The 57671-nt window shown below is 72.3% G+C and carries 42 protein-coding genes, 6 tRNA genes and 1 riboswitch (1 of these 49 running past the window's edge); of the genes, 24 read left to right on the top strand and 24 right to left on the bottom strand.

The window, feature by feature from the left end:
• Together purQ and purL are read left to right on the top strand one after the other, a co-directional pair.
• Positions 1-341: the 3' portion of a phosphoribosylformylglycinamidine synthase subunit PurQ gene (gene purQ / locus JK361_RS24890; RefSeq protein WP_201821918.1), read on the top strand. It extends 340 nt beyond the left edge of the window; the window shows 341 of its 681 coding nt (coding positions 341-681); its start codon lies off the left edge, out of view; it ends in the stop codon at positions 339-341.
• Positions 338-2596: a phosphoribosylformylglycinamidine synthase subunit PurL gene (gene purL / locus JK361_RS24885; RefSeq protein WP_201821916.1), complete on the top strand. Its 2259-nt coding sequence runs from the start codon at positions 338-340 to the stop codon at positions 2594-2596. Before purQ ends, purL begins: the two co-directional genes overlap by 4 nt.
• A 49-nt stretch (positions 2597-2645) precedes the next feature.
• On the opposite strand, the gene JK361_RS24880 is transcribed toward purL, so the two are convergent.
• Positions 2646-4103, bottom strand: coding sequence for an MFS transporter (locus JK361_RS24880; RefSeq protein ID WP_201821915.1), 1458 nt, complete (start codon positions 4101-4103; stop codon positions 2646-2648).
• A gap of 95 nt (positions 4104-4198) precedes the next feature.
• Between JK361_RS24880 and JK361_RS24875 the strand changes: the two genes are divergently transcribed.
• From JK361_RS24875 to purM, 5 genes are all read left to right on the top strand, one after another.
• Positions 4199-4837, top strand: a complete 639-nt coding sequence (locus JK361_RS24875) for a TetR/AcrR family transcriptional regulator (RefSeq protein WP_201821913.1) — start codon at positions 4199-4201, stop codon at positions 4835-4837.
• A gap of 10 nt (positions 4838-4847) precedes the next feature.
• Positions 4848-5645, top strand: coding sequence for a maleylpyruvate isomerase family mycothiol-dependent enzyme (locus JK361_RS24870; protein WP_201821910.1), 798 nt, complete (start codon positions 4848-4850; stop codon positions 5643-5645).
• 73 nt (positions 5646-5718) lie between these two features.
• Positions 5719-6174: an META domain-containing protein gene (locus JK361_RS24865; protein WP_201821908.1), complete on the top strand. Its 456-nt coding sequence runs from the start codon at positions 5719-5721 to the stop codon at positions 6172-6174.
• A gap of 201 nt (positions 6175-6375) precedes the next feature.
• On the top strand, positions 6376-7905 hold the full coding sequence (gene purF, locus JK361_RS24860) for an amidophosphoribosyltransferase (protein WP_201821906.1): 1530 nt from the start codon (positions 6376-6378) through the stop codon (positions 7903-7905).
• Positions 7906-7940: 35 nt separating this feature from the next.
• A complete protein-coding gene (gene purM, locus JK361_RS24855; RefSeq protein ID WP_201821904.1) occupies positions 7941-9008 on the top strand; it encodes a phosphoribosylformylglycinamidine cyclo-ligase in 1068 nt (355 codons plus the stop codon).
• Between the two features lie 89 nt (positions 9009-9097).
• On the opposite strand, the gene JK361_RS24850 is transcribed toward purM, so the two are convergent.
• Together JK361_RS24850 and JK361_RS24845 are read right to left on the bottom strand one after the other, a co-directional pair.
• Positions 9098-9349, bottom strand: coding sequence for a DUF3073 domain-containing protein (locus JK361_RS24850; RefSeq protein WP_073886969.1), 252 nt, complete (start codon positions 9347-9349; stop codon positions 9098-9100).
• Between the two features lie 290 nt (positions 9350-9639).
• The gene (locus tag JK361_RS24845; RefSeq protein WP_201821902.1) at positions 9640-10734 is read right to left on the bottom strand and encodes a Leu/Phe/Val dehydrogenase; all 1095 of its coding nucleotides are present in this window, start codon (positions 10732-10734) and stop codon (positions 9640-9642) included.
• Positions 10735-10935: 201 nt separating this feature from the next.
• Between JK361_RS24845 and JK361_RS24840 the strand changes: the two genes are divergently transcribed.
• Together JK361_RS24840 and bldC are read left to right on the top strand one after the other, a co-directional pair.
• The gene (locus JK361_RS24840; RefSeq protein ID WP_201821900.1) at positions 10936-11778 is read left to right on the top strand and encodes a DUF8083 family protein; all 843 of its coding nucleotides are present in this window, start codon (positions 10936-10938) and stop codon (positions 11776-11778) included.
• A 519-nt stretch (positions 11779-12297) separates the two neighbouring features.
• Positions 12298-12504 (top strand): developmental transcriptional regulator BldC, encoded by a 207-nt coding sequence (gene bldC, locus JK361_RS24835; RefSeq protein WP_003949541.1) that lies wholly within the window; start codon positions 12298-12300, stop codon positions 12502-12504.
• A gap of 460 nt (positions 12505-12964) precedes the next feature.
• Here the strand turns inward: bldC and JK361_RS24830 are convergent, their stop codons facing one another.
• The 9 genes from JK361_RS24830 to JK361_RS24790 form a co-directional block, all read right to left on the bottom strand.
• On the bottom strand, positions 12965-13156 hold the full coding sequence (locus tag JK361_RS24830) for a DUF6274 family protein (RefSeq protein WP_201821898.1): 192 nt from the start codon (positions 13154-13156) through the stop codon (positions 12965-12967).
• Positions 13157-13788: 632 nt separating this feature from the next.
• Positions 13789-13863, bottom strand: a tRNA-Asp gene (locus tag JK361_RS24825).
• 97 nt (positions 13864-13960) lie between these two features.
• Positions 13961-17905, bottom strand: a complete 3945-nt coding sequence (gene hrpA / locus JK361_RS24820) for an ATP-dependent RNA helicase HrpA (RefSeq protein WP_201821896.1) — start codon at positions 17903-17905, stop codon at positions 13961-13963.
• Positions 17906-18220: 315 nt separating this feature from the next.
• A complete protein-coding gene (locus JK361_RS24815) occupies positions 18221-18541 on the bottom strand; it encodes a hypothetical protein (protein WP_201821894.1) in 321 nt (106 codons plus the stop codon).
• A 150-nt stretch (positions 18542-18691) separates the two neighbouring features.
• Positions 18692-19462, bottom strand: coding sequence for a histone deacetylase (locus JK361_RS24810; RefSeq protein WP_236053538.1), 771 nt, complete (start codon positions 19460-19462; stop codon positions 18692-18694).
• Positions 19463-19559: 97 nt separating this feature from the next.
• Positions 19560-19633: transfer RNA gene (locus JK361_RS24805), tRNA-Phe, on the bottom strand.
• A 24-nt stretch (positions 19634-19657) separates the two neighbouring features.
• Positions 19658-19732, bottom strand: a tRNA-Asp gene (locus JK361_RS24800).
• Between the two features lie 36 nt (positions 19733-19768).
• Positions 19769-19841: transfer RNA gene (locus JK361_RS24795), tRNA-Glu, on the bottom strand.
• A gap of 80 nt (positions 19842-19921) precedes the next feature.
• Positions 19922-21481 (bottom strand): metallophosphoesterase family protein, encoded by a 1560-nt coding sequence (locus JK361_RS24790; RefSeq protein ID WP_201821892.1) that lies wholly within the window; start codon positions 21479-21481, stop codon positions 19922-19924.
• Positions 21482-21565: 84 nt separating this feature from the next.
• Here JK361_RS24790 and JK361_RS24785 point away from each other — a divergent pair, with 84 nt between their 5' ends.
• The 5 genes from JK361_RS24785 to JK361_RS24765 all read left to right on the top strand — a co-directional run bounded on the left by JK361_RS24785 (position 21566) and on the right by JK361_RS24765 (position 27645).
• Positions 21566-21916, top strand: coding sequence for a metallopeptidase family protein (locus tag JK361_RS24785; protein WP_184975426.1), 351 nt, complete (start codon positions 21566-21568; stop codon positions 21914-21916).
• A 316-nt stretch (positions 21917-22232) separates the two neighbouring features.
• The gene (locus JK361_RS24780) at positions 22233-22769 is read left to right on the top strand and encodes a TrbL/VirB6 family protein (protein ID WP_201821890.1); all 537 of its coding nucleotides are present in this window, start codon (positions 22233-22235) and stop codon (positions 22767-22769) included.
• A 743-nt stretch (positions 22770-23512) separates the two neighbouring features.
• Positions 23513-25645, top strand: coding sequence for a DEAD/DEAH box helicase (locus JK361_RS24775; RefSeq protein WP_201821888.1), 2133 nt, complete (start codon positions 23513-23515; stop codon positions 25643-25645).
• Positions 25646-25949: 304 nt separating this feature from the next.
• Entirely contained in the window at positions 25950-27473 is a 1524-nt protein-coding gene (locus tag JK361_RS24770) for an amino acid permease (RefSeq protein WP_201821886.1), read from the top strand.
• A 99-nt stretch (positions 27474-27572) separates the two neighbouring features.
• Positions 27573-27645, top strand: a tRNA-Lys gene (locus tag JK361_RS24765).
• A gap of 153 nt (positions 27646-27798) precedes the next feature.
• Here the strand turns inward: JK361_RS24765 and JK361_RS24760 are convergent.
• A complete protein-coding gene (locus JK361_RS24760; RefSeq protein ID WP_201821885.1) occupies positions 27799-28365 on the bottom strand; it encodes a TetR/AcrR family transcriptional regulator in 567 nt (188 codons plus the stop codon).
• A 118-nt stretch (positions 28366-28483) separates the two neighbouring features.
• Positions 28484-29170 (bottom strand): TetR/AcrR family transcriptional regulator, encoded by a 687-nt coding sequence (locus JK361_RS24755; protein ID WP_201821883.1) that lies wholly within the window; start codon positions 29168-29170, stop codon positions 28484-28486.
• Positions 29171-29396: 226 nt separating this feature from the next.
• On the opposite strand from JK361_RS24755, the gene JK361_RS24750 reads away from it, so the two are divergent.
• Both JK361_RS24750 and JK361_RS24745 read left to right on the top strand, forming a co-directional pair.
• Positions 29397-30029, top strand: coding sequence for an NADPH-dependent FMN reductase (locus JK361_RS24750; protein ID WP_201821881.1), 633 nt, complete (start codon positions 29397-29399; stop codon positions 30027-30029).
• Positions 30030-30040: 11 nt separating this feature from the next.
• Entirely contained in the window at positions 30041-31546 is a 1506-nt protein-coding gene (locus tag JK361_RS24745) for an MFS transporter (RefSeq protein WP_201821879.1), read from the top strand.
• A 185-nt stretch (positions 31547-31731) separates the two neighbouring features.
• Here the strand turns inward: JK361_RS24745 and JK361_RS24740 are convergent, their stop codons facing one another.
• Positions 31732-32367 (bottom strand): GTP cyclohydrolase II, encoded by a 636-nt coding sequence (locus JK361_RS24740; RefSeq protein ID WP_201821877.1) that lies wholly within the window; start codon positions 32365-32367, stop codon positions 31732-31734.
• 92 nt (positions 32368-32459) lie between these two features.
• Complete coding sequence (locus tag JK361_RS24735; protein ID WP_201821875.1) at positions 32460-32996, bottom strand: MarR family winged helix-turn-helix transcriptional regulator; 537 nt, start codon at positions 32994-32996, stop codon at positions 32460-32462.
• Positions 32997-33073: 77 nt separating this feature from the next.
• Between JK361_RS24735 and JK361_RS24730 the strand changes: the two genes are divergently transcribed.
• Positions 33074-34207, top strand: coding sequence for a dihydrofolate reductase family protein (locus tag JK361_RS24730; RefSeq protein WP_201821873.1), 1134 nt, complete (start codon positions 33074-33076; stop codon positions 34205-34207).
• Positions 34208-34337: 130 nt separating this feature from the next.
• Here JK361_RS24730 and JK361_RS24725 read toward each other — a convergent pair.
• Positions 34338-34411, bottom strand: a tRNA-Met gene (locus JK361_RS24725).
• A 310-nt stretch (positions 34412-34721) separates the two neighbouring features.
• A riboswitch (cyclic di-AMP (ydaO/yuaA leader) is annotated at positions 34722-34887 on the top strand.
• A 9-nt stretch (positions 34888-34896) separates the two neighbouring features.
• Between JK361_RS24725 and JK361_RS24720 the strand changes: the two genes are divergently transcribed.
• Both JK361_RS24720 and JK361_RS24715 read left to right on the top strand, forming a co-directional pair.
• Positions 34897-35967, top strand: coding sequence for a M23 family metallopeptidase (locus JK361_RS24720; protein WP_201821872.1), 1071 nt, complete (start codon positions 34897-34899; stop codon positions 35965-35967).
• 79 nt (positions 35968-36046) lie between these two features.
• On the top strand, positions 36047-36991 hold the full coding sequence (locus JK361_RS24715; RefSeq protein ID WP_201821870.1) for an aldo/keto reductase: 945 nt from the start codon (positions 36047-36049) through the stop codon (positions 36989-36991).
• 55 nt (positions 36992-37046) lie between these two features.
• On the opposite strand, the gene JK361_RS24710 is transcribed toward JK361_RS24715, so the two are convergent.
• From JK361_RS24710 to JK361_RS24695, 4 genes are all read right to left on the bottom strand, one after another.
• Positions 37047-38363, bottom strand: a complete 1317-nt coding sequence (locus JK361_RS24710) for a PrsW family intramembrane metalloprotease (RefSeq protein ID WP_201821868.1) — start codon at positions 38361-38363, stop codon at positions 37047-37049.
• A 41-nt stretch (positions 38364-38404) separates the two neighbouring features.
• Positions 38405-39232, bottom strand: a complete 828-nt coding sequence (gene trmB, locus JK361_RS24705) for a tRNA (guanosine(46)-N7)-methyltransferase TrmB (protein ID WP_201821866.1) — start codon at positions 39230-39232, stop codon at positions 38405-38407.
• Between the two features lie 33 nt (positions 39233-39265).
• On the bottom strand, positions 39266-40492 hold the full coding sequence (lhgD, locus tag JK361_RS24700; protein WP_201821864.1) for an L-2-hydroxyglutarate dehydrogenase: 1227 nt from the start codon (positions 40490-40492) through the stop codon (positions 39266-39268).
• Between the two features lie 167 nt (positions 40493-40659).
• On the bottom strand, positions 40660-42084 hold the full coding sequence (locus JK361_RS24695) for an NsdA family TPR-like regulatory protein (protein WP_201821862.1): 1425 nt from the start codon (positions 42082-42084) through the stop codon (positions 40660-40662).
• Positions 42085-42807: 723 nt separating this feature from the next.
• On the opposite strand from JK361_RS24695, the gene JK361_RS24690 reads away from it, so the two are divergent.
• Together JK361_RS24690 and JK361_RS24685 are read left to right on the top strand one after the other, a co-directional pair.
• Positions 42808-44883 carry an asparagine synthase-related protein gene (locus tag JK361_RS24690; RefSeq protein WP_201821861.1) on the top strand — a complete coding sequence of 692 codons (2076 nt, stop codon included), beginning with the start codon at positions 42808-42810 and terminating at the stop codon, positions 44881-44883.
• Positions 44884-45043: 160 nt separating this feature from the next.
• Positions 45044-48382: an AfsR/SARP family transcriptional regulator gene (locus JK361_RS24685; RefSeq protein WP_201821859.1), complete on the top strand. Its 3339-nt coding sequence runs from the start codon at positions 45044-45046 to the stop codon at positions 48380-48382.
• A 10-nt stretch (positions 48383-48392) separates the two neighbouring features.
• On the opposite strand, the gene JK361_RS24680 is transcribed toward JK361_RS24685, so the two are convergent.
• Positions 48393-50336, bottom strand: coding sequence for a sigma-70 family RNA polymerase sigma factor (locus tag JK361_RS24680; RefSeq protein ID WP_201821857.1), 1944 nt, complete (start codon positions 50334-50336; stop codon positions 48393-48395).
• A 503-nt stretch (positions 50337-50839) separates the two neighbouring features.
• Positions 50840-51649, bottom strand: coding sequence for a TetR/AcrR family transcriptional regulator (locus JK361_RS24675; protein WP_201821855.1), 810 nt, complete (start codon positions 51647-51649; stop codon positions 50840-50842).
• A 375-nt stretch (positions 51650-52024) separates the two neighbouring features.
• Between JK361_RS24675 and JK361_RS24670 the strand changes: the two genes are divergently transcribed.
• Positions 52025-53404: an NAD(P)/FAD-dependent oxidoreductase gene (locus tag JK361_RS24670; RefSeq protein WP_201821853.1), complete on the top strand. Its 1380-nt coding sequence runs from the start codon at positions 52025-52027 to the stop codon at positions 53402-53404.
• 131 nt (positions 53405-53535) lie between these two features.
• Complete coding sequence (locus JK361_RS24665) at positions 53536-55188, top strand: ATP-binding SpoIIE family protein phosphatase (RefSeq protein WP_201821851.1); 1653 nt, start codon at positions 53536-53538, stop codon at positions 55186-55188.
• Positions 55189-55410: 222 nt separating this feature from the next.
• Here the strand turns inward: JK361_RS24665 and JK361_RS24660 are convergent, their stop codons facing one another.
• Positions 55411-56676, bottom strand: coding sequence for an MFS transporter (locus tag JK361_RS24660; RefSeq protein WP_201822324.1), 1266 nt, complete (start codon positions 56674-56676; stop codon positions 55411-55413).
• Between the two features lie 134 nt (positions 56677-56810).
• On the opposite strand from JK361_RS24660, the gene JK361_RS24655 reads away from it, so the two are divergent.
• A complete protein-coding gene (locus tag JK361_RS24655; RefSeq protein WP_201821849.1) occupies positions 56811-57359 on the top strand; it encodes a MarR family winged helix-turn-helix transcriptional regulator in 549 nt (182 codons plus the stop codon).
• The last annotated feature ends 312 nt before the right edge of the window (positions 57360-57671 follow it).

Below are 57671 nucleotides of genomic sequence, written 5' to 3'. Positions count from 1 at the left end.
GCGACCAGAAGCTGCGGGTGGAGAACGCGGAGACCTCCTGGACCAGCGACTACCGCGCCGGCCAGGAGATCCACATCCCGCTGAAGAACATGGACGGCCGGTACGTCGCCGACCAGTACACGCTGGACAAGCTGGAGGCCGAGGGCCGGGTCGCCTTCCGGTACCTGGACTTCAATCCGAACGGCTCGCTCAACGACATCGCCGGCATCACCAACGAGGCCGGGAACGTCGTCGGCCTCATGCCGCACCCCGAGCACGCCGTCGAGCCGCTGATCGGTACCGGCCGTACCGACGGGCTGCCGTTCTTCACCTCGATCCTCAAGAAGCTGGTCAACGCATGAGCCGGACGCCTCTGGACACGGTCGAGCACGCGGCCGCTACCCCCGACGTCGAGCTGCCCTGGGCCGAACTCGGCCTGAAGAAGGACGAGTACGAGCGGGTGGTGGAGATCCTCGGCCGCCGCCCGACCGGCGCCGAACTCGCCATGTACTCGGTCATGTGGTCCGAGCACTGCTCGTACAAGTCCTCCAAGGTCCACCTCCGCCAGTTCGGCGAGAAGGCCCCCGAGTCCGACGCGATGCTCGTCGGCATCGGCGAGAACGCCGGTGTCGTCGACGTCGGCCAGGGCTACGCGGTCACCTTCAAGGTCGAGTCGCACAACCACCCGTCGTACGTCGAGCCCTACCAGGGCGCGGCCACGGGTGTCGGCGGCATCGTCCGCGACATCATCGCCATGGGCGCCCGCCCGGTCGCGGTCGTCGACCCGCTGCGCTTCGGCGCCGCCGACCACCCCGACACCAAGCGAGTCCTGCCCGGCGTCGTCGCCGGCATCGGCGGCTACGGCAACTGCCTGGGCCTGCCCAACATCGGCGGCGAGGTCGTCTTCGACGCCTGCTACCAGGGCAACCCGCTGGTCAACGCCGGTGCCATCGGCGTGATGCGGCACGAGGACATCCACCTCGCCAAGGCCTCCGGCGCCGGCAACAAGGTCGTCCTGTACGGGGCCAGGACCGGCGGCGACGGCATCGGCGGCGCCTCCATCCTCGCCTCCGAGACCTTCGACGACGCCAAGCCCTCCAAGCGTCCCGCCGTCCAGGTCGGCGACCCCTTCCAGGAGAAGCTGCTCATCGAGTGCACCCTGGAGGCGTTCCGGGAGAAGCTCGTCGTCGGCATCCAGGACCTCGGTGCGGCCGGCCTGTCCTGCGCCACCTCCGAGCTGGCCTCCAACGGCTCGGGCGGCATGCGCGTCACGCTGGACGACGTCCCGCTGCGCGACTCGACCCTGTCTCCTGAGGAGATCCTCATGAGCGAGTCGCAGGAACGCATGTGCGCGGTCGTCGAGCCGGAGAAGGTCGACCGGTTCCTGGAGATCTGCGAGAAGTGGGACGTCATCGCCACCGTCATCGGTGAGGTGACCGACGGCGACCGGCTGGAGATCTTCTGGCACGGCGGCAAGATCGTCGACGTCGACCCGCGCACGGTCGCGCACGAGGGCCCGGTCTACGAGCGCCCCTACGCCCGCCCCGAGTGGCAGGACGCCCTCCAGGCGGACGACGCGAACAAGCTGCCCCGGCCGCAGACGAGCGAGGAGCTGAAGGACCAGGTCCTGAAGCTGGTGGCCTCGCCGAACCAGGCGTCGAAGAAGTGGATCACGTCCCAGTACGACCACTTCGTGCAGGGCAACACCGTCCTCGCCCAGCCGGAGGACTCCGGCATGATCCGCGTGGACGAGGAGACCGGCCTCGGCGTCGCCATCGCGACGGACGGCAACGGCCGTTACGCCAAGCTCGACCCGTACACGGGCGCCCAGCTCGCCCTGGCCGAGGCGTACCGGAACGTCGCCACGACCGGCGCCAAGCCGCTGGCCGTCTCCGACTGCCTGAACTTCGGCTCGCCCGAGGACCCGGCCGTGATGTGGCAGTTCGCGGAGGCCGTGCGCGGTCTCGCCGACGGCTGCCTCCAGCTGGGCACCCCGGTGACCGGCGGCAACGTCTCGCTCTACAACCAGACGGGCGAGGCGGCCATCCACCCGACCCCGGTGGTGGCCGTGCTCGGCGTCATCGACGACGTCGCCCGCCGCACCCCGGTCGCCTTCCAGGAGGAGGGCCAGCTGCTCTACCTCCTCGGCGACACCCGTGAGGAGTTCGGCGGCTCGGCCTGGTCCCAGGTGATCCACGACCACCTGGGCGGCCTGCCCCCGGCCGTGGACCTGGAGCGCGAGCGCCTGCTGGGCGAGATCCTGATCTCGGCCTCCCGCGACGGCATGATCGACTCCGCGCACGACCTGTCCGACGGCGGTCTGATCCAGGCCGTGGTCGAGTCCGCGCTGCTCGGCGGCAAGGGCGCGCGCCTGGTCGTGCCCGACGGGCTGGACGCCTTCACGTTCCTGCTCTCCGAGTCGGCCGGCCGCGCCGTCGTCGCCGTGCCGCGCTCGGAGGAACTCCGGTTCAACGACATGTGCGGTGCGCGCGGCCTGCCGGCCACCCGCATCGGTGTCGTGGACGGGGACGCGGTGGCGGTGCAGGGCGAGTTCTCGCTGAGCCTGGCCGAGCTGCGTGAGGCCCACGAGGCGACGATCCCGGCGCTGCTGGCGTAAGCGGCCGTACGACGCGAGGGCCCGCCCGATTGCCCCGGGCGGGCCTTCGTCATGCGGCGACGGGCTCCTTCTCGGCCGGCGCCGTCGCGCCCTTGGGCAGGCGCAGGGCCAGCAGCAGGCACAGCGCCATCACCCCGGCTCCGCACAGGAACACCGTGTCCATCGCGGAGGTGTACGCCGTCACGCCCCGCAGGTGTGCCGCTCCGTGCAGCGCGGCCAGGGAGCCGATGTCGCCGGGGCCGTCGTACAGGCGGTCGAGGAGCGTGCCGAAGAGGGCCGCGCCGAGGGCCGTGCCGAGGGTCTGGAAGAAGCGGACGGCGGTGGTGGCGACGCCGAGCTGGTGGGCGGGCGCCGCCTGCTGCACGAGCTGGATGAGCTGGCCCAGCAGCTGGCCGAAGCCGAGCCCGACGAGCAGCATGGCCGCGCGCAGCCGCCACAGGGAGGTGTCCGCGTCGGTGGTGGCCAGCAGCAGGAAGGCGGCCGCGGCGACGACGGACCCGCTGATCACGAAGGTCCGCCCGGACCAGCCGAGTTCGGTGAGCCGGCCGGTCAGGGCGCCGACGGCCGTGATCCCCGCGGCCATCGGGACCAGGTACAGGCCGGCGGCGGAGCTGGTGATGCCGCGGACGAGCTGGAGGTAGACCAGCACGTAGTAGATGGCGCCGGTCATGGCCGCGCCCATCAGGCCCTGGATCGCGAAGCCGAGGCGCAGCTCGGGGACGCGGAACAGCGACGGCGGCAGGATCGGTTCGGCGGCCGTGGCCTGGCGGCGCAGGAAGAGGGCGAACGCACCGGCCGCGGCCAGGGCCGCACCGGTGACCTGCGGGGACGTCCAGGCGTACTGCTTGCCGCCCCACTCGGTGACGAGCAGCAGCATGGTGGAGAAGGCGGCGGCGAGCCCGGCCCCGGCGAAGTCGACCGAGCCACGGGTGGCGGGGCGGGGGAGCTTCAGCGCGACCACGGCGGTGGCCAGGGCGGCGACGCCGAGGGGCAGATTGATGTAGAACGCCCAGCGCCAGCTCGCGTGGTCGGCGAGGAAGCCGCCGACCAGGGGACCCACGGCGATGCCGCCGCCCGCGATGATGCCGCCGGTGCCGGCGCCCTTGTTCCGGTCCGCGCCGGGCCCCGCCAGCTGGGCCATGACGACCATCGTCACGCTCATCAGCCCGCCCGCGCCGATGCCCTGCAGGGCCCGGGATGCGATCAGCCAGGCCATCGACGGAGCCGCGCCGCACAGCGCCGAGCCGCTCAGGAAGGCACCGAGGGCGCCGAGGAAGACGGGCTTGGTGCCGAGGGTGTCGCAGAGCCTGCCGTACAGCGGGAGCATCGCGGCCGAGGCCAGCGAGAAGGCGCTGACCAGCCAGGGGATCTTGTCGATGCCGTGCTCGGGATCGAGGTCCTTGACGATCGGCACCGTGGCCGCGGACACGATCTGCGTGTCCAGGACGGCCAGGACGATCGTGATGAGGCAGACGAGGAAGCCGAGTTTGCGCTGGGTGTCGGTCATGGCAGCACCATGCCCCCAGTTCATGTACCAAGTCAATATTTCATCCGAGCTGAGATTTTGTTCCAGCCAAAACTTCGGCTTGGTAAGCTGTCCGCATGGCTGAGGCGATGGGGCTGCGTGAGCGCAAGAAGCTGCAGACGGAGATGCGGATCTACCGGGTGGCGGTCGACCTGTTCGCCGAGCGGGGCTTCGACGAGGTCTCCGTGCAGCAGATCGCCGACGCCGCCGAGGTGTCGAAGATGACCGTCTTCAACTACTTCGGCACGAAGGAGGAACTGGTCTTCAAGCCGATGGTGGAGCACTTCTCCGACGCCGCACGGGCCGTGCGCGAGCGGATGCCCGGAGAGTCCGCGGTGGGGGCCGTGCGCCGGCAGTTCCTGGCGATGGTGGAGCGCCGCGATCCCTCGATCGGCCTGCACGGCGACCCGTTCGCCCGCCGGATCCGCGCGGTCATCATGGCGACGCCGGTCCTGCGCGAACGCGCGTACGTCGAGTCCGAGAAGGGGGCGCGCGAACTCGCCGACCTGCTCACCGAAGAGACCGGCGACCCGACCCTCGCACTGATCGCCGCCGCCACGCTCGCCACCGCGCGCAGCGCCCTCGTCGAGGAGCACCACCGCCGGATCGACGCCGGCGAGAGCGTCGGCGAGGTGGCCGCCGACGCCGTCGAACGCGCCCGGCGCGCCTTCGACCTCGTCGAAAAGGGACTGAAGGACTACGCGGTCAGGGCATAGGCTCACCGCCATGCCACCGGCCAGGAAGCGCGCCCGCAGCTACGACCCCGCCAAGACCCGCGCAGCGGTCTTCGCCCAGCTCGCCCACGTGCGGAAGGCCGTCCGCGGCCTGACCCCCGAACAGCTCGCCCTGCCCACCCGGCTCGGCGACTGGACCGTACGGGACCTGATCGCGCACATCGGCATGGCGGTCACCGCCGTGCACCGCGCCCTCGACCGGCCGGCCCCGGCCCGCCAGGACGTGACGGTCGTGCAGTGGCCCTTCGCCACCGCCGCGAGCGCCCCGGCCATCGCCGACTTCACCCGCAACGTCGCCGCGGACCACCCGGACCTCGACGCCTACCTCGCGGACGTCGACTCCTCCCTGGGCACCCTCCTGGACGAGCACCCCGGCAGCCGGCTCCTGGAGACCAACGCGGGCGCCCTGCCGCTGGACGACTACCTGGTCACCCGTACCGTCGAACTCGTCGTCCACACCGACGACCTGAACGCCGCCGTACCGGACCTCGAGGTGCCCTACGACCGGCACGCCCTGGCCGCGGCCACCCGGCTGCTCGCCGACGCCCTCGCCGTGAAGGCGCCCGGCGGCTCCACCGAGGTGCGGGTGCCGCCGTACGCCGTCGTGCAGTGCGTCGAGGGGCCCCGGCACACCCGCGGCACCCCGCCCAACGTCGTGGAGACCGATCCGCTGACCTGGGTGCGGCTCGCGACCGGGCGCGTCGGCTGGGCGGACGCCGTCGCCGGCGCGAAGGTCAGCGCGAGCGGGGAGCGGGCGGACATCGGAGGGCTGCTGCCGGTCATGGCATAGGGCCCCTCGTCCGGATCGCACCAGGCCCCGAGCCCTGCCGGAACCGGTCCTGCCGCGCGCCCGTCAAATCGTCATGAACCGCTACAAGCAGCGTCTGACCCTGACGGCGGCCGCCGTGCTCGTCCCGCTCACGGTGGCCTGCGGCAACGTGGAGGGAGACAGTGGTGCGGTGAGCGTCCAGCAGCCCGTGACCGGAGTCGACTGGCGGGTCGACAGCCTCACCGTCGGCGGCACCACCCGGCACGCCCCCGCCGCCGCCCGCCTGCGCATCGACGAGGACGGCAAGGCGGCCGGCAACCTGGGCTGCAACCACTTCAGCGCCCGGGCCACCGTGCGCGGCGACCGGATCACCTTCGGGGACCTGCGCACCACCCGCATGGCCTGCGACCGCGAGCGGATGGACTTCGAGCGGGCCCTCGCCCGCACCCTCACCACCGGAACACTCGTCGCCGAGGCCGACGCCGCGAAGCTGACGCTCACCGACGGTGACGGCGACCGCGTCCGCCTCAGCCGCAACGTCCCCGAATGATGTGCGACACCTCACTCACGTATCCGGCAAAGACCCCCGCGGCCGGACCGCACGGCCCGGCCGAAGACCCCGGCCGTAGCCGATACACCGCGTTGACCAGCGCAAACGCAGAAACGCCCAAGGTGATCAGGACCGCCCGACCCGCGGTGGGCGCGTATCCCCAATTCGGACCAGTGGTCGATCTCGCCTACACTCGAAGGCGTGCCACGTGGTGACGGTCGACTCAATCACGATCTGCTTCCCGGCGAAAAGGGCCCCCAGGACGCTTGCGGCGTCTTCGGCGTCTGGGCTCCGGGTGAAGAGGTCGCAAAGCTCACGTACTTCGGGCTCTACGCCCTCCAGCACCGGGGTCAGGAATCCGCGGGAATCGCGGTCAGCAACGGCTCCCAGATCCTCGTCTTCAAGGACATGGGCCTGGTCTCCCAGGTCTTCGACGAAACCTCGCTCGGTTCGCTCCAGGGTCACATCGCGGTCGGTCACGCCCGCTACTCGACCACCGGCGCCTCCGTGTGGGAGAACGCCCAGCCGACGTTCCGCGCCACCGCGCACGGTTCCATCGCGCTCGGCCACAACGGCAACCTGGTCAACACGGCGCAGCTCGCCGAGATGGTCGCCCAGCTGCCGAACGACAACAACAGCCGCTCCACCAGGGTCGCGGCCACCAACGACACCGATCTGCTGACGGCCCTGCTGGCCGCCCAGGTCGACGAGGACGGCAAGCCGCTGACCATCGAGGAAGCGGCCCACACGGTCCTCCCGAAGGTCCGGGGCGCCTTCTCGCTCGTCTTCATGGACGAGCAGACCCTCTACGCAGCCCGCGACCCGCAGGGCATCCGCCCGCTGGTCCTCGGCCGCCTGGAGCGCGGCTGGGTGGTCGCCTCCGAGTCCGCCGCCCTGGACATCTGCGGCGCGAGCTACGTGCGGGAGATCGAGCCGGGCGAGTTCGTCGCCATCGACGAGAACGGTCTGCGCAGCTCGCGATTCGCGGAAGCGAAGCCCAAGGGCTGTGTCTTCGAGTACGTGTACCTGGCCCGCCCGGACACCGACATCGCCGGCCGGAACGTGTACCTCTCCCGCGTGGAGATGGGCCGCCGGCTGGCGAAGGAAGCCCCGGTCGAGGCGGATCTCGTCATAGCGACCCCGGAATCCGGTACTCCGGCCGCGATCGGTTACGCGGAGGCGTCCGGCATCCCGTTCGGTGCCGGTCTGGTGAAGAACGCGTACGTGGGCCGTACGTTCATCCAGCCCTCGCAGACCATCCGCCAGCTGGGCATCCGCCTGAAGCTGAACCCGCTGAAGGAAGTCATCAAGGGCAAGCGCCTGGTCGTCGTCGACGACTCGATCGTGCGCGGCAACACCCAGCGCGCGCTGGTCCGCATGCTCCGCGAGGCCGGCGCCGCCGAGGTCCACATCCGGATCTCCTCCCCGCCCGTGAAGTGGCCCTGCTTCTTCGGCATCGACTTCGCCACGCGCGCGGAACTCATCGCCAACGGCATGAGCATCGAGGAGATCGGCACCAGCCTCGGCGCCGACTCCCTGGCCTACATCTCCATCGACGGCATGATCGAGGCGACCACGATCGCCAAGCCGAACCTGTGCCGCGCCTGCTTCGACGGCGAGTACCCGATGGAGCTGCCGGACCCGGAGCTGCTCGGCAAGCAGCTGCTGGAGACCGAGCTGGCGGCCGGTCCCGCCGCCACGGCCGCGGCCGACGCGATCCGTCGCCCGTAACACCCCTGCAGTACGACACGAAAGCTCTCACAGTCATGTCTGAGACAACTGGTGCCAGCTACGCAGCGGCGGGCGTCGACATCGAGGCGGGCGACCGCGCCGTCGAGCTGATGAAGGAGTGGGTGAAGAAGACCCGGCGCCCCGAGGTCCTGGGCGGCCTCGGCGGCTTCGCCGGCCTCTTCGACGCCTCCGCCCTCAAGCGCTACGAGCGCCCGCTGCTGGCCTCCGCCACGGACGGCGTCGGCACGAAGGTCGACATCGCGCGCCGCATGGGCGTCTACGACACCATCGGCCACGACCTGGTCGCCATGGTCATGGACGACATCGTGGTGTGCGGTGCCGAGCCGCTGTTCATGACCGACTACATCTGCGTCGGCAAGGTCCACCCCGAGCGGGTCGCGGCCATCGTGAAGGGCATCGCGGAGGGCTGCGTGCTGGCCGGCTGCGCCCTGGTGGGCGGCGAGACGGCCGAACACCCGGGACTGCTCGGTGAGGACGACTTCGACGTCGCCGGCGCCGGTACGGGCGTCGTGGAGGCCGACCGGCTGCTGGGCGCGGATCGCATCCGCACGGGTGACACCGTGATCGCCATGGCCGCCTCCGGGCTTCACTCGAACGGGTACTCCCTGGTCCGTCACGTCCTGCTGGACCGCGCGGGCCTGTCCCTGGAGGCGGAGATCGCGGAGCTGGGCCGCAGCCTCGGCGAGGAGCTGCTGGAGCCCACCAAGATCTACTCGCTGGACTGCCTGGCGCTCACCCGCACCGCCGAGGTGCACGCCTTCAGCCACATCACCGGCGGCGGACTCGCCGCCAACCTGGCCCGGGTGATCCCGGACGGCCTGCACGCCGTGGTCGACCGCTCCACCTGGACCCCGGGCGCGATCTTCGACCTGGTCGGCAAGACCGGGAACGTCGAGCGCCTGGAGCTGGAGAAGACCCTCAACATGGGTGTCGGCATGATGGCCGTCCTCCCGGCGGAGTCCACCGACGTGGCCCTCGCGACGCTGGCCGACCGGGGCGTCGACGCCTGGGTCGCCGGCGAGATCACCGAGCGCGGCGAGAAGACGACCGGAGCCGAGCTGGTCGGGGACTACGCCGTCTGACCGTCCGGACAGCACGGAAGTGACCGTCCGGACAGCACAGAAGCCGGTCGGTGGCAGTGCCACCGACCGGTCTGTTGCTCAGTGCAAGGTCAAGCGCCGCGACGGTGTTGAGAGGGACCTTCATCCTCGTCCTCGTCGTCGTCCTCATAGAGGTCGGCGTAACGGGAGTAAAGGTCGTCCTCATCGTCCTCATCGTCCTCGAACGGCTCGCCGTTCGGCGGCTGGCTCGAAGTCGATGCGCCCAGTTCACTGGCCAGACGTGACAGGTCAGTCCCACCGCTGTTGTACTTCAGCTGGCGGGCGACCTTTGTCTGCTTGGCCTTGGCCCGGCCGCGCCCCATGGCTCGACCCCCTCGGTGACGGGGCTCAACGGCCCCAGAGTCTGACACGCGTTCATGATCTGGAACGGACCCTCCGAAGAGAGGCCGGTCCGTAGGGCTTCCACGGTACCTGAGCCCGCGCCCATACGGTACGTCGCCCGCAGCACGCGCGTGTGCCCTGGACCTTCGAGGTGCCCCGTCCTCGCTGGTCAGTGGCGATTTTAACCACTTATCGGGGAACGACCCGCCGGTGGAAGTGAGAGTTCTCTCTAAGTTCCCGCCGACGGGTACCGCTCACGTGTGCGACCGGGCTAGCTGGCGCGGGCGTCGGCCATCCGCTGCTCGGCGATCCGGTCGGCCGCGGCGGCCGGCGGAATGCCGTCTTCCTTCGCACGTGCGAAGATGCCCAGCGTGGTGTCGAAGATCTTCGCGGCCTTCGCCTTGCACCGGTCGAAGTCGAACCCGTGCAGTTCGTCGGCCACCTGGATGACCCCGCCGGCGTTCACCACGTAGTCGGGCGCGTAGAGGATCCCGCGGTCGGCGAGGTCCTTCTCCACACCCGGGTGGGCCAGCTGGTTGTTGGCCGCGCCGCACACGACCTTGGCGGTCAGCACCGGCACGGAGAGGTCGTTCAGGGCGCCGCCGAGGGCGCACGGGGCGTAGATGTCGAGCCCCTCGACCCGGATCAGCGCCTCGGTGTCGGCGACGGCCGTCACCCCCGTGGGGTGCTGGTCGAGGATCCGCTGGACGGCGTCCGGGCGCACATCCGTGATCACGACCTCGGCGCCCTCGTCGAGCAGGTGCCGCACCAGGTGGTGGCCGACCTTGCCGACGCCGGCGATGCCGACCTTGCGGCCGCGCAGCGCGGGGTCGCCCCACAGGTGCTGGGCGGAGGCGCGCATGCCCTGGTAGACGCCGAAGGCGGTGAGCACGGAGGAGTCGCCGGCGCCGCCGTTCTCGGGGGAGCGGCCGGTGGTCCAGCGGCACTCGCGCGCCACGATGTCCATGTCGGCGACGTAGGTGCCGACGTCGCACGCGGTGACGTAGCGACCACCGAGGGAGGCGACCATGCGCCCGTAGGCGAGGAGCAGCTCCTCGGTCTTGTCGCGCTCCGGGTCACCGATGATCACGGCCTTGCCACCGCCGTGGTCGAGACCGGCCATGGCGTTCTTGTACGACATTCCGCGCGCGAGGTTGAGGGCGTCGGCGACGGCCTCGGCCTCGGTCGCGTACGGGTAGAAGCGCGTGCCGCCGAGGGCGGGGCCCAGGGCGGTGGAGTGGAGGGCGATCACGGCCTTGAGGCCGCTGGCGCGGTCCTGGCAGAGCACGACCTGTTCATGGCCCCCCTGGTCCGAGTGGAACAGGGTGTGCAGGACATCAGCAGGTGCGCCGGTTACGTCGGTCACTGTGGTGACTCCTGTGTACATAGCGGCGAGTGGGGTGCGGTCCCCGTACGGGTGGCGGGGAGCCGTGGCATGAGCGTAGAGCCTCGGCCCACTCACCATCCGCGCAGTGTTCAGGATCACCCCCGGGGAGCCGCCGCGCACGCATGACCATGGCACGATTTGCTGTGGTTTCGAGCCGGGCCCGGTGGGGAGGGAGCAGGCGTGCCGAAGGTGTCCTCCGTGGTCGTCCCCTATGCCGCTTACCTGCGCGTGTACGAGCCGCTGGGCGCCTTCCCAGAGCCGGAGCGCAGCCACTGGGCGCGCTACGCCCGCCGCCCAGACCGCCCCTCCTACCAGGACGAACTGCGGCGCTCCCTGGTCGACTTGCTGCCCACCCCGCCGATCGCGGTGCCGGTCCACGAGAGCAGCGACGCCTTCGTGCTGGAGAGCGACGGAGTGGTGTGCGTGTGCCCCTGGCGGACCCGGCTGCGCGGCTGGCGGGCCCTGGGCGAGCTGGCCGAGGAGCTGCCGCCGCCCGTGCTGGACGCGGTGCTGCCGCCGGTGGTGCGCCGTCAGGCCGCCCAGGACTACGAGCGCTGGCTCGCCCGCAACCCCGACGCCCGCCCGTGGATCCGTACGGCGGTCTGGCAGGTGCCGCTGAACTGGTTCGTCCTGGTCTCGGACGAGGAGCGGCGGTACGACAAGGGGACCGCGGACGTGCCTCCGGTGCTGCGCTACCGCACACCGATGGTGCAGGCCCGGCGCCGGGTGGCGCGGGCGCTGCGCACGCTGAAGGACGCCGTCGAGGAGGGCCCGCTGATCGACGGCCTGCTGGACGTCGGCCGCTGGCTGGAGGAGTTCCACCCGCGCGCGCTGGTGGAGCTGGACTACGGGGGGCTGGTGCACGTGCTGCCGGCCGGCGAGCTGGAGGACGACCACTCGGCGGCGGACGTGGCGGCCGGCATCGAGGCGCTGCGCCGGGGCGACGGGGCGGCCGCCGGGGAGGCGTACGGGCGGCTGGTGGAGCGGTGGCGGGCGGTCCGGGACCGGCGCTCCGCGAACTGAGTGACCCAGGTCACGGTCAAATCGGTGCCGGACGACGTACGTTCTACTCGCTTAGGCGACCTGACGGGACGTTGGTCCCGATCTGGACTTTTGTCCCAAGGGTGACGGACGGCACTTACCTGGCTCTTGCTGTAGTTGCCACCCCTCATGCCAAAATAGGACAAGGAGTCCGGGGAGGGTTCCGTCCGTCCAACTATGCTCCATCATGGGCGGATTCTCAGCATTGCACGCTTTGGGGGGTCTGGTGCCTCCTGATCGCCACTGTGACTGATCGTCACAGTGGCGTGACTGTCCGCTATGGCATGGTCCATCGGCATCCGTCGCTGATGAACACCTGGGAGGGCAATTCCATCGGTTTGGCCGACGCGGCTGGACAGATGGTGTAGTTGTAGTGCCGAGGACAAGCCGTTCGTCCTATAACCGACTCGACTCGCGTCCGCCATTTCGGGCAACGCGGGTCAAGGTGCAGAATTTAGAGGAAAGAACCGAGAAGGTTCGGTTCTCCCGAGGAGGCCGCTCATGACCGCTCGCACCCCTGATGCCGAGCCGCTGCTGACCCCGGCTGAGGTCGCCACCATGTTCCGCGTCGACCCCAAGACGGTCACGCGGTGGGCGAAGGCCGGCAAGCTCACGTCCATCCGTACGCTCGGTGGGCACCGCCGCTACCGCGAGGCCGAGGTTCGCGCCCTGCTGGCGGGTATCCCGCAGCAGCGCAGCGAGGCCTGAACAACTCCATAACCGGGCAAGACGGTCGGTCCCCCAACCGGCCGAGGCGCCCGAAACCCTAGCTCCAAGCGACGCGGGACCTGCCCCAACAGGGCCCACGCCCAAGCCGAAGAGAACGTTGTAGGCAAGCGACACAGGGTGCGTCGTCGATCGCGCTGGACTCCGCCGGGTCCAGCGCGATTTTTTTTGTGTGCAGGTCGCGGGCCGGGGCGGCGCCTGTGAGCGTCCTTGTCGGAGTCTGGGGAGGCCTGTCGGAACGCTGTGCACGATCTCGGGGAGCGGTGCAATTGCACATATTAAATTGACCTGTTGTATGACAGGGGTAAGTGCCACCGTTTCAAAAACTCATGCGGTGACTCCCGTCACACGGCAGGGCGCTTGCTGGGTGAGCGCCGCATGCGTTAGAGGAATCGCTGGTTCCAGAGTCCCACGCCCGCACGGGGGTTGGGGCCGCCGGAGGTCACTCGTGGTCGGGACTTTCGTCCTCCGTGGCCTCCTGCTCCGGCTCCTGGCCGTGCGGGCCGGCGTCCATCGCGAGCCGCAGCAGGTGGCGGCAGACGGGGCAGCGGCGGGTGAGGTGCCGGTAGGAGGAGGCGGCCGACAGATGCGCCCTCAGAAGCGCCCGCGTCTCGTGCCTGACCGACGTCGCCATACGCCACCTCCAGGGGCCGTACGAGGAACGAGCCTGCTTTCTGGGTACCGAGCGAATGTGACGCCGTCAAGACCGCCGCGCCGGGTCGACCCGACCGCATCCCCCGCCGCCACCGCGCTTCCCCCGCCGCCACCGCGCTTCCCCCGCCGTCACCGCGCTTCCCCCGCCGCCACCGCGCTTCCCCCGCCGTCACCGCGCATCCCCCAGCCGACCCCGCCTCCGGCCACCCTCGCCTCACGTCCGAACGGACTCGCCTCCGAACGGACTCGCCTCCGAACGGGCTCGCTCCCGAACGGGCTCGCTGTCGAACGGGCTCGCTGTCGAACGGCCCTCGCTCCCCCTCCGGCCGGCTCTCGCTGCCCGCGACGGCCGGCGCCAGGTACGGACACGCACGACGCGCGGTCCTCGGGAGCGCGGGCTTCGTGCGCGATGCGGGTCCGGGTACGAGTGAGGCCCGCTCCCTTTCGGGGCGGGCCTCTTCTCTCTGTGCGGTCCTGGCGGGATTTGCTGTGTCTGATTGCGGCTGCGCCGCGGGCGCGGCCTGTGTCTTGGTGGGGAGGGTGGTGGGTGTGGGTCTCGGCCGGGTATGAGTGAGGCCCGCTCCCTTTCGGGGCGGGCCTCTTCTCTCTATGCGGTCCTGACGGGATTTGAACCCGCGGCCTCCACCTTGACAGGGTGGCGAGCACTCCAAACTGCTCCACAGGACCAGGTTTCGCGGCGCTTTCTTTTGTGCACTGCGCTGCGAGAAGAGACTGTACAGGAGGGTGAGGGTCCTGGTCGAACTCACCCTCCGTACGTGAGCGGCTACGGTGCGGCAGCGTCGATCGCCTTCACGATCCGCTTGTCCGAGACCGGGTACGCCGTGCCCAGCGCGTGGGCGAAATAGCTGACCCGGAGCTCCTCGACCATCCAGCGGATCTCCAGGACCGAGGTGGGCACCGGCCGGCCCTGCGGGAGCTGCTCCAGGAGCCAGGCGTACTCGTCCTGCATCTCGTGGACCTTCTCCATGCGCGTGGTGTCCCGCTGCACGTTCGTCGGCATCTGCTGGAGGCGGCGGTCGGCGGCCACCATGTAGCGCATCAGGTCGGGCAGGCGCCGTATGCCCGCCCAGGTGACGAAGCCGGGCTTCACGAGGGCGTCCAGCTGCTTGCGGACGTCCGTGAGGTTTGCCAGCAGGGCGGGGCTGCGGACGGCCTTCAGGCGGCGCTCACAGGCCTGCCAGGCCGCGAGTACCTGCTGCACCTGCGCGACGGTGCGGACGGTGGTGTCGACGATCTCCGCGCGCACCTTGTCGTACAGCTTCCGGTAGGACTCCTCGTCCCAGGCCGGCCCCCCGAAGTCCGCGATGAGCTTGTCCGCCGCGGCCATCGCGCAGTCGTCGAACAGCGCCTGGACCGATCCGTGCGGGTTGGCGGAGAGGGCCAGCTTCTGGGCGTTAGTCAGCTTCTCGGAGGCGAACTTCGCCGGGTTCACCGGGATGTTGCGCAGGATCAGCCGCCGGGTGCCCTTCCACATGGCCTCCGCCTGCTCGGCCTCGGTGTCGAAGAGCCGTACGGAGACCGTGTCGCCGTCGTCCACCAGCGCCGGGTACGCCTTGACCGGCTGCCCGGCCCGGCGCGTCTCGAAGACCCGGGTGAGCGTGCCGATCGTCCAGTCCGTCAGGCCCTTGCGTTCCAGCGACTCGCCGCCCTCGCGGGACGCGGTGGCCGCGGCGGCCTGGGACAGGGCCTTGCGGGCCTTCGGCTTGAGGCTGAGCTTCAGCGCCTCCAGGTCCTTGTCCTCGGCCAGCTTCCGGCGCCGCTCGTCGACGATCCGGAAGGTGATCCTGAGGTGGTCGGGGATCCTGGCCCAGTCGAAGTCGTCCGCCTCGAAGGGGACGCCGACCATCCGCTTCAGCTCGCGGGCCATCGTGACGGTCAGCGGCTCCTGGAGGGGCACCGCCCGTTCCAAGAACGCCTTCGCGTAGTTCGGGGCGGGTACGTAGTGGCGGCGGATCGGCTTGGGCAGGGAGCGGATCAGCTCCGTCACCACCTCCTCGCGCAGGCCCGGGATCTGCCAGTCGAAGCCTTCGCCGGTGACCTGGTTGAGCACCTGGAGCGGGATGTGCACGGTCACGCCGTCGGCGTCCGCGCCCGGCTCGAACTGGTACGTCACCCGGAACTTGAGCTGCCCCTGCCGCCAGGTGTCCGGATAGTCGGCCTTGGTGACCGCCTCCGCCGACTCCCGGATGAGCATCTCCCGCTCGAAGTCGAGGAAGTCGGGCTGCTCGTGCCGCTTGTGCTTCCACCAGGAGTCGAAGTGGGCGCCGGACACGACGTGTTCGGGCACCCGCTGGTCGTAGAAGTCGAAGAGGGTCTCGTCGTCCACGACGATGTCCCGGCGCCGGGCGCGGTGCTCCAGCTCCTCGACCTCGCTGAGGAGCCGGCGGTTGTCGGCGAAGAACTTGTGGTGCGTGCGCCAGTCGCCCTCCACCAGCGCGTTGCGGATGAACAGCTCGCGCGAGGCCCCGGGGTCGATCCGGCCGTAGTTCACCTTCCGCTGGGCGACGATCGGGACGCCGTACAGGGTGACCCTCTCGTACGCCATCACGGCCGCCTGGTCCTTCTCCCAGTGCGGTTCGCTGTACGTCCGCTTGAGCAGGTGGCCGGCCAGCGGCTCGACCCACTCCGGCTCGATCCTGGCGTTCACGCGCGCCCACAGGCGGCTCGTCTCCACCAGCTCGGCCGACATCAGGAACCTCGGCTGCTTTTTGAACAGCGCCGAGCCCGGGAAGATCGCGAACTTGGCGTTGCGGGCGCCCAGGTATTCGTTCTTGTTGCCGTCCTTCACGTCCTTCATCCCGATGTGGGAGAGGAGGCCGGCGAGGAGGGAGACGTGGACGCGGTCGGCCGGGGCGTCCTCCTCGTTCAGGTGGATGCCCATCTGCTTGGCGACCGTGCGCAGCTGCGTGTAGATGTCCTGCCATTCGCGGATGCGCAGGAAGTTCAGGTACTCCTGCTTGCACATCCGGCGGAAGGACGACGAGCCGCGCTCACGCTGCTGTTCGCGGATGTAACGCCACAGGTTCAGATAGGCGAGGAAGTCGCTGGTCTCGTCCTTGAAGCGGGCGTGCTGCTGGTCGGCCTGGGTCTGCTTGTCGGCCGGGCGCTCGCGCGGGTCCTGGATGGACAGCGCGGCGGCGATGACCATGACCTCGCGGACGCAGCCGTTCTTGTCGGCCTCCAGGACCATCCGGGCCAGGCGCGGGTCGACGGGCAGCTGGGCCAGCTTGCGGCCGGAGTCCGTGAGCCGCTTGCGGACGTCCTTCTGGGATGGGTCCAGCGCGCCCAGTTCCTGGAGCAGCTGCACACCGTCGCGGATGTTGCGGTGGTCCGGCGGGTCGATGAACGGGAACTTCTCGATGTCGCCGAGGCCGGCCGCGGTCATCTGGAGGATGACGGAGGCGAGGTTCGTACGGAGGATCTCCGCGTCCGTGAACTCCGGGCGGGCGAGGAAGTCGTCCTCGGAGTACAGGCGGATGCAGATGCCGTCGGACGTACGGCCGCAGCGGCCCTTGCGCTGGTTGGCGCTGGCCTGCGAGACCGGTTCGATGGGCAGCCGCTGGACCTTGGTGCGGTGGCTGTAGCGGCTGATCCGGGCGAAGCCGGGGTCGATGACGTACTTGATCCCGGGGACGGTGAGGGAGGTCTCGGCGACGTTGGTGGCCAGAACGATCCTGCGCCCGGTGTGCGGCTGGAAGACCCGGTGCTGCTCGGCGTGGGACAGCCGGGCGTACAGCGGCAGTACCTCGGTGAACCTGTACTTCTTCTTCTCCAGCGCGTCGGCGGTGTCCCGGATCTCGCGCTCACCGGAGAGGAAGACGAGGATGTCGCCCTTGCCCTCCCCCATCAGCTCCTCGACGGCGTCGGTGATCGCGGTGATCTGGTCGCGGTCGGCGTCCTCGGAGTCCTCCTCCAGCAGCGGCCGGTACCGCACCTCCACGGGGTAGGTCCGGCCGCTGACCTCGATGATCGGGGCGTCGCCGAAGTGCCGGGAGAAGCGCTCGGGGTCGATGGTCGCCGACGTGATGACGACCTTGAGGTCCGGCCGCTTCGGCAGGAGCTGGGCCAGGTAGCCGAGCAGGAAGTCGATGTTGAGGGACCGCTCGTGGGCCTCGTCGATGATGATCGTGTCGTAGGCGCGCAGCTCGCGGTCGGTCTGGATCTCGGCGAGCAGGATGCCGTCCGTCATCAGCTTGACGAAGGTGGCGTTCGGGTCGACCTGGTCGGTGAAGCGGACCTTCCAGCCGACGGCCTCGCCGAGCGGGGTCTTCAGCTCCTCCGCCACGCGCTCGGCGACGGTCCGGGCCGCGATCCTCCTCGGCTGGGTGTGCCCGATCATGCCGCGCACGCCCCGGCCCAGCTCCATACAGATCTTGGGGATCTGCGTGGTCTTGCCGGACCCGGTCTCGCCGGCCACGATGACGACCTGGTGATCACGGATGGCGTCCGCGATCTCGGCCTTCTTCTGGCTGACCGGCAGCTGCTCGGGGTAGGTGACGGCAGGCACGCGGGAGCGCCGCGCGGCCATGTGGTCCTCGGCGCGGCCGATCTCGGTCTCGATCTCGGAGAGGACGGCGGCACGGGCCTCGGGCTTACGGATCTTGCGCGCGCCCTCCAGCCGCCGGCCGAGCCGGTGCGCGTCGCGCAGCGACAGCTTGGTCAGGCGGGGGGCGAGGGTGCCGAGGGCGGGGGCGGGATGCGTAGACATACGCGGTCCAGGATCTCACCCCAGCCGAAATTCACGCGAACGATTTGACCGCGGGCGGGGCCGGGGGCCCCGAAGGGACGCGGGGCGGGCGAACGCCGAGCGCACCGCCGTGCACTTCCGGGGTCACCAGCACGCGTTGCCGTTCCCGGTCCCGCCGGCTGGGCGGTCGTCTTCCGCGCGGTCTTCGTGATCCGGTGCGAGCGCCGTCCGGGCGGACGCCCGGCCCGCGCGGCCTGGGAGCTTCTGCCTGGATCAGCGCGGCATGAGCCGGGGGCTTTTGCCTGGATCGGCCCGGCATGAGCCGGACGAAGGGTTCTAGGGGGCGTGCCGGTCGGGCGGGGGCGGCGGGGCGGTCTCAGGGTGTCTGCGGGCCGGGCCGTCTCCCAGGGCGATCGACTTCGCGGTGTTGGAGACGGCCTTGATGCCCAGGTAGGCGGTGGTCATGCTGCTCACGGCGGTGAACGCGGCGGTGAGGACGCCGACGATCACGGCCTTGTCCCCGTCGAGCTGCCACACGCCGAAGACCGCGGCTCCGGCTATCGCGAGGTTGCTGATGACGACCGCCAGCAGCCCGTACCGGGCGCGGTCCTTCTCCAGCTCGGTGTCCCGAATGGCTCTGGCGTCGTCCCGGCTCATGTCTCCCCCGCCCCCGCACGCCGCGCGTGATCAGCCTGAACGTAGCGCCGACCGGGGGTGGTGCCAAGGCGGCACGTCAACAGACACCGGCCCCGGCTCTTCCCGCCCGGTCGTGGCCCGATGCGTCCCGGCATGGCCCGATGGCCTCGCTCACCCGTGTCGCGGGCCGGTGCCGTGCTGCGGGCCGGCGGCGTGATCGGGACCGCTGTCGTGATCGGGTCCGGTGCGTCGCTCGGATTCCGTGCCGTGATCGGGTCCGGTGTCGAGGAGTGCGGAGATGTCCTCCGCCGACCAGTGGTCGGTCGCGCCGGGGCAGGCCGCGACGTACGAGGCGATCGCCGCCATGTCCCAGGCCCCGGCGGACAGCAGTCCCGTGACCAGGAACCGGACGTAGGCGGCGGAGGGAGGAACCCACGGCACGTCGTTCATCCCCCAGGGGGCCGTGAAGGTCAGCACGGGCATGCCTTCCAGCTGACCGGCGCACACGAGCGTCTCGTAACGCCCCTCGCCCAGTACGGAGCGCCGCTGCGTGAGGACCTCCTCCAGGTCCAGGTCCACGTCCGGCGCCCGGTACATCTCCTGGGCCGCGATGTCGGCGAACTGGCCGCTCGTCACCAAGTGCGCTCGGGCCAGGACCCGCCCGCTCACCCGTGGGTCGTAGAAGGCCCGCCCCCCGCCCCAGACGAGCGATTCGGTGGCGAAGTACAGGGCGCCGGTCAGTTCCACCGGGATCGACCGGGCCGGCATGGCGGGGTCGCGGCATCCGGGGTACTCCCGCGCCGCCCCGGGCGGGCGCCCGCCCCTGATGTAGGCGGCGAGCCGGTCCAGGTGCGTGTTGGAGCCGTAGGACGTGTACCAGACCCGCTCCGGGTGCCGATCGAGCGGCAGGGCCGGGTCGATGTTCGGTAGGGCCTTCACCATGGTCTGCTCCGTCGGCGTACCGGTCGGTGTCGGTGACACGAAAGAGCCCCTCTCCAGCGAGGCTGGAGAGGGGCTCAGGCCCTGGTCAGGGCGGCTGTGGCTGGGGCCGGGGTCGAACCGGCGACCTTCCGCTTTTCAGGCGGACGCTCGTACCAACTGAGCTACCCAGCCACGGTGTTTCACGTGAAACACCAGCGGTCCTGACGGGATTTGAACCCGCGGCCTCCACCTTGACAGGGTGGCGAGCACTCCAAACTGCTCCACAGGACCAAGCGTGCGTGCAACAGTGTCGCACACGGTAATGCGTGCCCCCAACGGGATTCGAACCCGTGCTACCGCCTTGAAAGGGCGGCGTCCTAGGCCGCTAGACGATGAGGGCTATCGGCCCGCCTGGGCGCTTCTCAGCGCGTCGGGGACGTGAGAAGCATATGGGATGCCGGGGGGTATCGCCAAAACGGTTTACGGCGAGGCCGTGACGGTGCCGGACGAGGGGGCGGGCGAGCGTGTGGCCCCGGGCTGGTTCTCGTCCGCCAGATGACGGCTGACCTCGGCCGTTGTCAGCCCCAGTCCCCCCAGCCGGATCGCGTCCCAGGCCTGGAGCCTGCGGCTGTCCCGGTCGAAGTAGAGGATCGAGGCCTCGATCGGAGCGGGGTACTTGTGTTCCACGGCACGCAGCCCGCTGCCGCCGGTCGAGCCCTCCATGCGCAGCCGCGTGCCGTACGGCAGCATCTCCGTCCCCTCGTGGTGCAGATGCCCGCAGAGCACCAGCGGCACCAGGCCGTCCGTCTCCCGGGCGGCGGACGGCTCGTGCGCCACGGCCACGTCCGCGGGGGTGCCGGCCGCCTGCTGGTCGCGCAGGGCGCTGGCCAGCCGGGCGCCCGCCAGCTCCTCGGAGGCCTCGCTGCCCGCCACCACCGAACGGTCGGGGGTGAACTGCGGATCACCGATGCCGGCGAACCGCAGGCCCGCCACCGTCTCCGCCCGGCCGTCGTCCAGGACGTGCGCGTTCTTCATCCGCTCCAGATAGCGCTGGGTGGTCCGGGAGTCGTGGTTGCCGCGCACCCAGACGTACGGCACGCCCAGGTCCCGGACCGGGTCCAGGAACCCGTTCTCCGCCGCCGCGCCGTGGTCCATCGTGTCCCCGGAGTCGACGATCACGTTCACCTGGTACTGCTTCACCAGCGAACCGATGATCTTCCAGCTCGCCGGGTTGAGGTGGATGTCGGAGACGTGCAGGACCCGGATGGTGGAGGGGTCCGGCCGGTAGGCCGGGAGCGTGGACGTGACGTCGTAGAGCTTCGTCACGTTCGTCACCAGGCGCGCCAGTTCCTTCTGGTAGACGTCGAACTCCGTGACGATGCTGCGGGCGTTGCCGACCACGGACGGCGCCGAGCTGAGCAGCCCGGAGAACCTCGGCTCCAGGACCGACTTCGGGTTCCAGGTGGCGTACGCCGACGCGCCCGAGGCGGCCAGCAGGGCCAGGGCCAGCCCGCCGGCGGCCAGGGCCCGGCGCGGGCGGCGGTAGACGGCGAGGCCGAGGGCCGTGGCCCCGGAGACCACGGCGACGCAGGACCGCACGGCCAGGTCCAGCGTGCCGTGCCCGACGTCCCGGGCGACCTCGTCCTGGAGCCCGGAGAGCCGTTCGGGGTGGTCGACCAGGGCCTGGGAGCGCTCCGGGTCCAGCCGGTCGACGTTGACCTCCAGCCGGACCGGGGCCACGTGACTGTCCAGGCTGAGGTCGCCCAGCGGAGAGATGTTGATCTTCGTGCCGCCGGTGACGGAGGGGCGCAGCGCCATCGTCGTGTCCATCGGGCCGACCGGGGCCCGGACGTTGCCGACGACGAGCAGGCCCAGCCAGGCGCCGACGAGGACGACCGTCGTGAGCCCGAGGGCGCGCGGCCAGGGGCGGGGGCGGGCGGCGAGTTCGAGACGGGGGAGCGGACGGGTGCGGGCGGTTCGTGTGCGGTTCCAGGTCCGGTTCGGCATGGTGCTCAGGGCTGCGAGGGGGACGCGGGCCATTGGTCCCGTATGCCCGTGGCCCGGCGCGGATATGCGACGGTCCGGCACTCTCGCACGGGGCCGTCCGTACCGGACAATGTCCACGTGCTGGAGATGACGCGCGAGGAGTTCGAGGAACTGGTCGCCGAGGCGCTCGACCGGATTCCGCCGGAGCTGACACGGCTGATGGACAACGTCGCGGTGTTCGTCGAGGACGAACCGCCCGCCGACGATCCCGAGCTGCTCGGGCTCTACGAGGGGACACCGCTGACCGACCGGGGCGAGTGGTACGCGGGTGTCCTGCCGGACCGGATCACCGTCTACCGGGGGCCGACGCTCAGGATGTGCGAGAGCCGGGAGGACGTGGTCGCCGAGACCGAGGTGACCGTGGTGCACGAGATCGCCCACCACTTCGGCATCGACGACACCCGGCTGCACGCCCTCGGCTACGGGTGAGCGCCACGGGTGAGCGCTACGGCTGAGCCGCGGCCGCGCACCACGGCTGAGCGCCGCGGCCACGCACCCCGGCCGCGTACTACTGCTGAGCGCTACCGGTGTGCGCTGCGGCTGTGCGCGCGGGCGTGTACGGCCGTAGCGCCGGTGCGCAGGGCGGGCGCCGGCGCGGGGGCATGCGCAGGGGGCGCTGATACCGGTGGGGCCGTGCGCCGCCTGCCGTGGGGCTGTGCGCCGATGCGCGCGGGGCGCGTGTCCTCTTGTGGGCGGCGGGAGTTGGGCAGGTTGACTCCTTTCCTTGCCCCCGGAGGTGGCCGCTGTGCGCCCCTTGAACGTACCCGTCCGTCTCGCTGTCACGGTGCTGGCCGTCACCGCCGCCGCCGGCTGTGTGAACGTGGGCGACGACGCGGGCCGGGCCCGGCCCTCCCACTCGGCGGGGCAGCGCGGCGGTGAGGCGCCCGGCGGCGCGCCGGTGGCGGACGTGCGCGGCTTCGCCGACGAGGACGTGATCGGTGACGGCAAGCGCGGGCACGGCGGCAAGGCCAAGCCGGGGCGGTCGGCCTCGGCGCCGGCCGGCCCGTCGGGCACGGGCAGCGCGTCGGGGAAGCCCGGGAAACCGGGAACGCCCGGGAAGCCGGGCGAGCCGGGGACGACCGACCCGCCCGGGGACCCGGCGCCGACCGAGGTGCCGCCGACGCCCCCGGCCAGCTCCGCCCCGCCCGAGCCGCCGGCCTCGACCCCGCCGCCGCCCGTCTCGGAGCAGCCGTCGGCCGAGCCGTCCTCGTCGGCGCACGAGGAGACGGGGCCGCAGCTGGTCCAGCGGGAGCCGGCGCCCGCGGCGGGCGTGGCGGTATGACGCCGTCTCCGGCGGCGGGACGGAGACCCCTCGCGGTGCGGCCCGTGCGACATCGCCGACTGCCGACCGCCGACCGCCGACCGCCGATCACCGTCCGCCGACTGCCGACTGCCGACTGCCGACTGCCGACTGCCGACTGCCGACTGCCGACCGCCGATCACCGTCCGCCGTCCGCCGTCCGCCGACTGCCGACTGCCGACCGCCGATCACCGTCCGCCGTCCGCCGACTGCCGACTGCCGACCGCCGATCACCGTCCGCCGTCCGCCGACTGCCGACTGCCGACCGCCGATCACCGTCCGCCGACTGCCGACCGCCGACTGCCGACCGCGGACTGTCGACCGCCGACACCTGATCGCGGAGCGGCGCGAGCGCACGTCGTCGGGTGGCCGAGCGCCGTCGCGGCGGCGGGGGAGTGACGTCGGCCATAGACGCCGACGGGAAGGTATCCGCGACGGAGGCGCGCAGGGACGCGGCGACCTGCGACGAAGGCGCGGGCGGGGTGATCGGAACCGAGATCGGGGGCGTCGCGCCGACGACCGGCCCCACGGACCGGTTTGCCTTCGGGGGTGGGAGGTGCGTATGGTGGTAGATCGTTTGATCCCATTTGCCCGGCGCCACCACAGAGCGCGCCGTGTGGCGCGTACTCTCCCTTGCCGTGGCGGACCGCATTGAGGCGGTCGTAATGCGACTCACGGAGTTGACGGGCGCGTGCCGAAGAGACTCCGGAAGGTTTCGCATTCGCATGTCCGTGTCCAGTACTGATCAGATCGTCATGCCCGAGAACGAGAACGAGCTCGTGGACGTGACGACCGAGGTCACCGAGGCCGTCGAGGCCGCTGACACCACCCCCCAGATCACCTTTGCCGACCTCGGCCTGCCCGAGGGCGTCGTGCGCAAGCTCGCGCAGAACGGCGTGACCACCCCCTTCCCGATCCAGGCCGCGACCATCCCGGACGCCCTGGCCGGCAAGGACATCCTCGGCCGTGGCCGCACCGGCTCCGGCAAGACCCTCTCCTTCGGTCTGCCGACCCTGGCCCAGCTGGCCGGCGGCCGCACCGAGAAGAAGCGGCCCCGCGCCGTCATCCTCACCCCGACCCGTGAGCTGGCCATGCAGGTCGCGGACGCCCTCCAGCCGTACGGCGACGTCGTCGGCCTGAAGATGAAGGTCGTCTGCGGCGGTACGTCCATGGGCAACCAGATCTACGCCCTGGAGCGCGGCGTCGACATCCTCGTCGCCACCCCGGGCCGCCTGCGCGACATCATCAACCGCGGCGCCTGCTCCCTGGAGGACGTGCAGATCGCGGTCCTGGACGAGGCCGACCAGATGTCCGACCTGGGCTTCCTGCCCGAGGTCACCGAGCTGCTCGACCAGGTCCCGGCCGGCGGCCAGCGCATGCTCTTCTCCGCCACCATGGAGAACGAGATCCAGACCCTCGTCGACCGCTACCTGAACAACCCCGTCTCCCACGAGGTGGACGCGGCCCAGGGCGCGGTGACGACCATGTCGCACCACATCCTCATCGTGAAGCCGAAGGACAAGGCGCCGGTCACCGCCGCGATCGCCTCCCGCAAGGGCCGCACGATCATCTTCGTCCGCACCCAGCTGGGCGCCGACCGCGTCGCCGAGCAGCTGCGCGAGGCCGGTGTGAAGGCCGACGCGCTGCACGGCGGCATGACCCAGGGCGCCCGTACCCGCACCCTGGCCGACTTCAAGGACGGTTACGTCAACGTCCTGGTAGCCACCGACGTCGCCGCGCGCGGCATCCACGTCGACGGCATCGACCTGGTGCTGAACGTGGACCCGGCCGGCGACCACAAGGACTACCTGCACCGGGCCGGCCGTACCGCCCGCGCGGGCCGTACCGGCACGGTCGTCTCCCTGTCCCTGCCGCACCAGCGCCGCCAGATCTTCCGCCTCATGGAGGACGCCGGCGTCGACGCCGCGCGCCACATCATCCAGGGCGCGGGCGCCTTCGACCCGGAGGTCGCCGAGATCACCGGCGCCCGCTCCATGACCGAGGTCCAGTCCGAGTCCGCGGCCAACGCGGCCCAGCAGGCCGAGCGCGAGGTCGCCCAGCTCACCAAGCAGCTGGAGCGCGCCCAGCGCCGTGCGGCCGAGCTGCGCGAGGAGGCCGACCGGCTGGTCGCCCGGGTCGCCCGCGAGCGCGGCGAGGACCCGGAGGCCGCGGTGGCCGAGGCCCAGGCGACGGCCGCGGAGGAGCTGGCCGTGGCCGAGGAGCCGGCGGAGCGCGAGGAGCGCCCGGCGGCCGCGGCCCCGTACGAGCGCCGGGAGCGGCGAGGCTTCGAGCGCCGCGAGGACCGGGGTGACCGGGGTGGCCGTGGCTTCGAGCGCCGTGACGACCGTGGCGACCGCCGTCCGTTCGACCGTGACCGTGACCGTGGTTTCGAGCGCCGTGAGGACCGGGGTGACCGGGGTGGCCGTGGCTTCGAGCGTCGCGACGACCGTGGCGACCGCCGTCCGTTCGACCGTGACCGTGACCGTGGTTTCGAGCGCCGTGAGGACCGGGGTGACCGGGGTGGCCGTGGCTTCGAGCGCCGTGACGACCGTGGCGAGCGCCGTGACGACCGGGGTGGCCGTGGCTTCGAGCGCCGCGACGACCGTGGCGAGCGCCGTCCGTTCGACCGTGACCGCGGTGGCCGCTCCTTCGAGCGCCGCGACGACCGGAGCGGTTTCCGCCGGGACGAGCGCGGCGGGCACCGGGGCAGCGACCGTCCGTTCAACCGTGACCGCCGCGACGACCGCCCGGGCTTCCGCTCCGGCGGCCACGACCGCCCCTACGGCCGCCGTGACGACCACCGTGGTGGTTCCTTCGGCCGCCGTGAGGACAAGCCGCGCTGGAAGCGCAACGGCTGACGCCGAGTGAACTGAGGAAGGGCCCGTACGACATCGGTCGTACGGGCCCTTCCGGCGTTTCCAGGGGCAGTCGGGGCAGTCGGGGCAGTCGGGGCAGCGGGGTGGCCGGGGCGGTGCGGGACGGGACGGCGCGGGGCAGGCGGGGCGGCGCGGGCGACCTGTACCGCGGGCCGGCAACGGCCGGGGTTCGTCCGCCGCCCGGGTGAGGACCGGGACCGGCCGGCAGGGCTACAAGGGCCTGTTCCGGCCATCCCGGCCTGAGAGTGACGCATGTCACCCCTCCGGTGAGGGAATTGCTGGGGGCATGACAGATGACGCGAGAGTGAGCGGACAGCACGGAGCGTCCGGCCCGTCGGACGAGGAACGGCTGGCGCAGCTCGGCTACACCCAGGTCCTCGCCCGTCGTATGTCGGCGTTCTCGAACTACGCCGTCTCCTTCACGATCATCTCGGTCCTCTCCGGCTGCCTGACGCTCTATCTCTTCGGCATGACCACCGGCGGCCCCGCGGTGATCACCTGGGGCTGGGTGGCGGTGGGCCTCATGACGCTCTTCGTGGGGCTGTCGATGGCCGAGATCTGCTCGGCGTACCCCACCTCGGCGGGCCTGTACTTCTGGGCCCACCGCCTGGCACCCCCGCGCTCGGCGGCGGCCTGGGCGTGGTTCACGGGCTGGTTCAACGTGCTGGGGCAGGTGGCGGTCACCGCGGGCATCGACTTCGGCGCCGCCTCCTTCCTGGGCGCCTATCTGAACCTCCAGTTCGGCTTCGGGGTGACACCGGGCCGCACCGTGGCCCTGTTCGCGGCGATCCTCGTCCTGCACGGCCTGCTGAACACCTTCGGTGTCCGCATCGTGGCGTTCCTGAACGGCGTGAGCGTCTGGTGGCACGTCGTGGGCGTGGCGGTGATCGTCGCCGCCCTGGCACTGGTGCCGGACCACCACCGGTCGCCGACGTTCGTCTTCACCGAGTTCGTCAACCGGACGGGCTGGGGCAGCGGCCCGTACGTGGTGCTCCTCGGCCTCCTGATGGCCCAGTACACCTTCACCGGCTATGACGCATCGGCCCACATGACCGAGGAGACCCGCAACGCGGCCACGGCCGGCCCCAAGGGCATCGTCCGCTCGATCTGGACGTCCTGGATCGCCGGCTTCGTCCTCCTCCTGGGCTTCACCTTCGCGATCCAGTCCTACGACGACGAGCTGGCCTCCCCGACCGGCGCACCCCCCGCGCAGATCCTCCTGGACGCGCTCGGCGCCACCGCCGGAAAGCTGCTCCTCCTGGTGGTGATCGGTGCCCAGCTCTTCTGCGGGATGGCTTCCGTCACCGCCAACAGCCGTATGATCTACGCCTTTTCGCGGGACGGCGCGCTGCCCTTCTCCCACGTCTGGCACACGGTCAGCCCGCGCACCCGCACCCCCGTGGCGGCGGTCTGGCTGGCCGCGCTCGGCGCCCTGGCCCTCGGGCTGCCGTACCTGATCAACACGACGGCCTACGCGGCGGTGACGTCGATCGCGGTCATCGGCCTCTACATCGCGTACGTCATCCCGACCTTCCTGCGGGTCCGCAGGGGCGCCGGGTTCGACCGCGGCCCCTGGCACCTGGGCCGCTGGTCGCGGGTGATCGGGGTCGTCTCGGTGGCGTGGGTGGTGGTGATCACGGTCCTCTTCATGCTCCCGCAGGTCTCCCCCGTCACCTGGAAGACGTTCAACTACGCCCCGGTGGCCGTCCTGGTCGTCCTCGGCTTCGCGGCGACGTGGTGGCTGGCCTCGGCCCGCCACTGGTTCCTCGCCCGCACCCACGCCCCCGCTTCCGTCCCGGCCGAAAAGTAACCATCACCCCACTCCGGCCCCTTCCGACGTGGCCGTGTCACCGATACCCGATCGGCGACGCGGCCTCGTCCGGCTATGCTCGGACAGGCAACATCGCCTGGGCCCTTAGCTCAATTGGCAGAGCAGTGGACTTTTAATCCATTGGTTGTGGGTTCGAGTCCCACAGGGCCTACGGTTCGCAGGCGGGCTTCATGCCCTCTGACCTGCCGCGCGGCGCCCGGGCCGGCTTCGGCCGGCCCGGGCGCCGCGGCGTTTTCCGGGCCGTCGGGTCCCGCCTCCGCCTAGGGCCTCCCGTTTGGATCAGGCCGGATCCGAACGAAAGTCGCTAGTCCTCGCTCACGATCCGTTCCACCGCCGCCGTCACCAGGGCGTCGCGTTCCTCCTCGGTGAGGACCTCCGGGAGGGTGAGCTGTTCGACGATCAGCCAGTTCAGGGCCAGGTACAGGAGTTTGACCGCCGTGGCGTCGCCGGGGAGGCCGGCGGCCTCGTGGTAGGCGAGGTCGGCGCGGACGCGTTCGGTGAGGACCGTGCGCAGTTCCGGGCGGCGGGTGGCCTCCAGGCGGAGTTCCAGGAGGGCGAGGTAGCCGGTGCGGAAGGCGGCGACCCGGCCGACGAGTTCGCGCATCAGCCGGGCGTACGCATCCCGGTCCCGGCCGGCCGTCCGCTGGTGTGCGAGGGTCGCCTCGTCGGGGCGCAGCCGGGCGTAGACGCGGTCGCCGGCCTGGGTGAGCAGGTCGTCGCGGCTGGTGAAGTAGTTGGACGCCGTTCCGGTGGGTACGGCGGCCTCGGCGTCCACCGCCCGGAAGGTCAGCCCCCGGGCGCCCTCCCGGGCCAGTACCTCGATCGCGGCGTCCACGAGTGCCGCGCGCCGCTGGTCGTTCCGTCTCACCATGGGCGGTGGCTCCCGGGGGCGCGGGGGTCGTACGTCACTCCGGGCAGAGTACTGCGAGTGGAGTGGTGACATCCGGGCGGGAGCCGTACCGGGCGCCCGCTCCGGGGCGCGGTGGTCGTCACCCGGCTCCGTAGGCCCGCAGGAACGCGGCCACCGCACTCCTGATCAGGCGGTCCGTCTCCGCCGCCGGCAGGGGCATCACGCCGTAGTGGGTGGTCTGGGTGATCCGGTGCGCGGTCAGGGCCGAGAAGTGGCTCGCGGCCAGCGCCGCGTCGCCGTGGAGGTTCAGCAGGCCGACGTCCTCCAGGTGGGTCATCGCCTCGGTGAGGGCCCGCTCGACCGCTTCCGGCCCGGCCTCCAGCCAGGCCCTGAGGACCTCGGGCGGTACGTGGTCGGCCTCCGCGTGGATGTGCCGGACCAGGGCGAAGTGGTTCGCGTAGTCGGCCATGAGCCCGGTGAAGGCGCGGGCCAGGGAGACCAGGTCGCGTTCCAGGTCGTCGGGGTGGGGCGGGCGCTCCGGGTCCAGTACGGCGCGCAGACGGGCCAGTTGGGCGTCCCGCACCTCGCTGGACGTCCAGGTCACGACCGTCTGGAAGAGCTGCGCCTTGCCGCCGGGGAAGTGGTTGTAGAGCGTGCGCGTGGACACGCCGGCCGCGGCGGCGAGCGCGTCGACCGAGGCGCGCGCGTAGCCCTCGCGGCCGAAGACCGTGCAGGCCGCGCTCGCGATGGCCATCTGCTTCTGGAGCTTGCGCGGTGAGACCTCGCGCTGTGCCTGCTTCAGCCGGGACTCGTTCGTTTCGCTCACGTCCGCCTCCTTAGCGACCAGGCAACTCTAACTGAGCGACAACGCCCGTTGTAATTTTTACAACGGGCGTTGTAGTTTGCTGGAGAGGCGACCGCGATCCGCGGCCCGCCCGCCGTCGGAGCGCCCGTGAGCGCGCCGACGGGCCACAAGAGGAGTTCGCAGGAGAGCTCCGCCGCTGAGATCCGTCGGGATTCACCAGAGGGATCCGCCAAAGAGGGGGACAGCCATGTCCGTTGCCGACTCGTTCACCGGTGCCCGTACCGCCGAGGACCGTCCGCTCCGTGTCGCCGTCATCATCGGCAGCGTGCGCGAGGGACGCCGGGGGCGGGACGTCACCGACTGGTTCCTCGCCACCGCGGCGGACGCCGACCCGGGCCTGGAGTTCGACGTCGTCGACCTCGCCGAGGTGGACCTGCCGCTGGTGCTGCCCGGCTGGGGCGGCACGCCGAGCCCCTCGGCCGCCGCCGCGCTGCGGGACGTCTCGCCGCGGCTGGCCGACGCCGACGCCTTCGTGGTCGTCACGCCCGAGTACAACCACAGCTTCCCCGCGGTCCTGAAGAACCTCCTCGACTGGCACCTGCGCGAGTGGCAGGCCAAGCCGGTGGGCTTCGTGTCGTACGGCGGTCTCGGTGGCGGGCTGCGCGCGGTCGAGCAGCTCCGGCTGGTCTTCGCCGAACTGCACGCCGTGACGGTGCGCGACTCGGTCAGCCTGCACGGTCCCTGGTCCGGCCTCGGCGAGGACGGGGTCCCGCGCGACGCCGAGGTGTGCGCCGGTGCCGCCAAGGGCATGCTCGGCCAGCTCGTCTGGTGGGGGCGGGCGTTGCGCACCGCGCGCGCCGAGCGTCCCTACGCGGGCTGAGAGGGCGGGCGATGAGTTCCCTCCGGTCTCCCGGTACCGCCCGGCAGGCGCCCCCGGCCGAGGTCGCGGGCCCCGCCCCCGCGGCCGCCTTCCCCCGCGTCGCCACCGTCGTGGTCCTCGGCACGATCATGGCTGTGCTCGACATGACGATCGTCAACGTGGCGCTGCGCCACCTCTCGGAGTCCTTCGGCGCCCCGCTGGAGACCATGCAGTGGACCACGACCGCCTACACGCTCGCGCTGGCGGCGGTCATCCCGACCGCCGCCTGGGCGATGGACCGGATCGGCGCCAAGCGCACCTATGTGATCGCGCTCGCCCTGTTCACGCTGGGCTCCCTGCTCGCCGCCTGCGCCTGGGACGCGGGCAGTCTGATCGCGTTCCGGGCCGTGCAGGGGCTGGGCGGTGGGCTGCTTCAGCCGGTCGGCATGACGATGGGCATGCGGGTCGTGGACCGGGCCCGGCTCGGCCGGGCGATGGCCGTGCTGGGGCTGCCCATCCTGGTCGGCCCGGTGCTCGGCCCGGTGCTCGGCGGCCGGCTGGTCGACGCCGCCTCCTGGCACTGGATCTTCCTGATCAACCTGCCCGTCGGCGCCCTGGCCCTGCTCCTGGCGGCCCGCCTGCTGCCGGCCGACGCCCCGGCCGCGCGCGGCACCGAGCCGCCGGCGGACGCCCCACATCCGTACGGCACCGAGCCGCCGGCGGACGCCCCCCATGCGCGCGGTACCGGCCGGCCCCGGCTGGACGTGCCCGGCCTGCTGATGCTCTCGCCCGGTCTGGCCCTGCTCCTGTACGGCCTGGCGCGCGGCGGCGAGCGCGGCGACTTCACGGCACCCGGCACGCTGGTGCCGACGCTCGCCGGTGCCGTGCTCGCGGCGGCCTTCGTCCGGCGGGCGCTCGCCGTCCGCGCGCCGCTGCTGGACCTGCGGCTGCTGCGGGACCGTACCTTCGCCGCCGGCATCGGCACGCTCGCCGTCTTCACCTGCGGCTACTTCGGCTCGATGCTGCTCGGGCCGCTGTACTGGCAGCAGGAGCGGGGCCTGAGCGCGACGGCGGCCGGGCTGCTCGGCGCGCCGGTCGGGCTCGTGGTCGGTACGACGATGCAGATCGCGGCGCGGCGGATCGACCGGGTCGCACCCCGCCGGATGATCGCGGCGGGCTGCGCGGTGGGGGCCCTCGGCATGGGCCTGCTGGCCTGGCAGACCGGCATGGCGGGGGTCGCGTCCTGGCGGATCGTCGTCGCCGGCATGGTGCTGGGCGTCGGTGCCGGAATGACAATGATGCCGGCGATGACCACCGCGACCCGTGACCTGCCCGCGGACCGGCTGGCCGGGGCGAGCACCGCGCTGAGCATCAACTCCCAGCTGGCCGCGTCGGTCGGTACGGCCCTGCTGTCGGTGGTGCTGGGCACGGCGGGCCCGGGCCCGGCCGGTTTCCGGCTCGCCTACGCCGTGGCGGCGGCGCTGCTCGCCCTCGGCGCCCTGTCGGCGCTCCGGCTCCCGGCACGACGCGCCGGCTAGGCCCCCTCCTCCGGATCCGGCCTGATCCGAACGAGAGAACCTGGTGACCTGGGTCAGAGAGTCTTCGTCAGCTCGGCGGCCACCAGCCGGATGCTGTGCGGCTGCCCGGCCCGGCCTGCTGGAGTCCGGCCGCCGGCACGCCAGGCAGCTCGCGAGAACTACCCGAAAATCTCCGACTCAGGTCACTAGCCCACCGTCAGTTCCGCCAGTTCGGCCAGCGGCAGCGTGTGCTGGGTCTGGAGCACCTTGGCGCGCAGGTAGCGGACGTTGTGGGCGGTGGTGAAGACGCCGGTCGGCACCCGGTCCCGCACGGTGACGCCGAGCGCACCCAACTGCGCTGCCTTGTCGGGGTTGTTGGACAGCAGGTCCAGCTCCGTGATGCCGAGGGCGGTGAGCATCTGCGCGGCGGCGGTGTAGTCGCGGGCGTCCTCCGGCAGACCGAGGGCGGCGTTCGCCTCGTAGGTGTCGAGCCCCTCGTCCTGGAGGGCGTACGCGTCGAGCTTGTTGTAGAGGCCGATGCCCCGGCCCTCCTGGCGGAGGTAGAGCAGCACGCCGCCGCGGCCGGCGATGCGCTCGACCGCCTCGCGCAGCTGCGGGCCGCAGTCGCAGCGGGCCGAGCCGAAGACGTCACCGGTCAGGCACTCGGAGTGCAGGCGGACCAGCGGGACGGGGCCGGGGTCGCCGAGGACGACGGCGAGGTGCTCCAGGCCGTCGGTGAGGCCGTGGAAGGTCACGAGGTTCGCGTCGGCGCGGTAGCCGTCGGCGAAGCGCAGCGGTACCCGGACGCGGGCGCGCGGGGTGGCGGCGGGGGTGTCGGGCATACAGGTCTCCGGGTTCCGTTCGGAACGCTGTGCTTCAGATTTGAAGCACATGCAGATGCGTGACTCTATGCCATGCTTAAAAGTTGAATCAACTACTCGGCCGGTGACGAGCCGGAGCAGGAGCCCGACCGCCGGCGCCACGGCACGTCCTCCGCCGCGGCTGCCGCGCTCTCGTTCTCGCCCTGGAGCCCCTGCGCGATCCCCGTGCAGATCTCCTCCAGCTGCCCCACCTGCTCCGGGGTGAGCCGGTCGAACAGCAGGGCGCGGACCGTCTCGACGTGCCCCGGTGCCGTACGCTCCAGTACGGCCACCCCCTCGTCGGTCAGCACCGCGAGCGAGCCGCGCTTGTCCCAGCGGCAGTTCTCCCGGCGCACGAGGCCGTCCCGCTCCAGCCGGGTCACCGCGTACGTCAGTCGGCTGCGCGTGATCTTGAGCGTCTCGGCGAGATCGGTCATGCGCAGCTGCCGGTCGGGGGCGTCGGAGAGGTTGGCCAGCACCGAGTAGAACAGGTGCGGCATGCCGCCCTCCTGCTGGAGCTGCCGGTCGATCGCGTCCTCCAGGAGGCGGGAGGCGGCGATGTAGGCGCGCCAGGCGCGCTGCTCCTCGGGGCTGAGCCAGCGGGTCGTCATGCTGCCAGTGTAGGTTTGTTTCAAACTTGAACCAAGCTGTCAGTCCGTCACCGTCCGCCACGGAAGAAAGGGCGCCGATGCCCCTGCCGTACGTGCTGCTGTCCGCAGCCGTCTCCCTCGACGGCTACCTGGACGACACCGGCCCCGATCGGCTCCTGCTGTCCAGCCCGGCCGACTTCGACCGGGTCGACGAGGTGCGGGCCTCCGTCGACGCCATCCTCGTCGGCGCCGGCACGATCCGCGCCGACAACCCCCGCCTGCTGGTCAACTCCGCCGAACGGCGTGCGGCCCGCGGTGCGGCGGGCCGGCCGGAGTACCCGCTGAAGGTCACGGTCACCGGCTCCGGCGACCTGGACCCGGACGCCAACTTCTGGCACACCGGCGGCGAGAAGCTCGTCTACACCACCGACGAGGGCGCGGCGCGGGCCTCCCGCCTCCTCGGGCGCACCGCCGACGTCGTCCCGCTCGGTCCGGCCCTGGACTGGCGGGCCCTGCTGGAGCACCTGCACGACGTGCGCGGAGTCGGGCGCCTGATGGTGGAGGGCGGTGGCACGGTCCACACCCAGCTGCTCCAGCAGGGGCTCGCCGACGAACTCCAGCTGGTCCTCGCCCCGCTGTTCGTGGGCGAGCCCGCGGCCCCGCGGCTGTTCGGGCCGGGCGGCTACCAGGACGGACGCCTGCGCCTGCTCGACACCCGCCGGATCGAGGACGTAGTCCTCATGCGCTACGCGCCCACGGCCCCCGGCACCGGTCCGCTCCCCACCGCCGCCGACCGGCACTGGCTGCACACCGCCTGTGAACTCGCCGCACAGTGCCCGCCTTCCGGGACGGCGTTCAGCGTCGGCGCGGTCGTGGTCGCCGCCGACGGCACGGAGCTGGCCCGCGGCCACTCGAGGGAGGGCGCCGACCCCGTGGTCCACGCGGAGGAGGCGGCGCTGGCGAAGATCGCGGCGACCGACCCGCGGCTGCCCGGTGCCACGGTCTACAGCAGCCTGGAGCCCTGCGCCCGCCGCGCCTCCCGTCCCGCTCCCTGCGCCGAGCTGATCCTGCGGGCGGGGGTGCGCCGGGTGGTCACCGCCTGGCGCGAGCCCGACACGTTCGTCACCGCGGCCGACGGCACGGGTGTCCTGACCGCCGCGGGCGTCCAGGTCGTGGTCCTGCCCGAGCTGGAGGCCCTCGCCAAGGCGCCGAACGCCCACCTGCCGGGGTGACCGGCTTCCCGCCCGCCCTGGTGACCGGCTTCCCGCCGGCCCCGGTGACCGGCTTCCCGCCGGCCCCGGCCGGCGGGCGGGAAACACTCAGGGCCCGGAATCCATTGGATTCCGGGCCCTGAGTCTTCAGTAGCGGGGACAGGATTTGAACCTGCGACCTCTGGGTTATGAGCCCAGCGAGCTACCGAGCTGCTCCACCCCGCGTCGTTGTGTCTCCACTGTACGCCATCCGCGGAGCGGAATGCACATCGGTTTCCCCGCCCCCCGCGCCGCTGTCACCGAAGGTGACCGGACGAGCGCCCTCCGCATAACCTCTGAGTCACCATCAAAACCCGCAATGACTACTGAACGCTTCCGGCCCCCGGTCAACTCGCCCGGTTTGGCGCGGTACTGGGCAATAGCTCCATCGTCAAAACGTTAATGATCAAGCCGAACGGGCTTGGAAAGTGACTGGCAGGTCTATTAACGTTCGATAACGCAGCGCGGTCGTCCCAGCCGTCACAAGAGGCGGCTCCGTGCGCACGCGCCGAATCCCGCAAGGGAGCCGGGGAACCACCACCCTGGGGTGAATCGCACGGATGCCGCCGTGAACTCATGGAGTCACGATCGGTATACGCGCGTAGGAGACCTTCCTGCTCCGAACCCGTCAGCTAACCCGGTAGGCGGAGGAAGGAAAGGAGCGCGCCCGCGTGGCGTCCAACCGCCCTGTCCCCGAAGCCCCGTTCATACCGGCACAGCGCGACACCGAGACCTTCGGCTACGGCGACTACCGCGCCGAGGAGGGGCCTTGGGAGGAGTGGAACCCCACCGAGGACTCCGTCGCCCCGGTCCGTGGCCGGCACCGCGTCGCCAAGCAGCGGGGCGGCTTCGCACGCAGCTCCACCGTCCTCGGCGTCGGCGTCATCGCCGCGGTCGGCGCGGGCGGCATGGCCAGCGCCAACACCGGCAAGCCGCCGGTCTCCATCTCCCTGCCGGACATGCCCTCCGTGGGCTCCCTCTTCGACGACGACTCCGCCGACGCCCAGCCGGCGCAGGCCACCGCCACGCTGAGCCCCCTCGGTCTGCCCTCCGCCGACGAGGGTGAGGACAACGCGGACGCCGGTGAGGTGCTGCGCAACCGGATCATGGCCCAGGCGGAGCAGCAGCAGGGCCAGGCCGAGAGCAGGGCCACCACCGCCGCACTCGCCGTCGCCGAGAAGCAGAGCGCCGCGGCCGCCGCCAAGGCCGAGAAGGAGGCCGCCGCCGAGGCCGCCGAGGCCAAGGAGAAGGCGGAGGCCGCCGCCAAGGAGGAGGCCGCCGCCAAGGCCGCCGAGGCCAAGAAGGCGGCAGAGGAGAAGCGGCTGGCCGAGCTGGCCAAGCAGTACGTGCTGCCGACCTCCTCGTACACGATCACCTCGACCTTCGGCCAGGCCGGCTCGATGTGGTCCTCCGGCTACCACACCGGTCTCGACTTCGCCGCCCCCACCGGCTCCCTGCTCAAGGCCGTCCACAGCGGCACGATCACCGAGGCGGGCTGGGCCGGCTCCTACGGCTACCGCACCGTGCTCACCCTGGACGACGGCACCGAGCTGTGGTTCTGCCACCAGTCCTCGATCAGCGTCTCCACCGGCCAGAAGGTCTCCACCGGCGAGGTCATCGGCCGTGTCGGCGCCACCGGCAACGTCACCGGCCCGCACCTGCACCTGGAGGTCCACCCCGGCGGCGCGGCCACCGGCATCGACCCGATGGCGTGGCTCCAGGGCAAGGGCCTCAACCCCTGACGGTTGGTCCCCGCGGTCCCGCGGGAACTCGGCGCCGGCGGCGGGATGCGATCGTCCCCCGCCGGCGTTGACATGACGTATGACGTCACTTCGTAAACTCGGCTCTTCCGACCTCGAGGTCTTCCCGGTCTCGCTCGGTGGCAACGTCTTCGGCTGGACCGCCGACGAGCATGCCTCCTTCGCCGTCCTCGACGCCTACACGGCCGCCGGGGGCAACTTCGTCGACACCGCCGACTCCTACTCCGCCTGGATCGAGGGCAACCAGGGCGGCGAGTCCGAGACGGTCATCGGCAAGTGGGTCAAGGCGCGCGGCAACCGCTCCGATGTCGTCATCGCGACCAAGGTCAGCCAGCACCCGCAGTTCCAGGGCTTGTCCGCCGCCAACATCAAGGCGGCCGCCGAGGCCTCCCTGCGCCGCCTGGACACCGACTACATCGACCTCTACTACACGCACTTCGACAAGCCCGAGGTGCCGGTCGAGGAGATCATCGGCGCGCTGGACGAGCTGGTGAAGGCCGGCAAGGTCCGGCACATCGCCGCCTCCAACATCACCGCCGAGCGCCTCAAGGAGTCCCTCGACTTCTCCGACCGCGAGGGCCTCGCCCGCTACGTCGCCCTCCAGCCGCACTACAACCTGGTCTCCCGCGACACCTACGAGGGCCCGCTCCAGGACCTCGTCGCCCGCGAGGGCCTGTCCGCCGTCCCGTACTTCGCGCTCGCCTCGGGCTTCCTCACCGGCAAGTACCGGCCCGGTACGACCGTCGACAGCGCCCGCGCCGGCGGAGCCCGGAAGTACGCGGACTCCGAGCGCGGCCGGAAGGTCCTCGCGGCGCTGGACGAGATCGCCGCCGCCCACGACGCCCCGGTCGCCACGGTCGCCCTGGCCTGGCTGGCCGCCCAGCCGACGGTCACGGCCCCGATCGCCTCGGCGCGCACGGTGGAGCAGCTGCCGGCGCTGCTGGGTGTGGCGGATTTGAGGCTGACGGAGGCGGAGACGACGAAACTGACGGAGGCGTCGGCCTAGACCCCCGGCCCGTGCGGGCCATGACCCGGGTGTGACCCGGGTGTGACCCGGGCGGTTACGACCGGTACGGGTTGTACTCGGGATACGCCACCACGGGGGAGCCCTGCGCCGGCCAGTACCCGATGGGCACCGGCCCCGTGTACACCGGCCGGACCGGCACGGCCGCCCGCGCCGCGTACTCCAGCGCCGGCCGGGCCACCTCCCGGCGCCGCCACAGCTCGTCCAGCAGCTCCCGCTCCCGCACGACGAAGCCGGCCCCGGCCTTCCCCTTGCGGCCGCGCTGCCGCAGGAACGCGAGCGAGGTGGCGTACCCCTCGTACCGCGCCACCTCCCGGGCCGCGGGGCGCCCATGGTGGTGCCGGGCGTAGTCCCGGGCCATCCGCCTCGCCCGCATCGACCCGAGCGCGAACGGCTCGGCCGGCCCCAGCCATCCGGCCAGCACGTACGCCGGCAGTTCCGCCCGCACGATCCGCAGCTCCCGCTGCCGGGTCCAGATCGCGAGCCAGGTCAGCAACGCGAACGCGGGCACCATGAACCCGCCGTAGACGGCGAAGAAGCCGTACTGGCCGAAGGTGGCCGAGCCGTTCCAGAACGCGTGCATGCCCATCGCGAGCAGCAGTCCGCCGAGCGGCAGCAGGACGCGCCGCACGTGCTGCCGCTCTGCGGCCAGCGCGGAGGCGCCGAAGCCGATGCCGGTGAGCACGGTGAACAGGGGGTGCGCGAACGGGGACATCACGATGCGCACGAAGAAGGTGGCGACGGTGACGGAGGCGATGCCGCGGCCGCCGGTGAGCTGGTCGGTCCCGAAGGCCGTACCGAGATAGAGGATGTTCTCGGTGAACGCGAACCCGGTGGCGGTGACCCCCGCTATCACCACACCGTCCACGATCCCGGTGAAGTCCCGCCTGCGGAAGAGGAACACCAGCAGCACGGCGGCGGCCTTGGCGGACTCCTCGACGATCGGCGCTATCACGGTGGCGCCGAGGGTGTCGGCACTGGACGGGTCCGCGGTCGAGGTCGCGATCCACTTCGTCGCGAAGCTGTTGGCCACGATGGCTATCAGTGCCGCCGCACAGGCCCCCCAGGCGAAGGAGAACACCAGGTTCCGCCAGGGTCCCGGCTCCACCCGGTCCAGCCACCGGAAGGCGGCTATCAACCAGGGCACCGGCAGCAGGGCCAGCCCGAGTCCGACGAGGAACCCCTCCGTGCCGGTCTGCCGCCGGACGAGCGCGAGGATGACCAGACCGGACAGCGCCAGCAGCGAACTCAGTGCTCCGTACCGCACCCACCTGCGCTGCCACCAGTGCGGGTGGCGGAGCGCACCGTCGACGGGGCGCGGGGGATACGTCGGGAACGGAGGACTGGTGGCCACGGCATCGACCCTAACGGTGACGGTGCGAGGGGCTGATCGGATTATCGGTCCTGGCTGTGCGGTACGCGCCGGAACAGCAGATCGTTCACCACATGTCCCTTGTCCAGTCCCTGTCCCTCGAAACGGGTCAGCGGCCGGAACTCCGGGCGTGGCGCGAAACCGCCGTCCGCCTGGGTGTTCTCGAAGTCGGGATGCGCGGTGAGCACGTCCAGCATCTGCTCGGCGTACGGCTCCCAGTCGGTCGCGCAGTGCACGAGCGCACCGGGTCTCAGCCGGGTCGCGGCCAGCGTCAGGAACTCGGGCTGGATGAGCCGCCGCTTGTGGTGCCGCTTCTTGGGCCACGGATCGGGGAAGTAGACGCGCAGCCCGTCCAGCGCGTCCGGGCGGAGCATCTCCCGGAGCAGGATGATCGCGTCGCCGTTGCCCACCCGGACGTTGGACAGGCCGTTGCGGTCCGCCAGATTGAGCAGGTTGCCCTGGCCGGGGGTGTGCACGTCGACGGCCAGGACATTGGTGTCCGGGTCGCCCGCGGCCATCTGCGCGGTGGCCTCGCCCATCCCGAACCCGATCTCCAGGACCACCGGGCGGTCGTTCCCGAACAGCTCGGCGAGGTCGATCACCCGCTGCCCGTCGATGTCCAGCCCCCACTTGGGCCACAGCCGCTGAAGCGCGTCGGCCTGGCCGGCCGTCACCCGGCTCCGCCGCGGCTGGAAGCTCCGGATGCGCCGCTCGAAGTGGGAGCCGGCGGGATCGGCCTTGGGCCCGTCCGGGAAGCGCGGCTCCCCCTTGGCCCGGGTGTGGCGGACGGAGACACCGGGGGCGTGGGATGCCGGGGACGGGGCGTCGGGGGTGTTCAGGGAGTCAGACACAGTAAGCCCAATTTTAGGGGTCCGGCCAGGCCGCTACAGCGACCCCAGCATCCCCAGTGCCCGGCCCCCGATCTCGCGCCCGATCGGCAGCGAGGCGGTGGCCGCCGGCGAGGGCGCGTTCAGCACATGCACGGCCCGCGCCCCCTCCCGGATCAGGAAGTCGTCCACCAGCGTCCCGTCGCGCAGCACCGCCTGCGCCCGCACCCCGGCCGGGGCCCGCACCAGGTCCGCGGCCTCCGCCCCGGGCAGCAGTCTGCGCACCGCCTCCAGGAACGCCCCCTTCGACACCGAGCGGTGCAGCTCGCCCGCCCCGTACCGCCAGTGCCGGCGGGCGATGGCCCACGATCCCGGCCACGCCACCGTCCCGGCCAGCTCCCGGGGGCGTACGACCCCCCAGTCGTATCCCTCGCGGGCCAGTGCCGGCACCGCGTTGGGGCCGATGTGCACACCCCCGTCGATCCCCCGGGTCAGATGCACCCCGAGGAACGGGAACGCCGGGTCCGGCACCGGGTACACCAGCCCGCGCACCAGCTCGGGCCGCGCCAGCTCGTAGTACTCCCCGCGGAACGGCACGATCCGCACCTCGGGGTCGTCGCCGGTCAGCCGGGCCACCTCGTCGCAGTACAGCCCGGCGCAGTTCACCAGCACCCGGCCGCGGACCACCTCGCCGGCCTCGGTGAGCACGGCCACGCCCCGGTCCGCCCGCCGGTCCACCCGTACGACCCGGGCGCCGTACCGGATCTCCGCCCCGGACGCCCGCGCCAGTTCCCGGGCGACACCCACGAAGTCGCACACGCCGGTCGTACCGACGTGTATGGCGGCGAGGCCCCGCACCTCCGGTTCGTACTCGGCGATCTGCGAGGTCCCCAGCTCCCGCACCGGAATGCCGTTCTCCCGGCCCCGCTGCACGAGCGCGTGCAGCCGCGGCAGCTCCTCCCGCTCGGTGGCGACGATCAGCTTCCCGGTGACGGCGTGCGCGATGCCGTACTCGGCGCAGAACTTCACCATCTCGGCGGCGCCCCGCACCGCGTACCGCGCCTTGAGCGAGCCCGGGCGGTAGTAGATCCCGCTGTGGATGACCCCGCTGTTGCGTCCCGTCTGGTGCCGGGCCGGACCGGGCTCCTTCTCCAGCACGGTCACCCGCGTCCCCGGCGCGGCCCGCGTGATCGCGTACGCCGTCGACAGCCCGACGATCCCCCCGCCGATCACCAGCACATCACAGTCGTACGCCCCGGCCCACACCTGCACCACCTCCGCCATCGATAGTGCACTGCGCCACTGACAGTGGCTTCAAACGCGGGAAGGTACCCGCGCACCGCAAGAGGTGCGGGGAACGGCGCGAACCACCACGACGTACCCGCACCCGCGGGCCGGCACCGGCCCGGCCGCACGCCGGTGACACCGCAAGGCCGGCGCCGGGCCCGGCCTCACGCCGGCGCCATGAGAAGCGGCCGGGCCCTCTCCCGCAGCTCCACCACCCGAGGCTCGTCCCCGTAGGGCTCCAGCCGGTGCAGGAGGTCCTTCACGTACTCCGTCGTCCGCGCCGACGAGATCCGCCCCGCCACCTCCACGGCCCGCACCCCCTGCTCGCACGCCGCGTCCAGGTTCCCGGACTCCAGCTCGGCGACGGCGGAGACGACCAACCGCAGCCCGTGCGACCGCACGAACTCCTCCGTCGGCTTCGACAGCGCCTGCTCGGTGAACCGGCGGACCTGCCGCGGTGCCTTCAGATCGCGGTAGCACTCGGCCGCGTCGGCGGCGAACCGGTCGTACCCGTAGAAACCGAGCCACGACGGGTCGTTGTCCCCCTCGCGCGACCGCTCCAGCCAGCCCTCGGCCGCCTTCAGTGCCGTGCCCGCGGCCTGCGCGTCTCCCGCACGCGCGTGTGCCCGTGCCTCGACCAGCCGGAAGAAGCTCATGGTGCGGGCGGTCGCCAGCCCCCGGTTGCGCTCGAGGGCGGCCTGCGCGAGATCGACCCCCTCGTCCCCGAACCCCCGGTACGTCGCCTGGAGCGACATGGACGCCAGCACATAGCCGCCCAGCGGGACGTCCGCCGCCGCACGGGCGAGCCGCAGCGCCTGGATGTAGTACCGCTGCGCGGCTTCCTGCTGGCCGGTGTCGAAGGCCATCCAGCCGGCGAGGCGGGTGAGTTCCGCCGAGGCCCCGAACAGGGCGCGGCCGACCTCGTCGGAGTAGGAGCCGAGCAGCAGCGGCGCCGCCTCCACCCGCAGGCACTCCGGCACCATCGACGAACGCCAGTCGCCGCCTCCGTACTTGGAGTCCCAGCGTCTGGCGTCCTCGGCGGCCTCCCGCAGCTTCTGCACGTCGCTGTGGCCGACTTTGATCGGTGCGCCGGATACCTCGGTGGAGCCCGCCTCCCGCGCGACCGAGCTGTCGGCGGGGGTTATCAGCCATCGTGAGGCAGGCGTTGCGTATGCGCTCACTGCGAACGACCCGGCGAGGGACTGCCAGATGCCGCCGGAGCCGGCCCGGCGCCCGGCGAGGTCGAGACGGTACAGCTCCGTCGCCGACTTCACCGCCTGTCCTACGTCTCTCGGGAAGGCGAGGCCCACTTCGGGCGCGGGATCGGCGTCCGCCAGGCCGATCTCGTGGAGCGGCACCGGCCGGCCGAGCTTCTGGCCGATGGCGGCGGCGATGAGGTGCGGCGCGGCACCCTGCGGCACCATGCCCTTCGACACCCAGCGCGCCACGGACGTCTTGTCGTAGCGAAGCGTCAACCCGCGTTGGGCGCCAAGGTCGTTGACGCGCCGGGCGAGTCCCGCGTTGCTGATTCCCGCGAGGGCGAGAACGGCGCCGAGCTTTTCGTTCGGCCCGCGTTGCTCCCTGGACATGCGCCACCCCTCGACACAGACGGCTGCCGCTCTGGCATAACCACGCGGCATTCGTAAACCCAGCGTAGTTCGCCGCATCCCAAGCGTTAAGGGGCATTGTTCCGGTTGGCGGGATTGTGGTCCGTACGGAAGCCGTGCCCTGTACGCACCGTGCACGGCCTGTCGCCCCGTGCCCCCGGCCGTGTGGCCGTGCGCCCGCCCGTGCGCTCTTCTCCGGCCATCCGGGGAGCGGTTCCATGGCTCATGCGTGGGTCGGCCCGCTGTACTGGATCCAGTGGGCTGGGGGACACCGCCACCTTCATCCCCGCGGGTGGCGGACCGGTCCGGGAGGCGTCACCCGCCTCCCGGACTGTGCGCTTGCGGAGGCCGTCACGTACTCCGCGGTCCTGTACGGAGCGTGCTCAAATCCGGTGGCCCGCCACTGATTTGGCCGAAAATCGACCCCCCTGAGTGCGGTGGATTTCCGCTCCGACCATGCAACTTGAGGGCGCGAAGGGAGTTTTGGGGGAGCGCATTGGGGGCGCATTCGAGCCGTGCCCCTCAAGTGCCGTCCCCGCCGGGTCCCACCGGCCCGCGCCCGTCGGCCGTCGGCCTCCCCGGCCCGCGCCGCGAACTTCCCTCGATCGAAGGCGGTGCCACCGCGCCTCTCCGACGTTCCCTTCATGGCAGCATGGGGTCCGGTTCGTACGGTGCACTGGTGGTCCACAGCCTGTGGAGGCGTCGATGCGGTGGTTGGTGGGGTGGAGCAGCACCGCCGCGGGCGCCGCCGGGATCGGATCCGCGGGAGCCGTCGGGTACGACGGCGAGACACTGCATCCGGTCGGCTCCCAACTCCTGTGGGGCGACCCCGATCCCCTGTGGGCCGTCGGCGACTGGCGCCCGGACGAGGTGCGCGTGGTGCACGCCGACGCGGAGCACCGGATCGCCGTCCTCGGCATCTGCGGCGCGAGCGACGAGGAGCTGCGGCGCGGCCTGGTCACCGCGCGCGGGGGCGCGGTGCGCCACCTGACCACCTGGTCCGGCAGCTACACGGCCGTCGTCCAGGCCGGCCGCCGCATCACCGTCTGCGGTGATCTGGCGGGCGCCCGGCCGGTGTTCCACACCCCCTGGGCCGGCGGCACGGCCTACGCCACCGCCGCACTTCCCCTCGCCGACCTCATCGAGTCCAACCTCGACTTCACCCACCTCGCGGCCCTGCTCGCCGCCCCGGACGTGCCGGCCGCGCTGCGCGACACCACCCCGTACGAAGGCGTACGGCGCATTCCGCCAGGGCATGCACTGGTGCTGCGCGCCGGGGCACGCGAGATCGTCGGATTCGAGCCGGTCGCCTCCCTCGCCGTGGCGGCGCCCCCGGCCGACCCCGACCGCGCCGTGGACGCCGTACGGGACGCCCTCGTCGAGGCGGTCCGCACCCGGCTCGCGGCACCCCGGCACGTGCCCGACCTGGACCCCGGACCGGTACCCGGCATGGGGCCGGCCGAACGGCGGGCCGCGCGCGGGATGCCGGTCCCCGGCATCGGCGCCGACCTGTCCGGCGGTCCCGCGTCCGGCACCCTCGCGCTGCTGGCCGCCGGGCTGCCCGGCAGGCCCGGAACGCTCCTCGGCCATGGCACGGGCGCCGGCGAGCGCCTCCTCGCCGTCACCTTCAACGACCTGGCCGTGGCCGGCCGGGAGGCCGAACTCGAGCGCGCCGGAGCCCTGGCCGCCAACCCCCGTCTGCACCACGTCGTGGTCACCGGCGGGGAGGAGACCCTGCCGTACGCCGACCTCGACGGCCCCCTGACCGACGAACCGGGGCCCTCCCTGGTGCAGGCGGCCCGGCACCGGGCGCGGCTCGCCGCCGGCAGCGCCGACCACTTCACCGGTCAGGGCGCACGCCAGGTCCTGGACGCCCACCCCGCCCGGCTCGCCGACCTGCTGGTGGACCGACGGCGGCGCCACCTGGTCCGGCCGGTCGCCGCGCTCGCCCGCGCCGACGGCTCGGTGATGGTCCCCGCGCGCGTGTACGGTGCGGCCCGGCGCCTGGCCCGCACCCCCTACCGGTCGGGCCTGGAGGTGCTGGCCGAGCGGCTGATGCGGCGCCGCTTCGACGAGCCCAAGGGGGCGGTCGGCGCTTCCCTCGCCGCGCTGACCTGGGCCAGACCCGGGCCCGCCGCGGGGTGGCTGACAGGGGAGGCACTGGCTGAAGTATCGGTTCTGCTCCAGGCGGAGGCCGATCGCTCCGGCACCGGGGTGCAGCGCCCCGGCGACTATCGCGCGCGTGCGGCGCTCGCCCGGCACGCCGCCGACCTCCGGGTCCTGGAGCAGGCCGTGGAGATCCGTTCCCAGCGCCTGCACGCGCCGTTCCTCGACAACCAGGTCGTCCGCGCCTGCCGTGACCTGCCCGAGGCCCTGCGCGTCCAGCCCGGCGCACGCGCCGCCATCCTCCGTACGGTCCTGGAGGGGGCGGGCGTCACCGACCTCCCCTCCGGCTGGGGCGCCCCCTCCCACGCCTCCTCGGCGGCCGCCGCGCGCGCGGGCCTGCGCGTCGCGGCCGATCCGATCCTGGACCTCTTCGCGACGCCACTCCTGGCCGATGCCGGGCTCGTGGAGGCCCGCGTCATCCGCAAGGCCGTGCGGTCCGCCGCGGCCGGCGAGCCCCTGCCGCTGGACGGGCTGGCCGACCTCATCTCCCTCGAACTCTGGCTCCGCCGCCTTCTTTCCCGGCGGGGCACGTGCTGGACGGGCACCGCCACCCGCTCCCGCGCGGTGCCGTCCGGAATCCAGCCGAGAAGAAGCGCGCTGACGCCGGGGGCGTGAGGCCGACGGGGGCGGCGGTTGCGGGGCCGACGGGGGCGCGGTGCCGGAGGTCTGCGGGGCCGTCGGCCGGGTGCGGGTTCGTCGTGGCTGGTCGCGCGGTTCCTCGCGTCCCTTCGAAACCCCCGTGCCCCCATCCCGTACCCACCGCGACAATGGCCGGGTGCGGTACAGAATCCTGGGCGTAGCCCAAGCAGCGGACGACCAGGGCAGTGCCCTGCCCCTCGGCGGCCAGCGCCTCCGTACGCTCCTCGCCGCCCTGGCCCTCCGCCCCGGCCGCACCACAACCCCCGACACCCTCATCGACGAGATCTGGGCGGACGACCCGCCCCAGGACGCCCCGGCCGCCCTCCAGGCCCTCGTCGGCCGCCTCCGCCGCGCCCTCGGCAGACACGCCGTCACCTCCACCCCGGGCGGCTACCGCCTCGAAGCCACCGAGGAGGACGTCGACCTCCACGTCTTCGAGCGGCTCACCCACACCGGCACCACCGCCCTCACCACCGGCGACCCGGCGACCGCCCACCGCACCCTCACCGAGGCCCTGTCCCTCTGGCACGGACCCGCTCTCGCCGACCTCCCCGACCGCACCGCGGCCACCCGCCCCGAGGCCCTGCGCCTGGAGGCGACCCGCGCCCGCGCCACCGCGGCCCTCGCCCTCGGCCGCGCCCAGGAGGCCGTACCGGAGCTGCGGGAACTGACCACCGCCCACCCGTACGACGAGTCCCTGCACGTCCTCCTCATCCGCGCCCTGCGCGACACCGGCCGCCCGGCCGACGCCCTCGCCGCCTACGAGTCCGCCCGCCGCACCCTCGCCGACACCCTCGGCACCGACCCCGGGCCGGAACTCCAGGCCCTGCACGCGTCGTTGCTGAAACAGGAGGCACCGGCACCCCCGGCGCCACCCGCCCGCCCGGCACCGGTGCCCTGCGCCCCGCGCCCCGAGCGCAGCGGAAACCTCCGCCCCCGTCTGACGTCCTTCGTCGGGCGGGAACCGGAACTCGAGGCCATTCGTTCCGACTTGCACAGGGCCCGCCTGGTCACGCTCACCGGACCGGGCGGCTCGGGAAAGACCCGCCTCGCCGAGGAGGCCGCCGCGGCGCTCCCCTCGGCCTGGCTGATCGAGCTGGCCCCGCTCGACCGGCCGGAGGCGGTCCCCGGCGCGGTGGTCAGCGCGCTCGGTCTGCGCGAGACCGCGCTGCTGACCAACGAGCTGGCGACCTCGCAGGCCGACCCCACCGCCCTGCTCATCGAGTACTGCGCGGCGCGCAGCCAACTCCTGATCCTCGACAACTGCGAGCACGTCATCGACGCGGCGGCCGCCCTCGCCGAGACCCTCCTCACCCGCTGCCCCGGGCTCACGATCCTCGCGACCAGCCGCGAACCCCTGGGCGTCGCCGGGGAGTCGGTGCGCCCGGTCGAACCCCTCGTCCCGGAGCAGGCGCACCGCCTCTTCACCGAGCGCGCGCAGGCCGTCCGCCCCGACGCCGACGCGGTGCTCGGCGACACCGTGGCCGTGGCGGAGATCTGCCGCCGCCTGGACGGACTGCCGCTCGCCATCGAACTGGCCGCGGCCCGGCTCAGGCTGCTGACCCCACGGCAGATCGCCGACCGCCTCGACGACCGCTTCCGCCTGCTCACCTCCGGAAGCCGCACGGTCCTGCCCCGCCAGCAGACCCTGCGCGCGGTCGTCGACTGGTCCTGGGACCTGCTGGACGAGCAGGAGCGCACGGTGCTGCGCGAGGTGTCGGTGTTCGCCGGCGGCTGGGACCTCGTGGCGGCCGAGGCCGTGTGCACCGGCCCCGCCGCGGACCTGATCGGCGCGCTGGTCGACAAGTCCCTCGTCGTCGCCGCCCCGGACGGCACCGCCGCCGGCTCAGGCATGCGCTACCGGATGCTGGAGACCATCCACGAGTACGCCACCGAGCGCGCGGCCGAGACCCCCGGACTGCGCGCGGCGGCGGAGCGACGCCACCGCGCGTGGGCGCGGTCGCTGGTGGAGGAGGCAGAGCCGCAGCTGCGGTCGGCGGCCCAGCTCCCCTGGTTCTCCCGCCTGGAGACCGAGCTGGACAACATCCGCGCGGCCCTGGACCGGGCGGTGCGCGCCGGGGACGAGGCGGAGGCGGCCGCCGTCGTCCTGGCCATCGGCTGGTTCTGGTGGCTGCGCAACCACCGTCAGGAAGGGGTGGCCTGGGTCCGGCTGACGCTCCGCCTCGGCGTCGCCCTGGACACCCTGCCCGCGGGCACGCCGGCCGCCGGCCTGCGGGCCGCGGTGGACCGCGCCGACCCGGTGGGCGCCTTCCTCGCCGACCCCGACGGCCAGGCCGGACATCCGCTGGCCGAGCTGCGGACGGACCTGCGCATGCTCGACCTGTTCCTGACCTCCGAGTCGAACACCGACAACCTCGCGGCCGACGAGCGGGCCCCGGAGTACATCGCCCGCCTGCGGGCCGCGTACGAGCGCGGCGGTGCCCCGGCCGCCCGCTTCCCGGGCATCGTCTGGCCGCTGACCACCTACTACCTGGGCGGTCCGGTGGACATCCGCCCGGTCATGGCGCAGGCCGTCGCCAACGCCCGCAGACACGGCGACGACTGGGAGATCGGCGTCGCCCTGATGTACCGCGCCCACGTGACCGTCGACTCGCCCGGCAACCTCCGGGGCGTGGACGAGGACCTGGCCGAACTGCGGCTCCTCAGCCGGCGCGTCGGCGACCGCTGGATGCGGGCGCAGGTGTGCAGCGCGGCCGGCGAGGCGGCCATGGCGCGCGGCCGGTTCGACGAGGCCCGCGGCGAGTACGAGGAGGCGCTGCGCCTCGCCTACGAGGTGGGCGCGAGCGCCGAGGCGCCGTTCCTGCTCGCCCGGCTGGCCGAGATCTCCTACCGCCGAGGCGACCGGAAGGCCGCGATGGCCACCCTGGACGAGGCGGAGACGGCCGCCGACCGGTTCGCGGTGCCCGAGTCACGGGCCTTCGTGCTGCTGCTGCGTGCCCTCATCTCCCTCCACGACGGGGAGACCGCCCGGTCCCGCGAGCTGTACGAGGCGACCCGCGCGGCAGTCGGGGGCGGCACCCCGCCGCCGCAGTTCGTGGCGGTCCAGCGGACGGTCGAGGGGCTGCTCGCGGCCGCCGAGTCGGGTCCGGCGCACGGGCTGCCGATCATGGCGGACGCCCTGCGTGAGGCCACGGCCCACCAGTGCGCCGAGTCGATCACGGCCGGTCTGCTGGACGTGGCGGCCGGTCTGCTGGCACGGCTCGGCGAACTGCCGGGTGCGATCCGGCTGTTCGCCGCCGCGGACCACTGGCGCGAGGGACGCCGGCGGCCCGAGCCGGAGCGCACCGTGGCCGCCCGGGTGCGGGCCGGCGCCCGCGCGGCCCTCCCGGCCGACCGCTACGCCGCCGAGTGCGCCCGGGGCGCCTCGCTCGGTGTGGCGGACGTCCTGCGGGAGCTGGGGGCCGCGACGGCGGGCGCCGGCGGCCGGCCGGGAGCACCGGCAGCCGAGGGCTGAGCGAGGGGCGCTACCGGCAGGTGAACCGGGACTCCGCCCAGTCCGCCAGCGCCGCCCGGTCGAAGGCGCCGCGGTGCGGTTCCGCGACGAGCCGTACGGTCCTCCGCCCGGTGAGGTTCACATGGACCGGGACGGCCTGGTCGCGGCCCTTGACCACGCCGGACCGCCACAGCGGGACCCCGTCGCCGTAGACGGAGAAGGAGACCTTGCCCAGGCCGAGCGTCAGGTCGTCCACGCCGGCCAGTGCGTCGTACGCGGTGCACTGCCGGTTGAGGGCGATGGTGACGGACGACCGGCCGTGGACGGTGGCTCCGCGCCCGTACCGTTTGCCGCCGACCGACATGCCGTACCGCTGCCACACCCAGCTGCTCTCGTGCAGGGCGATCTCGGGCTCGGTGCCGTCGCCGACGGCGTCGAAGCGCAGGTCGCTCAGCTCGTAGACGGTGGGCGCGGGCGCGGGCGCGGGGGGAGGAACGGGCGGCCGGGTGGGTGTCGGCGTCGGCGTCGGTGTCGGTGTCGGCCGGGGCTCCGGCTTCGCGGTGGGGGCGGGGGCCGGTGTGGACGGTGGTGCGAGCGTGGGTGTCGGCGTCGGCGTGGGTGCCGGCGTGGGGGTGGACGTCAGCGCCGCCGGGGCCGGGGCCGACGCCGGTTCGGGGGCGTGGGGCACGGGCTCGGGCGAGGGATCGCGCCTCGGCGGCGGGGGCGTCGGCGGCTCGGGCCGCACGACCGGCGCGGACGGCGACGGCTTGGCGGTCTCCTTCGCCGGATGGTCGTCGTTCACCAGGGCCAGCGCGACCGCGGCGGCGGCCACCGCGACCACACCGGCCGCGATGCCGGCCTTCACCGGCGCCCCGAGCCCCTCGGAGGCCACGGCCCCGCCCGCGCCGCCCGCCCCGCTCGACGACCCGCCGGCCGCGGCGGCTCCGACGGCCCCGGCCCCGGCGCTGCCGGCCACGATCCCGAGCGCCTTGGCGTATCCGGCGGCCCCGAACCAGCCGATGACCGCGACCGGGACGACACCGGGGATACCGCTCGCGACCTCTTCGATCTGCGCCGCCGCCAGCCGGCACCTGGCGCACTCCTCCAGGTGTTTGCGCAGGCCCCGCTCGGCCCGGATGCGCAGCTTGCGGCGGGCGTAGGTGCCCAGCTGGTCGGCGTAGCGGGCGCACTCCTCGTCATGGACGAGGCTGTCGCTGACGTGGGCCTGGAGATAGGCCTGCTTCAGTCCCTCGCGCGCACGGCTGGCGAGCACCCGGGTGCCGTTGGCGTCCAGCCCGAACAGGACGGCCACCTCGCTCGGGGACTCGTCCTCCACCTCGGTGTGCCACAGCACGGCCTGCCAGCGCTCGGGCAGCGAGCGGAAGGCCCGCATGGCCATGGACTGCTCGGCCTCGTGCATGGCGCGCACGTCGGCGCCGAGACCGAGCGGGTCGTCGTCGGCCACCTCCGTGCCCCGCGCGGCCTGCTGGGTGAAGAGGGCGAAGTCGTCGACGAGTTGCTCACGGCGGGCGGACTTCGTCCAGTGTGCGGCGACGCGCCGTACGGAGGTCAGCAGATAGGCCCGTACGGCGTGCCGGGGCCCGGATCCGCCGCGCACCGCCTGGAGCATGCCGGCGAACACCTCGGCGGTGAGGTCCTCGGCGGTGTGGCCGTCCCGGCAGCAGGTCCGCGCGTAGCGCCGTACCGCGTCGGCATGCCGCCGGTACAGCTCCTCGTAGGCCGAGTCGTCGCCGGCCCGCATCCGCGCGATCAGCTCACCGTCGGCGGGCGGCAGCTCCCGGGGCGGCGGCAGCACGCTTCCCCCACGCTGGGCCGGCACGCTCTCGTCGGGCGCACCCGAGGGGCCGGAGGACGCCTGGCGGCCGCCCTGCTGCGGTACCTGAGGTGAGGTCAGCCCGCGGGTCTCCGCGGCACCGTCGTCATCGCGTGACCCGCCCCACCCGTCAACCCTCATCGCGGACAGCCCCCGACACCGGCCCAGCCCAACCCGTCACCGGCTCAGAGTGCCACAACGCGTTTTCGCAAAGGACCCCCCGCGCACCGCATCCACCCATCCGAGCGGACTTACCCCGAAACGCCCCGAACGCCCCTCGAACAACCCACGGCGAACGCGCCACGTGGGGCCGACCCGCACCGCCGACGGTGAACACCCCTACGGGCCCCCGCACGCACCGACGGCAACGCGCCACGTGGGGCCCACCCGCACCCGCCGACGGCAACGCGCCACGTGGGGCCCACCCGCACCCGCCGACGGTGAACACCCCTTAAGGGCTCACCCGCACGCACTGACGGCAACGCGCCGAGCAGGTCCACCCGCACCCGCCGACGGCGAGTACGCCCCGCGGGGGCCACCCGCACCCGGCCGTGGACTCGCAGCGGTGGGTGCGGGTGGGAGAACGGAATCTCCGGCGAGGGCGAAGCCGAGGCGGGCGACGCCGAAGCCGGCCGCGCCGATACCTACGCCGGCCGAGACCGAAGCCCCTCCAGCAGAATGTCCAAAAGCCGCGCGGACGCGGCCGCCTGCTGCGCCGCATCCGGCAGGGACGGCGCCGCCGTGGCGATCACGAGCAGCACATCCCCCACGGACACGTCCGTCCGCAGCTCACCGGCCTCCCGCGCCCGGTCCACCAACTGCCCGACCACATCGAGCAGCGCCCCGGCCCCGGCGTCGTCGGCCACCGTCGCGGCCTCGTCCGCCACCAGCCGCAGCTCGGCACCACCCGGCTGAAGCCGCTGCTGAGGCACCCGAGCCTCCTCGACGGAACCGGCGGAACCGGCGAGGGCCCCGGCCGAACCGGTCGTCTCCGCGGCGCCCTCCTCGGCCGAACCGGCGGAGCCGACCCGCAGCACCTGCGGCGGCAGCAACCGCCCCGCCCCCGACGCCACGGACGTCCGCAGGAACCGAGACAGCGCCGACCACGGCTCGTCCTCCTGACCGAGCGCCGTCCGCGCCTGCTCGGTCAGCCGTGCCGTCTCCTCCTCCGCGATCCGCCGGACCAGCACGTCCTTGCTCGGGAAGCGCCGGTACACCGTGCCGACCCCGACCCGGGCGCGCCGCGCCACGTCCTCCATCGGCGCGCCGTACCCCAGCTCGCCGAACACCTCACGCGCCGCACGCAGCACGTGCTCCAGATTGCGCTGTGCGTCCACCCGCAGCGGAGTCGTACGCGCCGCGTCCGCACGTCCGTTGCCCGCCGTCGAGCCCATCACCTTGCCACCGGACGCGACGGCGCCCGCAGATGCCCAATGGGTGTCCTGAAGATGCATGCTTTCCCCCGGTAATGACGTCTCCCCCCGGAGACTCCCCGTCACTGAAGCCGAAGTGCGCGGAACTGGCATCGGTCCCGACCGAACCCGCCCGTCGCGGACCCGTTCGACCACATTCCCTACACTCCGTCGACAGACGAACATAGTTGAGTGGGGGTCAATTCAGAAGGGGCACGTTCCGCACAGTGCGCCCCCCGATCGGAGTACGGGGCGTGTTCGTCCCGATTCCGTCCCTTCTCCCCTTGTCGCCCGCACCCGCTGACCTGCCCCCTTTCGTCCTGCACGAACATCCCGGCCGCCCCTGCGCACACCCGGCCGCCGGTCACACAAATTGCCGGGGCTGTGGACAAACAACAGCGCCGGGTGCGTCATGGGATGGTGAAGGAACGTGCGCGCATTCTGGTTGTCGGCGGCGGCTACGTCGGGATGTACACGGCGCTGCGTCTCCAGCGGAAGCTGAAGGCCGAGCTGAGGAGGGGCGAAGTCGACATCACCGTCGTCACTCCCGACCCGTACATGACGTACCAGCCGTTCCTCCCCGAGGCCGCCGCGGGATCGATCTCCCCCCGCCACGTCGTCGTACCACTGCGCCGCGTCCTGGACCGGTGCCACGTCGTCGTCGGCGAGGTGACGTCCATCGACCACGCGGTGCGCACCGCCGCCGTCACCACCCTCGCCACCGCCGAGGAGGGCGGGACCGCCGAACTCCTCGGCTACGACGAACTCGTCCTCGCCCCCGGCTCGGTCTCCCGCACCCTGCCCATCCCCGGCCTCGCCGAGTACGGCATCGGGTTCAAGACCGTCGAAGAGGCCATCGGCCTGCGCAACCACGTCATCGAACAGATGGACATCGCGTCCTCCACCCGCGACCCCGCGATCCGCGACGCCGCCCTCACCTTCGTCTTCGTCGGCGGCGGGTACGCGGGCGTGGAGGCCCTCGGCGAACTGGAGGACATGGCGCGCTACGCCGCGCGCTACTACCGCAACCTCCGACCCGAGGACATGAAGTGGGTCCTCGTGGAGGCCAGCGACCGCATCCTCCCGGAGGTCGGCCCGGAGATGGGCCGGTACACCGTCACCCAGCTGCGCCGCCGCAACATCCAGGTGCTGCTGGACACCCGCCTGGAGTCCTGCGCCGACCGCGTCGCCGTCCTCAGCGACGGCCAGCGCTTCCCGACCCGTACGGTCGTGTGGACCGCCGGGGTCAAACCGCACCCGCTGCTCGACGCGACCGACCTGCCGCGCACCGACCGCGGCCGGCTCCGGTGCACGGCCCAGCTGACCCTCGACGGCACCGAGCACGCCTGGGCCGCGGGCGACGCCGCCGCCGTACCCGACGTCACGGCCGCCGAACCCGGCACCGAGACCGCCCCCAACGCCCAGCACGCGGTCCGCCAGGCCAAGGTCCTCGGCGACAACATCGTGCACGCCCTGCGCGGCGAGCCCCTCCAGACGTACGCGCACAAGTACGTCGGCTCCGTCGCCTCCCTCGGCCTGCACAAGGGCGTCGCCCAGGTCTACGGACGCAAGCTGAAGGGCTACCCTGCCTGGTTCATGCACCGCGTGTACCACCTCAGCAGGGTGCCCACCGTCAACCGCAAGGCCCGGGTGCTCGCCGAATGGACCCTCGCAGGCCTCTTCAAACGGGAGATCGTCTCGCTCGGCTCACTCGAACACCCACGAGCGGAGTTCGAACTGGCGGCCGGTGGAAAGCCTCCTCACAGCCCCTCCGACGACCCGAAGGGGTCGTCCTGACCGGACCCAGGAACTCCACGGACCGCCGATGCGTCTGACGGATGTCGCCGCGGCCCGGACCCTGCCAGACTGCCCCACGTCCTCGGACGGGTCACCCGCCCGCCCAACGCACCCACGAGGCTTTCCCCACAGTGAACTTCACGCGCTGGAGCGCCCGTCTTCCCGGAACGCAGCGCCGCGCCGCCGCGCGGACCGATACCCCGGTCCCACCGGACCGGCGGGGGGACGGCTCCGTGCCCGCGGCCCGCGCCGAACAGGCCGCCGACGAGAGAACCCTGGTGCCCGCCGTCGACGAACTGCCCGCGCGTGACGTGCTGGACCGCGTCCCGGCCCTCGTCGCCCTGGTCCACGGCCCCGACCACCGCATCGCCTACGTCAACGACGCCTACACAGCGGCCTTCGGCGCCCGTCCCACCGGCGCCCCCGCCCACGACGTACTGCCCGAACTCGCCGAACTGGGCCTGTTCCCGCTCCTCGACCAGGTGCTGCGCAGCGGAAAGCCCCGCACCCTGAAGTCCCGCAAGGCCGTCGACGGCCGCTCGTACACGTTCACCTGCACCCCCGTGGCCGAGGACGGCGACCGCGACGCCGGCGTGCTGGTCTTCGCCACCGACGTCACCGACCACGCCGAAGCCGCCGAACGCCTCCGCGCCAGCGAGCGCCGCCAGCGCGAGACCGCCGTCACCCTCCAGCGCTCCCTGCTGCCCCAGGAGCTGGAGCAGCCCGACGACCTGCGAATCGCCGCCACCTACCAGCCCGGCGGCACCGAGGCCGCGGTCGGCGGCGACTGGTACGACGTGATCACCCTCGGCGGCGGCCGGACCGCCCTCGTCATCGGCGACGTCATGGGACGCGGCGTGCGGGCCGCGGCCGTCATGGGCCAGCTCCGCACGGCCGTCCGCGCCTACGCCCGCCTCGACCTGCCCCCGCACGAGGTGCTGCAGCTGCTCGACGGCCTCGCCGCCGAGATCGACGCCAACCAGATCGCCACCTGCGTCTACGCCGTCCACGACCCCAACGAGGGCCGCCTGGTGTACGCCTCCGCCGGCCATCTGCCGATCCTGGTCCGAGACGAGAACGGCACGGTCTCCCGCGCCGACGAACCCACCGGCCCGCCGCTCGGCACCGGCGGCTGGATGCACGCCTCCGGTTCCGTCGCCCTGGGCCCCGGCTCCACGGCCGTCCTCTACACCGACGGCCTGGTCGAGCGCCGCGACGCCGACCTGGACGAGGGCATCGCCGCGCTCGAAGCCGCCCTCGCCGGGGCCACCGGCACCCCGCAGGTGGTCTGCGACCGCCTGGTCCGCTCGGCCGGCGTCACCGCCGACCACGACGACGACGTGGCCGTCCTGGTCCTCCAGCACCCGGCGCGCACGGGCCCCGACGGCGACCTCTTCCGCAACGCGGCCCTCGAACTCCTCGGCGGCGTCGAGGCGGCTCCCCGCGCGCGTGCCTTCGCCTCCGGCGTCCTCACCAGCTGGCGCTTCCCCGCCGAACTGCACGACCTCGGCGTCCTCGCCACCAGCGAACTGGTCGCCAACAGCCTGCAGCACGGCACCCCGCCCATGCGGCTCAGACTCCGCCGCACCGACCGCCGCCTCATCGTCGAGGTCACCGACGGCGACGACCACCTGCCCAGACGGCGCCGCGCCGAGCCCGGCGACGAGTCCGGCCGGGGCATCGCGATCGTGGCGACGATCGCGACCAGCTGGGGCTGCCGCCGCACCCCCGGCGGCGGCAAGGCGGTGTGGTGCGAGTTCGTCCTGCCGAAGGCACAGCACTGACCGGTGCCACACCGGCGAAGCACGGAGAGGCTCACGCCCGGCGGACGGACACCGCAGCAGCGCGGGCCCCGAGGCTACGAGATCCACACGGCGACCCTGCCCTTCACCGCACTCCTGGCCACAGCCACCCGTTGAACGCGCGAAGGCGCCCCGAAAAGGGGCGCCAGGAACTCGCGCACGACCGGCCATCTCCCCCCGGGCGCTCCCCGGGGGAACGCCACGTCACGCCTCCGCGGCCACCGGCTCCGCGGGAGCACCGCCGCGCGTGACCACCCGGGTCCCGCGCGCCAGCCAGGGCCGGTCCTGCACCGCGGTGAGCCCCCGGCCCAGCCACAGCGCCAGGAAGGTGATCCCCAGCGAGAACAGCAGGAAGGTCACGATGTACGGCCCGTGCAGCGAGGCGCCCAGGGGACCGCCCACCGCCGGACCGACCGCCAGCGCCAGCTGTTTGACCAGCGCGAACGCCGAGTTGTACTGCCCGGCCATGCCTTCCGGCGCCAGATCGGCGACCAGCGGGGCGACGGTCGGCGACAGCATCGCCTCGCCCAGCCCGAACAGCGCGTACGTCGACACGAAGGCGGCCGTGGCCATCTCCTGGCTGCCGTGGCCGAGCCCCGCGTACCCGGCGGCCAGCCAGGCCACGGCCCAGATCAGCCCCACCGCGGCGATGACCCGGGACCGCCGGCGCCGCTCCACGAGCTTCAGCACGGCGAACTGGGCGACCACGATCATCAGGGTGTTCGCGGCCAGGGCCGTCCCGAGGGCGGAGGTCGATATCCCGGCGGCCTCCACACCGTAGGCGCTCAGCCCGGACTCGAACTGTCCGTAGCAGGCGAAGAAGAGCACGAAGCCCAGCACGCACAGCTGCACCATCGCCCGGTTCCCGAGCAGCCGCTTCCAGCTGCCCTTCGCCGACGTCCCCGGCGCGTCCTCCATCCGCGGCGAGTGCGGCATCCGCACCGTCGCCATCACCACGACCAGCAGCAGGAACATCGCCGCCTCGATCGCGAACAGCAGCGTGAACGAGGCCACGCGCGTGGTGTCGACGAGATGGCCGCCGATCAGGCCACCGACACCGAGACCCAGGTTCTGAAGGAAGAACTGCATCGCGAACGCACGCGAGCGCGTGTCCGCCGTGGAGCAGTCCACGATCATCGTGGCCAGCGCCGGCTGCATCACGGCCTGCCCGGCACCCAGCGCCGCCGCGGACAGCAGCACGGTCGCGGCGCCGCCCGCCAGACCGAGGCTCAGTGCGCCGAGAGCGGCGGTCACCAGGGCGGCGAGCAGGACCGGCAGCGGGCCGCGCCGCACGATCGCCCGGCCGGCGAACGGCAGCACGATCAGCGCGGCCACGGCGAAGACAGCGAGCACGAGTCCCGCCGTCATGGCTCCCAGTCCCCGCACCTGCGCCACATAGACGTACAGGTAGGGGACGGTGAAGCCGAGCCCGAACGCGCTGAGTGCGTTACCCACGTGGATCCGGCGCATCGCTGCGCCCATCGCCCTGGTCACGTTCACCTCTCTCACTAGTTAGACCTGAAGACTTCAAAGCTAAACTTCGAAGCTAAAGAGTACACAGTCGAGGACTTCAAGGCAAAGGGGTGGCGTGCCATACTGCGGCCATGGCCGACACCAGCGGCGTCACGGAGCCGACACTCGAAGAACAGATCGCCGCCTACCAGCGCGAGTTCCAGGACCTCGACCCGCAGGTCGAGAAGATCGTGTCGGCGCTGTCCCGGCTGAACCGCCGGATGAACGTGGCGTACGGCCGTCAGACCGCCGCCCTGGGCATCAGCAACGCCGAGTGGGAGGTCCTCAAGGCGCTGGTCCTCTCCGGTGCGCCCTACCGCATGGGCCCGAGCGACCTGGCCAAGCGGCTCGGCCTCACGCCGGCCGCGATGACCCACCGGATCGACCGCATGGTCGCGGAGGGTCTGGTTACCCGGGAGCGCGACGAGTCGAACCGCGTCCGCGTCATCGTGGAGCTGACCCCGGGAGGTCGTGAGAAGTGGCTGGAGGCCATGCGCATGGCGACGGTCTTCGAGGAGGACCTGCTCCAGGACCTCACTCCTGTGGAGCGCGCGGTGCTCGGCGAGGTACTGACCCGGCTCCTGCGCAGGGTGGAGCACGCGCAGCCGGATGCCGGCGGCCGGCTCAGCGACCTGGACTGAAGGGGCCGGGCCGAAGCCCCGGTAAAAGATCTTGACAGGGGGCTGTTGACACGCCCCGGCTCGATCCGTAAAGTTCTTCGGGTTGCCGCCGAGCCGTAACGGTTCTCCGGTAGCACCTCAGCCGCCTCGAGCGGCAAACCCTCACACCACCAGCACGATCACCCGGACGGGTTGTATTCGGCGTGCCCGAATTCAATTCGAATGGAAGCCCGGCGGCCCGATTGGGAATCGCCGAGCGGATCCGCTAAGGTTTGAGACGTCGGAACGGCCCAACGGCCGGGAGGACAAGCCCCGCTGACTGGGGGTCAGACA

This window comes from Streptomyces musisoli, assembly GCF_016741855.1.
GTDB classification, from domain to species: domain Bacteria; phylum Actinomycetota; class Actinomycetes; order Streptomycetales; family Streptomycetaceae; genus Streptomyces; species Streptomyces musisoli.
The sequence above is the reverse complement of the archived record's forward strand: the minus strand, read 5'-3'. Positions and strand labels throughout refer to the sequence as shown.

Coding starts and splice junctions, on each gene's coding strand:
- purL (WP_201821916.1), top strand. CDS start 338: ATGAGCCGGACGCCTCTGGACACGGTCGAGCACGCGGCCGCTACCCCC.
- JK361_RS24880 (WP_201821915.1), bottom strand. CDS start 4,103: ATGACCGACACCCAGCGCAAACTCGGCTTCCTCGTCTGCCTCATCACG.
- JK361_RS24875 (WP_201821913.1), top strand. CDS start 4,199: ATGGCTGAGGCGATGGGGCTGCGTGAGCGCAAGAAGCTGCAGACGGAG.
- JK361_RS24870 (WP_201821910.1), top strand. CDS start 4,848: ATGCCACCGGCCAGGAAGCGCGCCCGCAGCTACGACCCCGCCAAGACC.
- JK361_RS24865 (WP_201821908.1), top strand. CDS start 5,719: ATGAACCGCTACAAGCAGCGTCTGACCCTGACGGCGGCCGCCGTGCTC.
- purM (WP_201821904.1), top strand. CDS start 7,941: ATGTCTGAGACAACTGGTGCCAGCTACGCAGCGGCGGGCGTCGACATC.
- JK361_RS24850 (WP_073886969.1), bottom strand. CDS start 9,349: ATGGGGCGCGGCCGGGCCAAGGCCAAGCAGACAAAGGTCGCCCGCCAG.
- bldC (WP_003949541.1), top strand. CDS start 12,298: ATGACCGCTCGCACCCCTGATGCCGAGCCGCTGCTGACCCCGGCTGAG.
- JK361_RS24830 (WP_201821898.1), bottom strand. CDS start 13,156: ATGGCGACGTCGGTCAGGCACGAGACGCGGGCGCTTCTGAGGGCGCAT.
- hrpA (WP_201821896.1), bottom strand. CDS start 17,905: ATGTCTACGCATCCCGCCCCCGCCCTCGGCACCCTCGCCCCCCGCCTG.
- JK361_RS24815 (WP_201821894.1), bottom strand. CDS start 18,541: ATGAGCCGGGACGACGCCAGAGCCATTCGGGACACCGAGCTGGAGAAG.
- JK361_RS24810 (WP_236053538.1), bottom strand. CDS start 19,462: ATGGTGAAGGCCCTACCGAACATCGACCCGGCCCTGCCGCTCGATCGG.
- JK361_RS24790 (WP_201821892.1), bottom strand. CDS start 21,481: ATGGCCCGCGTCCCCCTCGCAGCCCTGAGCACCATGCCGAACCGGACC.
- JK361_RS24775 (WP_201821888.1), top strand. CDS start 23,513: ATGTCCGTGTCCAGTACTGATCAGATCGTCATGCCCGAGAACGAGAAC.
- JK361_RS24770 (WP_201821886.1), top strand. CDS start 25,950: ATGACAGATGACGCGAGAGTGAGCGGACAGCACGGAGCGTCCGGCCCG.
- JK361_RS24760 (WP_201821885.1), bottom strand. CDS start 28,365: ATGGTGAGACGGAACGACCAGCGGCGCGCGGCACTCGTGGACGCCGCG.
- JK361_RS24750 (WP_201821881.1), top strand. CDS start 29,397: ATGTCCGTTGCCGACTCGTTCACCGGTGCCCGTACCGCCGAGGACCGT.
- JK361_RS24745 (WP_201821879.1), top strand. CDS start 30,041: ATGAGTTCCCTCCGGTCTCCCGGTACCGCCCGGCAGGCGCCCCCGGCC.
- JK361_RS24740 (WP_201821877.1), bottom strand. CDS start 32,367: ATGCCCGACACCCCCGCCGCCACCCCGCGCGCCCGCGTCCGGGTACCG.
- JK361_RS24735 (WP_201821875.1), bottom strand. CDS start 32,996: ATGACGACCCGCTGGCTCAGCCCCGAGGAGCAGCGCGCCTGGCGCGCC.
- JK361_RS24730 (WP_201821873.1), top strand. CDS start 33,074: ATGCCCCTGCCGTACGTGCTGCTGTCCGCAGCCGTCTCCCTCGACGGC.
- JK361_RS24715 (WP_201821870.1), top strand. CDS start 36,047: ATGACGTCACTTCGTAAACTCGGCTCTTCCGACCTCGAGGTCTTCCCG.
- lhgD (WP_201821864.1), bottom strand. CDS start 40,492: ATGGCGGAGGTGGTGCAGGTGTGGGCCGGGGCGTACGACTGTGATGTG.
- JK361_RS24695 (WP_201821862.1), bottom strand. CDS start 42,084: ATGTCCAGGGAGCAACGCGGGCCGAACGAAAAGCTCGGCGCCGTTCTC.
- JK361_RS24690 (WP_201821861.1), top strand. CDS start 42,808: ATGCGGTGGTTGGTGGGGTGGAGCAGCACCGCCGCGGGCGCCGCCGGG.
- JK361_RS24680 (WP_201821857.1), bottom strand. CDS start 50,336: ATGAGGGTTGACGGGTGGGGCGGGTCACGCGATGACGACGGTGCCGCG.
- JK361_RS24675 (WP_201821855.1), bottom strand. CDS start 51,649: ATGCATCTTCAGGACACCCATTGGGCATCTGCGGGCGCCGTCGCGTCC.
- JK361_RS24670 (WP_201821853.1), top strand. CDS start 52,025: ATGGTGAAGGAACGTGCGCGCATTCTGGTTGTCGGCGGCGGCTACGTC.
- JK361_RS24660 (WP_201822324.1), bottom strand. CDS start 56,676: ATGCGCCGGATCCACGTGGGTAACGCACTCAGCGCGTTCGGGCTCGGC.
- JK361_RS24655 (WP_201821849.1), top strand. CDS start 56,811: ATGGCCGACACCAGCGGCGTCACGGAGCCGACACTCGAAGAACAGATC.